The sequence below is a fragment of the Caulobacter sp. GW821-FHT09H08 genome (assembly GCF_059415885.1).
The window spans coordinates 55,486-110,389 of record NZ_JBWKOC010000006.1; the positions used below are offsets into that span (position 1 = coordinate 55,486).

The 54,904-nt window shown below is 67.5% G+C and carries 57 protein-coding genes, 1 other RNA gene and 3 pseudogenes (2 of these 61 running past the window's edge); 43 read left to right on the top strand and 18 right to left on the bottom strand.

The features are described 5' to 3' along the window. The 14 genes and pseudogenes from AC07NN_RS20240 to AC07NN_RS20305 form a co-directional block, all read left to right on the top strand. Positions 1 to 627: the 3' portion of an N-acetylmuramoyl-L-alanine amidase gene (locus AC07NN_RS20240; protein WP_494645140.1), read on the top strand. It extends 102 nt beyond the left edge of the window; the window shows 627 of its 729 coding nt (coding positions 103–729); its start codon lies beyond the left edge, outside the window; it ends in the stop codon at positions 625 to 627. Then, positions 627 to 1,229: an FMN-binding negative transcriptional regulator gene (locus AC07NN_RS20245; RefSeq protein WP_494645142.1), complete on the top strand. Its 603-nt coding sequence runs from the start codon at positions 627 to 629 to the stop codon at positions 1,227 to 1,229. The genes AC07NN_RS20240 and AC07NN_RS20245 overlap by 1 nt, the downstream gene beginning before the upstream one ends. Positions 1,230 to 1,449: 220 nt before the next feature. Next, an RNA gene (gene rnpB / locus AC07NN_RS20250) (RNase P RNA component class A) lies at positions 1,450 to 1,830 on the top strand. Between the two features lie 18 nt (positions 1,831 to 1,848). After that, a pseudogene (locus AC07NN_RS20255) lies at positions 1,849 to 1,970 on the top strand (hypothetical protein); the annotation flags it as partial. 250 nt (positions 1,971 to 2,220) lie between these two features. Then, on the top strand, positions 2,221 to 2,688 hold the full coding sequence (locus AC07NN_RS20260) for a division/cell wall cluster transcriptional repressor MraZ (RefSeq protein ID WP_494645144.1): 468 nt from the start codon (positions 2,221 to 2,223) through the stop codon (positions 2,686 to 2,688). Beyond that, positions 2,685 to 3,620: a 16S rRNA (cytosine(1402)-N(4))-methyltransferase RsmH gene (gene rsmH / locus AC07NN_RS20265; protein WP_494645146.1), complete on the top strand. Its 936-nt coding sequence runs from the start codon at positions 2,685 to 2,687 to the stop codon at positions 3,618 to 3,620. Before AC07NN_RS20260 ends, rsmH begins: the two co-directional genes overlap by 4 nt. Then, positions 3,617 to 4,081 carry a cell division protein FtsL gene (gene ftsL, locus AC07NN_RS20270; protein WP_494645148.1) on the top strand — a complete coding sequence of 155 codons (465 nt, stop codon included), beginning with the start codon at positions 3,617 to 3,619 and terminating at the stop codon, positions 4,079 to 4,081. The genes rsmH and ftsL overlap by 4 nt, the downstream gene beginning before the upstream one ends. Beyond that, positions 4,078 to 5,847, top strand: coding sequence for a peptidoglycan D,D-transpeptidase FtsI family protein (locus AC07NN_RS20275; protein WP_494645150.1), 1,770 nt, complete (start codon positions 4,078 to 4,080; stop codon positions 5,845 to 5,847). Before ftsL ends, AC07NN_RS20275 begins: the two co-directional genes overlap by 4 nt. Continuing rightward, positions 5,844 to 7,304: a UDP-N-acetylmuramoyl-L-alanyl-D-glutamate--2,6-diaminopimelate ligase gene (locus AC07NN_RS20280; protein ID WP_494645153.1), complete on the top strand. Its 1,461-nt coding sequence runs from the start codon at positions 5,844 to 5,846 to the stop codon at positions 7,302 to 7,304. Before AC07NN_RS20275 ends, AC07NN_RS20280 begins: the two co-directional genes overlap by 4 nt. Beyond that, the gene (locus AC07NN_RS20285; RefSeq protein ID WP_494645155.1) at positions 7,297 to 8,700 is read left to right on the top strand and encodes a UDP-N-acetylmuramoyl-tripeptide--D-alanyl-D-alanine ligase; all 1,404 of its coding nucleotides are present in this window, start codon (positions 7,297 to 7,299) and stop codon (positions 8,698 to 8,700) included. Before AC07NN_RS20280 ends, AC07NN_RS20285 begins: the two co-directional genes overlap by 8 nt. Beyond that, on the top strand, positions 8,700 to 9,812 hold the full coding sequence (mraY, locus tag AC07NN_RS20290) for a phospho-N-acetylmuramoyl-pentapeptide-transferase (RefSeq protein WP_494645157.1): 1,113 nt from the start codon (positions 8,700 to 8,702) through the stop codon (positions 9,810 to 9,812). Before AC07NN_RS20285 ends, mraY begins: the two co-directional genes overlap by 1 nt. Before the next feature lie 13 nt (positions 9,813 to 9,825). After that, on the top strand, positions 9,826 to 11,235 hold the full coding sequence (murD, locus tag AC07NN_RS20295) for a UDP-N-acetylmuramoyl-L-alanine--D-glutamate ligase (protein ID WP_494645159.1): 1,410 nt from the start codon (positions 9,826 to 9,828) through the stop codon (positions 11,233 to 11,235). A 160-nt stretch (positions 11,236 to 11,395) separates the two neighbouring features. Continuing rightward, positions 11,396 to 12,907: an ATPase domain-containing protein gene (locus AC07NN_RS20300; RefSeq protein ID WP_494645161.1), complete on the top strand. Its 1,512-nt coding sequence runs from the start codon at positions 11,396 to 11,398 to the stop codon at positions 12,905 to 12,907. Then, positions 12,900 to 14,939, top strand: a complete 2,040-nt coding sequence (locus AC07NN_RS20305) for a hybrid sensor histidine kinase/response regulator (protein WP_494645163.1) — start codon at positions 12,900 to 12,902, stop codon at positions 14,937 to 14,939. Before AC07NN_RS20300 ends, AC07NN_RS20305 begins: the two co-directional genes overlap by 8 nt. Positions 14,940 to 14,951: 12 nt before the next feature. On the opposite strand, the gene AC07NN_RS20310 is transcribed toward AC07NN_RS20305, so the two are convergent. Further along, a complete protein-coding gene (locus AC07NN_RS20310) occupies positions 14,952 to 15,968 on the bottom strand; it encodes a sensor histidine kinase (protein ID WP_494645913.1) in 1,017 nt (338 codons plus the stop codon). A 123-nt stretch (positions 15,969 to 16,091) separates the two neighbouring features. On the opposite strand from AC07NN_RS20310, the gene AC07NN_RS20315 reads away from it, so the two are divergent. Beyond that, complete coding sequence (locus AC07NN_RS20315; protein WP_494645166.1) at positions 16,092 to 16,538, top strand: thioredoxin domain-containing protein; 447 nt, start codon at positions 16,092 to 16,094, stop codon at positions 16,536 to 16,538. A gap of 12 nt (positions 16,539 to 16,550) precedes the next feature. Here the strand turns inward: AC07NN_RS20315 and AC07NN_RS20320 are convergent, their stop codons facing one another. The 3 genes from AC07NN_RS20320 to AC07NN_RS20330 all read right to left on the bottom strand — a co-directional run bounded on the left by AC07NN_RS20320 (position 16,551) and on the right by AC07NN_RS20330 (position 17,341). Continuing rightward, positions 16,551 to 16,676: a hypothetical protein gene (locus AC07NN_RS20320; RefSeq protein ID WP_494645169.1), complete on the bottom strand. Its 126-nt coding sequence runs from the start codon at positions 16,674 to 16,676 to the stop codon at positions 16,551 to 16,553. Between the two features lie 4 nt (positions 16,677 to 16,680). Beyond that, positions 16,681 to 17,040, bottom strand: coding sequence for a DUF6481 family protein (locus tag AC07NN_RS20325; RefSeq protein ID WP_494645173.1), 360 nt, complete (start codon positions 17,038 to 17,040; stop codon positions 16,681 to 16,683). Between the two features lie 91 nt (positions 17,041 to 17,131). Beyond that, positions 17,132 to 17,341, bottom strand: a complete 210-nt coding sequence (locus tag AC07NN_RS20330) for a cold-shock protein (RefSeq protein ID WP_494645176.1) — start codon at positions 17,339 to 17,341, stop codon at positions 17,132 to 17,134. 14 nt (positions 17,342 to 17,355) lie between these two features. On the opposite strand from AC07NN_RS20330, the gene AC07NN_RS20335 reads away from it, so the two are divergent. From AC07NN_RS20335 to AC07NN_RS20355, 5 genes are all read left to right on the top strand, one after another. After that, a complete protein-coding gene (locus tag AC07NN_RS20335) occupies positions 17,356 to 17,610 on the top strand; it encodes a hypothetical protein (RefSeq protein ID WP_494645178.1) in 255 nt (84 codons plus the stop codon). 65 nt (positions 17,611 to 17,675) lie between these two features. Further along, positions 17,676 to 17,876 (top strand): hypothetical protein, encoded by a 201-nt coding sequence (locus AC07NN_RS20340; protein WP_494645180.1) that lies wholly within the window; start codon positions 17,676 to 17,678, stop codon positions 17,874 to 17,876. A 99-nt stretch (positions 17,877 to 17,975) separates the two neighbouring features. Then, entirely contained in the window at positions 17,976 to 19,145 is a 1,170-nt protein-coding gene (gene ftsW / locus AC07NN_RS20345; RefSeq protein ID WP_494645182.1) for a putative lipid II flippase FtsW, read from the top strand. 1 nt (position 19,146) lies between these two features. Continuing rightward, positions 19,147 to 20,232 (top strand): undecaprenyldiphospho-muramoylpentapeptide beta-N-acetylglucosaminyltransferase, encoded by a 1,086-nt coding sequence (gene murG / locus AC07NN_RS20350; RefSeq protein ID WP_494645184.1) that lies wholly within the window; start codon positions 19,147 to 19,149, stop codon positions 20,230 to 20,232. A 33-nt stretch (positions 20,233 to 20,265) separates the two neighbouring features. Beyond that, positions 20,266 to 21,111 carry a putative phage abortive infection protein gene (locus tag AC07NN_RS20355; RefSeq protein ID WP_494645186.1) on the top strand — a complete coding sequence of 282 codons (846 nt, stop codon included), beginning with the start codon at positions 20,266 to 20,268 and terminating at the stop codon, positions 21,109 to 21,111. A 19-nt stretch (positions 21,112 to 21,130) separates the two neighbouring features. On the opposite strand, the gene AC07NN_RS20360 is transcribed toward AC07NN_RS20355, so the two are convergent. After that, positions 21,131 to 21,652 (bottom strand): hypothetical protein, encoded by a 522-nt coding sequence (locus AC07NN_RS20360; protein ID WP_494645188.1) that lies wholly within the window; start codon positions 21,650 to 21,652, stop codon positions 21,131 to 21,133. On the opposite strand from AC07NN_RS20360, the gene murC reads away from it, so the two are divergent. From murC to ftsZ, 9 genes are all read left to right on the top strand, one after another. Next, positions 21,651 to 23,072, top strand: a complete 1,422-nt coding sequence (gene murC / locus AC07NN_RS20365) for a UDP-N-acetylmuramate--L-alanine ligase (RefSeq protein WP_494645190.1) — start codon at positions 21,651 to 21,653, stop codon at positions 23,070 to 23,072. The genes AC07NN_RS20360 and murC overlap by 2 nt on opposite strands. Continuing rightward, positions 23,069 to 23,344, top strand: a complete 276-nt coding sequence (locus AC07NN_RS20370; protein WP_494645192.1) for a hypothetical protein — start codon at positions 23,069 to 23,071, stop codon at positions 23,342 to 23,344. The genes murC and AC07NN_RS20370 overlap by 4 nt, the downstream gene beginning before the upstream one ends. Before the next feature lie 10 nt (positions 23,345 to 23,354). Then, the gene (murB, locus tag AC07NN_RS20375; protein ID WP_494645194.1) at positions 23,355 to 24,275 is read left to right on the top strand and encodes a UDP-N-acetylmuramate dehydrogenase; all 921 of its coding nucleotides are present in this window, start codon (positions 23,355 to 23,357) and stop codon (positions 24,273 to 24,275) included. A gap of 213 nt (positions 24,276 to 24,488) precedes the next feature. Further along, the gene (locus AC07NN_RS20380; protein WP_494645196.1) at positions 24,489 to 25,958 is read left to right on the top strand and encodes a M28 family peptidase; all 1,470 of its coding nucleotides are present in this window, start codon (positions 24,489 to 24,491) and stop codon (positions 25,956 to 25,958) included. A 222-nt stretch (positions 25,959 to 26,180) separates the two neighbouring features. Continuing rightward, positions 26,181 to 27,140: a D-alanine--D-alanine ligase gene (locus tag AC07NN_RS20385; protein WP_494645198.1), complete on the top strand. Its 960-nt coding sequence runs from the start codon at positions 26,181 to 26,183 to the stop codon at positions 27,138 to 27,140. Beyond that, positions 27,109 to 28,017: a cell division protein FtsQ gene (ftsQ, locus tag AC07NN_RS20390; RefSeq protein ID WP_494645199.1), complete on the top strand. Its 909-nt coding sequence runs from the start codon at positions 27,109 to 27,111 to the stop codon at positions 28,015 to 28,017. The genes AC07NN_RS20385 and ftsQ overlap by 32 nt, the downstream gene beginning before the upstream one ends. Positions 28,018 to 28,047: 30 nt before the next feature. Further along, complete coding sequence (gene ftsA, locus AC07NN_RS20395; protein ID WP_494645201.1) at positions 28,048 to 29,373, top strand: cell division protein FtsA; 1,326 nt, start codon at positions 28,048 to 28,050, stop codon at positions 29,371 to 29,373. Positions 29,374 to 29,647: 274 nt separating this feature from the next. Next, the gene (locus tag AC07NN_RS20400; protein ID WP_492860526.1) at positions 29,648 to 29,719 is read left to right on the top strand and encodes a hypothetical protein; all 72 of its coding nucleotides are present in this window, start codon (positions 29,648 to 29,650) and stop codon (positions 29,717 to 29,719) included. 29 nt (positions 29,720 to 29,748) lie between these two features. Next, the gene (ftsZ, locus tag AC07NN_RS20405) at positions 29,749 to 31,293 is read left to right on the top strand and encodes a cell division protein FtsZ (protein ID WP_494645203.1); all 1,545 of its coding nucleotides are present in this window, start codon (positions 29,749 to 29,751) and stop codon (positions 31,291 to 31,293) included. A 74-nt stretch (positions 31,294 to 31,367) separates the two neighbouring features. Here ftsZ and AC07NN_RS20410 read toward each other — a convergent pair whose 3' ends face one another. Continuing rightward, entirely contained in the window at positions 31,368 to 32,264 is an 897-nt protein-coding gene (locus AC07NN_RS20410) for an AraC family transcriptional regulator (protein ID WP_494645205.1), read from the bottom strand. A 192-nt stretch (positions 32,265 to 32,456) separates the two neighbouring features. Beyond that, the gene (locus AC07NN_RS20415) at positions 32,457 to 33,167 is read right to left on the bottom strand and encodes a hypothetical protein (RefSeq protein ID WP_494645206.1); all 711 of its coding nucleotides are present in this window, start codon (positions 33,165 to 33,167) and stop codon (positions 32,457 to 32,459) included. Between the two features lie 228 nt (positions 33,168 to 33,395). On the opposite strand from AC07NN_RS20415, the gene AC07NN_RS20420 reads away from it, so the two are divergent. From AC07NN_RS20420 to AC07NN_RS20430, 3 genes are all read left to right on the top strand, one after another. Then, complete coding sequence (locus tag AC07NN_RS20420) at positions 33,396 to 33,836, top strand: hypothetical protein (RefSeq protein WP_494645208.1); 441 nt, start codon at positions 33,396 to 33,398, stop codon at positions 33,834 to 33,836. 53 nt (positions 33,837 to 33,889) lie between these two features. Next, complete coding sequence (locus AC07NN_RS20425) at positions 33,890 to 34,411, top strand: hypothetical protein (RefSeq protein ID WP_494645210.1); 522 nt, start codon at positions 33,890 to 33,892, stop codon at positions 34,409 to 34,411. Between the two features lie 130 nt (positions 34,412 to 34,541). Beyond that, complete coding sequence (locus tag AC07NN_RS20430) at positions 34,542 to 34,772, top strand: LuxR C-terminal-related transcriptional regulator (protein ID WP_494645915.1); 231 nt, start codon at positions 34,542 to 34,544, stop codon at positions 34,770 to 34,772. Here the strand turns inward: AC07NN_RS20430 and AC07NN_RS20435 are convergent. From AC07NN_RS20435 to AC07NN_RS20445, 3 genes are all read right to left on the bottom strand, one after another. Continuing rightward, entirely contained in the window at positions 34,769 to 37,423 is a 2,655-nt protein-coding gene (locus AC07NN_RS20435; protein ID WP_494645212.1) for a porin family protein, read from the bottom strand. The two genes, AC07NN_RS20430 and AC07NN_RS20435, sit on opposite strands and share 4 nt — an antisense overlap. 143 nt (positions 37,424 to 37,566) lie before the next feature. Continuing rightward, entirely contained in the window at positions 37,567 to 38,469 is a 903-nt protein-coding gene (locus AC07NN_RS20440) for an SPFH domain-containing protein (protein WP_494645214.1), read from the bottom strand. Then, positions 38,466 to 38,690: a hypothetical protein gene (locus AC07NN_RS20445; RefSeq protein WP_494645216.1), complete on the bottom strand. Its 225-nt coding sequence runs from the start codon at positions 38,688 to 38,690 to the stop codon at positions 38,466 to 38,468. The genes AC07NN_RS20440 and AC07NN_RS20445 overlap by 4 nt, the downstream gene beginning before the upstream one ends. Positions 38,691 to 38,823: 133 nt before the next feature. Here AC07NN_RS20445 and AC07NN_RS20450 point away from each other — a divergent pair, with 133 nt between their 5' ends. The 7 genes and pseudogenes from AC07NN_RS20450 to AC07NN_RS20480 all read left to right on the top strand — a co-directional run bounded on the left by AC07NN_RS20450 (position 38,824) and on the right by AC07NN_RS20480 (position 44,458). After that, a complete protein-coding gene (locus tag AC07NN_RS20450; RefSeq protein WP_494645218.1) occupies positions 38,824 to 39,291 on the top strand; it encodes an Lrp/AsnC family transcriptional regulator in 468 nt (155 codons plus the stop codon). 118 nt (positions 39,292 to 39,409) lie between these two features. After that, positions 39,410 to 40,546, top strand: coding sequence for a histidinol-phosphate transaminase (hisC, locus tag AC07NN_RS20455; protein WP_494645220.1), 1,137 nt, complete (start codon positions 39,410 to 39,412; stop codon positions 40,544 to 40,546). A 19-nt stretch (positions 40,547 to 40,565) separates the two neighbouring features. Further along, the gene (hppD, locus tag AC07NN_RS20460; RefSeq protein WP_494645222.1) at positions 40,566 to 41,639 is read left to right on the top strand and encodes a 4-hydroxyphenylpyruvate dioxygenase; all 1,074 of its coding nucleotides are present in this window, start codon (positions 40,566 to 40,568) and stop codon (positions 41,637 to 41,639) included. Between the two features lie 10 nt (positions 41,640 to 41,649). Then, positions 41,650 to 41,740 (top strand): annotated as a pseudogene (locus AC07NN_RS20465) (hypothetical protein); the annotation flags it as partial. Positions 41,741 to 41,768: 28 nt separating this feature from the next. Next, positions 41,769 to 43,049 carry a homogentisate 1,2-dioxygenase gene (gene hmgA / locus AC07NN_RS20470; protein WP_494645225.1) on the top strand — a complete coding sequence of 427 codons (1,281 nt, stop codon included), beginning with the start codon at positions 41,769 to 41,771 and terminating at the stop codon, positions 43,047 to 43,049. Between the two features lie 27 nt (positions 43,050 to 43,076). Beyond that, complete coding sequence (locus tag AC07NN_RS20475; RefSeq protein WP_494645227.1) at positions 43,077 to 44,084, top strand: fumarylacetoacetate hydrolase family protein; 1,008 nt, start codon at positions 43,077 to 43,079, stop codon at positions 44,082 to 44,084. Next, positions 44,081 to 44,458 (top strand): Rieske (2Fe-2S) protein, encoded by a 378-nt coding sequence (locus AC07NN_RS20480; RefSeq protein ID WP_494645229.1) that lies wholly within the window; start codon positions 44,081 to 44,083, stop codon positions 44,456 to 44,458. The genes AC07NN_RS20475 and AC07NN_RS20480 overlap by 4 nt, the downstream gene beginning before the upstream one ends. Before the next feature lie 36 nt (positions 44,459 to 44,494). On the opposite strand, the pseudogene AC07NN_RS20485 reads toward AC07NN_RS20480, so the two are convergent. The 5 genes and pseudogenes from AC07NN_RS20485 to AC07NN_RS20505 form a co-directional block, all read right to left on the bottom strand. Continuing rightward, positions 44,495 to 44,621, bottom strand: a pseudogene (locus AC07NN_RS20485) (hypothetical protein). After that, positions 44,618 to 45,013: an Ohr family peroxiredoxin gene (locus tag AC07NN_RS20490; RefSeq protein ID WP_494645231.1), complete on the bottom strand. Its 396-nt coding sequence runs from the start codon at positions 45,011 to 45,013 to the stop codon at positions 44,618 to 44,620. The pseudogene AC07NN_RS20485 and the gene AC07NN_RS20490 overlap by 4 nt, the downstream one beginning before the upstream one ends. 318 nt (positions 45,014 to 45,331) lie before the next feature. Then, a complete protein-coding gene (locus tag AC07NN_RS20495) occupies positions 45,332 to 45,814 on the bottom strand; it encodes a RidA family protein (protein WP_494645233.1) in 483 nt (160 codons plus the stop codon). 27 nt (positions 45,815 to 45,841) lie between these two features. Then, entirely contained in the window at positions 45,842 to 46,234 is a 393-nt protein-coding gene (locus tag AC07NN_RS20500) for a c-type cytochrome (RefSeq protein WP_494645235.1), read from the bottom strand. A 76-nt stretch (positions 46,235 to 46,310) separates the two neighbouring features. After that, the gene (locus AC07NN_RS20505; RefSeq protein WP_494645237.1) at positions 46,311 to 47,912 is read right to left on the bottom strand and encodes a flavin monoamine oxidase family protein; all 1,602 of its coding nucleotides are present in this window, start codon (positions 47,910 to 47,912) and stop codon (positions 46,311 to 46,313) included. A gap of 272 nt (positions 47,913 to 48,184) precedes the next feature. Between AC07NN_RS20505 and AC07NN_RS20510 the strand changes: the two genes are divergently transcribed. Next, a complete protein-coding gene (locus AC07NN_RS20510) occupies positions 48,185 to 48,730 on the top strand; it encodes a GNAT family N-acetyltransferase (protein WP_494645239.1) in 546 nt (181 codons plus the stop codon). Positions 48,731 to 48,767: 37 nt separating this feature from the next. On the opposite strand, the gene AC07NN_RS20515 is transcribed toward AC07NN_RS20510, so the two are convergent. The 3 genes from AC07NN_RS20515 to AC07NN_RS20525 form a co-directional block, all read right to left on the bottom strand. Continuing rightward, a complete protein-coding gene (locus AC07NN_RS20515; protein ID WP_494645241.1) occupies positions 48,768 to 49,571 on the bottom strand; it encodes a MerR family transcriptional regulator in 804 nt (267 codons plus the stop codon). A gap of 142 nt (positions 49,572 to 49,713) precedes the next feature. Next, complete coding sequence (locus tag AC07NN_RS20520) at positions 49,714 to 52,239, bottom strand: TonB-dependent receptor plug domain-containing protein (protein WP_494645243.1); 2,526 nt, start codon at positions 52,237 to 52,239, stop codon at positions 49,714 to 49,716. A gap of 285 nt (positions 52,240 to 52,524) precedes the next feature. Beyond that, positions 52,525 to 52,875 (bottom strand): hypothetical protein, encoded by a 351-nt coding sequence (locus tag AC07NN_RS20525; RefSeq protein WP_494645245.1) that lies wholly within the window; start codon positions 52,873 to 52,875, stop codon positions 52,525 to 52,527. An 84-nt stretch (positions 52,876 to 52,959) separates the two neighbouring features. Between AC07NN_RS20525 and AC07NN_RS20530 the strand changes: the two genes are divergently transcribed. The 3 genes in view from AC07NN_RS20530 to chrA are tightly spaced (at most 6 nt apart) and all read left to right on the top strand, a layout consistent with a single transcriptional unit that may run on beyond the window. Next, positions 52,960 to 53,958 (top strand): helix-turn-helix transcriptional regulator, encoded by a 999-nt coding sequence (locus tag AC07NN_RS20530; RefSeq protein ID WP_494645247.1) that lies wholly within the window; start codon positions 52,960 to 52,962, stop codon positions 53,956 to 53,958. A 6-nt stretch (positions 53,959 to 53,964) separates the two neighbouring features. Then, positions 53,965 to 54,786, top strand: coding sequence for a 23S rRNA (adenine(2030)-N(6))-methyltransferase RlmJ (gene rlmJ, locus AC07NN_RS20535; protein WP_494645249.1), 822 nt, complete (start codon positions 53,965 to 53,967; stop codon positions 54,784 to 54,786). After that, a protein-coding gene (gene chrA / locus AC07NN_RS20540) for a chromate efflux transporter (RefSeq protein WP_494645251.1) crosses the window boundary here: on the top strand, positions 54,783 to 54,904 show its start. It continues 1,162 nt past the right edge of the window; only the first 122 of its 1,284 coding nucleotides appear in the window; the start codon lies at positions 54,783 to 54,785; the stop codon falls past the right edge of the window. The genes rlmJ and chrA overlap by 4 nt, the downstream gene beginning before the upstream one ends.

Consider the following 54,904-nt stretch of genomic DNA (forward strand, 5'->3'; position numbering starts at 1 on the left):
GCGGCGGTCGAGCGCCTGCGCGATCCCGAGGCCAAGGTCTCGGCGCACTACTGCGTCGAGGAAGACGGCCGCATCTTCCGCCTGGTGGCCGAGGAGCGCCGCGCCTGGCACGCTGGCGCCGCCTTCTGGAAGGGCGTCAAGGACATCAACTCGGCCTCGATCGGCATCGAGATCGTCAATCCCGGCCACGAGTTCGGCTATCGCGCGTTCCCGGACGCCCAGATCGCCTCGGTGATCAACCTGCTGGCCGACGTGCGTTCGCGCTGGATGATCCCCGACAGCCGCATTCTCGGTCACTCCGATATCGCCCCGGCCCGCAAGATCGATCCGGGCGAGCTCTTTCCCTGGAAGCGCCTGGCCGAAAGTGGCCATGGCCTGTGGATCGAGCCCGCGCCGTCGCCCGGCGCGCCGCTCGGCCAGGGCGAGGAGGGAACCGGCGTCTTCGCTTTGCAGGCCGGCCTGACCCGCCTGGGCTTCGACTGCGCCCCGACCGGCAAGTACGACGAGTGGACCACCACCGTGGTCGGCGCTTTCCAGCGCCACTGGCTGCAGAGCCGCTTCGACGGCATCGCCGACGGCGAGACCCGGGCCCGATTGGTGGGCCTGCTGCGCGCGGCGGCCGAGTAATGCATCCGGCGCCAGCCTTCCGTGTCGAGGATCGCGCGGTCCTGCTCGACTTCCTGCGAGACCATCCGTTCGTGACCATCGCCGCGAGCGTCGGCGGCCGGCCGTTCGTGGCCCAGTCGCCGGTGGTGATCCGCGACCTGGACGGCGAGGTCGCCCTCGACTTCCACCTGTCGCGGGGCAACCTGCTGACGCCGCACCTGACGCAAGGCTTCCGGGCGGTGGTGCTGGCCACGGGCCTGGACGCCTACATCAGTCCCGACTGGTATGAGAGCGCCGACCAGGTGCCGACTTGGAATTACCAGTCGCTCGAGGCCGAAGGCTCGGTCGCGCCGCTGAACGAGGCGGAACTTGTTGCCCTGCTGGATGACTTGTCGGCCCAAGAGGAAGCGCGGCTGCTGCCGAAGAAGCCCTGGACCCGCGACAAGATGAAGGCCGGCAAGTTCGAGAGCATGCTGCGCGGCATCCAAGGCGGTCGGCTGTTCGTCGAGCGTCTGGAGGGCACGTTCAAGCTCTCGCAGAACAAGGCGGACGCGGATCGGCTGGGCGCGGCGAAGGGGCTGGGTGAGCATCCGATCGCTGGGCTGATGCTGGACCTCCCCTAAATCCGATCTCCCCGGCGAATGCCGGGGTCCAGATCGAACCCACGAGCGTCCCCGATCTTGGCGAGGCGGCTGGCGCGAGCATCCCAACCTCTCCGGATGAATCTGGGCCCCGGCATTCGCCGGGGAGGTCGGATGGTGTTGACGTTTCAACCCGAAAGTTGACGCTTTCAACAGCGGGTTGTTGACGTTTCAACTGCACCCCGTCAAACACCGTCCCGGACCAGATGGTCGGGCGGTCGCGTCGTCTTCGGACGCCGAGGAAAGTCCGGGCTCCACGGTGACAAGGCGGTGGGTAACACCCACCGGGAGCGATCCCAGGGATAGCGCCACAGAAAGCAAACCTCCTCCCTACGGGGCGGGAAGGGTGAAAGGGTGGGGTAAGAGCCCACCGCGGACCTGGCGACAGGGACGGCATGGCAAGCCCCGCCTGGAGCAAGACCGAATAGGGACCCCGCGCCGGCCTCGCGTCGGATAGGCCGTCACTGGCTGAGAGGGTCCGGGTAGGTCGCGAGAGCCGTCCAGCAATGGCCGGCCTAGAGGAATGATCGTCGCCGTTCCCTCGGGAGCGGAACAGAACCCGGCTTACAGACTGTCTGGTCCATTTTCAGCGGAGGGGTGCGCTCCCTCCGTCTCGCTGCGTATCCGCAGCGATCCACCTCCCCGCAAGCGGGGCAGGAAGAAGCCCCATCCCTCCTCACCCGTGAAGCGGGGGAGGTGGCGCGGCGCCGACAGGCGACGTGACGGAGGGGGCGCTCGATTTCCACACCGAATGGGACGAACTGACACGCCGCACGGCGTTCACTTAACGAGTTCTGCGTATGTTCTGTGGATTAACTATCCAGCCCAGTGAAGAAGGGGTGCGACACCTTTGAAAACTCGAAGAAACGGGTTCGGTGTCATTGTATCCCAATTCATCCCATGTTAACCCAATTTGTGTCGGGGCGACTGGGTGTTCGCCGTCCGACGTGGGTTTGGGCGGGGTTCGGCTTCAGTGTTTCTCTCGACCTTCGAGAAACAGCTCGACAGCAAGCGGCGCATCGTTGTGCCGCAGGAGTTCCGCGCGGCCGTCTCCGGCATGTTCGACGGCATCTTCTGCTTCCCCTCCATCGAGGCCGACTGCCTGGAAGCGGGCGGAAAGGCCTTGTTTGACCGCTATTTGGGCGTGATCGAGGAGATGCCGTTCGGCGATCCGACGCGCTCGGCGCTGGAAACCAGCGTCCTCGGCGGCATGGCCAAGCTGTCGTTTGATACAGCTGGTCGCATTACGCTCCCCGATCACCTGTGCGAAATGTGCGGTCTCACGGATTGGGTAGCCGTCGTCGGTATGGGTGAGCGTTTTCAGATCTGGTCTCGCGAGGCCTTCCAGGCCCATCGCGCGCAACAGCGCGATCTGGCTCGGGAAGGTCTGGCCGCCCTGCGCGCCCAGCAGCGCGTCGCCAAGTTCGGGGGCGCGTCGTGAGCGAAGCGCCGCACATCTCGGTCCTGCTGGATGAAGTGGTCGAGGCCCTGGGCGCGGCCCCGGGCGAGACGATCATCGACGGCACCTTCGGAGCGGGCGGCTATACCCGCGCCATCCTGGCCACCGGCGCGAGCGTCGTGGGCTTCGATCGCGATCCCACCGCTCTGCGCTTCACCGAAGGCCTGTCGACGGATCGTTTTCGGCTGATCCAGGACCGCTTCTCGCAGATGGCCGAGCATTTCGCGCCGCAGTCGGTCGACGGCGTGGTGCTGGATATCGGCGTGTCGTCCATGCAGCTGGACGAGGCCGAGCGCGGTTTCTCGTTCATGCGCGACGGTCCGCTGGACATGCGGATGAGCGACACCGGCCCGACCGCCGCTGACCTCGTCAACGAGCTGGACCACACCGAGCTGGCTCGCATCCTCTATGTCTACGGCGAGGAGCACGCCTCGCGCCGCATCGCCAGCTTCCTGGTGCGCCGCCGCGAAGAGCGCAAGTTCGAGCGCACCCTGGACCTGGCCCATGTCATCGAGCGCGCCCTGGGTGGCCGCAAGGGCGCCAAGGTCCACCCCGCCACGCGTTCGTTCCAGGGGCTGCGTATCGCGGTCAATGATGAGCTGGGCGAGCTGGAGGCCGGCCTCGCCGCCGCCGAGCGGATCCTGAAGCCGGGTGGTCGTCTGGCGGTGGTCACCTTCCACTCGCTGGAAGACCGCATCGTCAAGAACTACCTGGCCGAACGGGCGGGGCGCACGCCGGGCGGCTCGCGCCACCTGCCGCAGGCGCCGACCGGCGCGCCGGCCAGTTTCCAGCTGATCGCCAACAAGGCCATCGCCCCCAGCGAGGCCGAGCTGGCCGTCAATCCACGCGCGCGCTCGTCGAAGCTGCGCGCCGCCGTGCGCACCGAAGCTCCCATCTGGGAGGCGCAGGCATGACCGCCGTCGGCCTGTTCAATCGTCGCGTCCGGGGCTTCCGCATCGTCGAGGTCCTCGGGCTCTGCACCCTGCTGGCCCTGGTCACGGGCGTCTATCTGGCCAAGACCTTCGCCGGTCGCGAGCGCCAGGAGATCAGCCGCATCGAGCAGGAGATCGTGGACGAAGGCGTGCGCAAGCGTCTGCTCGAAGCCGAGGTCGCCCACCTGGAGCAGCCGCGCCGCATCGAGCAGCTGGCGCAGATGATGCAGCTGAAGCCGATCGCGCCCGACCACGAGATCACCGAGGACGCCCTGATCGACGTCGCGCGCCGCCGCGAACTGCCGCGCGCCCCGATCTCGGCCGCGCCGGTGTCGCCCGAAGATCTGGCCGCTGACGGTCCCGAGGCCCTGCCGGCCGACGCCTCCGTTCCGCCGCCCGCCGCGCAGCCGCCGCAGCCGCAAGCTCCGGGGGCGCCGCGATGAGCCTCTCGAACCTTGGTCCAAACGGTTTCCAGCCCGCCGTCTGGCGCTGGCTGATCGAGCGCGTCTGGCGCCTGGAGCACGCCTTCGAACGCTCGCGCGCCGCCGCCAAGCCCGAAGACGACACCCGCATCCGCATCTTCATGGTGATGGCGTTCTTCTCGCTCTGCTTCGTCGGCGTGGGGCTGGGCGCCGGCTGGGCCGCGCTGTTCTCGCGCGCCGGACAGGGCAACGGCTACGCCGCTGGCGTCGAGGGCGCGCGGGGTGACCTGGTCGACCGCAACGGCAAGCTGCTGGCCGTCGATCTGGCCCACTACGCCCTCTACGTCGATCCGCGCGAAATCTGGGACTCCAAGGAGACCCGCCGGTCGCTGGGCAAGGCCCTGCCGCAAGTACCGGCCAAGCGCCTGGACAAGGCGATCTTCGGCGATCACCGCGCCTTCGTGCTGGGCGGCCTGACGCCCGACGAGAAGGACGCGATCTTCAACCTGGGCCTGCCCGGCGTCTCGTTCGAGGAGCAGGAGCGCCGGATGTATCCGCTGGGCGCCACGGCCGCGCACCTGATCGGCTTCGTCGACAGCGGCGGCAAGGGCCTGGCCGGCGCCGAGCGCGCCCTGGACGATCCGATCCGCAAGGCGGCGGGCGGCGAGGGCGGTGGTCCGACCCAGCTCTCCATCGACGTGCGCGTGCAGGCGGCCCTGGAGGACGAACTGCGCAAGGCCGCCCTAGAATTCACGCCCAAGGGCGCCGTGGGCCTGGTGACCAATGTCCACACCGGCGAGATCCTGGGTCTGGCCAGCTATCCAGACTACGACGCCAACAAGGCGGGTGAAGCCACCGACGAGCAGCGCCTGAACCGCGCCGCCGCCTCGGTCTACGAGATGGGCTCGACCTTCAAGGCCTTCACTGTGGCGATCGGCCTGGATACGGGCGTCGCCACTCCGGCCTCGACCTTCGACGCCCGCACGCCGTTCAAGCTGGGCTACCGCACGATCCACGACTACCACGCGGCCAAGGCGATCCTGACCCTGGTCGAGGTTTTCAAGCACTCGTCGAACATCGGCACGGCCATGCTGGCCGAGCGGGTCGGCGGCGAGCGCCTCAGCCAGTATTTCACCAATCTGGGCCTTACCAAGCCGGCCAAGGTCGAGCTGCCGGAATCGGCGCGCCCCCTGACTCCGCGCAAGTGGGACCAGGACGCCGTGGCTTCGACCTCGTTCGGCCATGGCATGAACGTCAGCCCGCTGGCCCTGGCCCAGGCCATGAACGCCATCGTCAATGGCGGCGAGATGCGGCCTTTGACGATCCGCAAGCTGCCGGCCGGCGTCCGCCCCGACGGCAAGCGCGTTCTGTCCGAGGAGACCTCGCGGCAGATGCTGAAGATCATGCGGGCCAACGTCATTCCGGGCGAAGGCGGCAGCGGCGGCAAGGCCGACGTCGCCGGCCTGTCGGTCGGCGGCAAGACCGGCACCGGCGAGAAGTACGACCCGGCGATCCGGGGCTACAACCACCAGCGCCAGGTCTCGTCGTTCGCCGCGACCTTCCCGACGGACGGGCCGCTGGAAGCCGATCGCTACTTCGTCCTGATCCTGATGGACGAGCCGCATGGCAACGCCAAGTCGTTCGGCTTCTCGACCGGCGGCTGGGTCGCCGCGCCGGCGGCCGGCAAGGTGATCGAGCGCATCGCGCCCTTCCTGGGCGTGCAACGGAAGACCGAGCTGGTGACCATCGCCCAGCCGAAAGCGGCCGCTCCGGAGGCGGGACTATGACCAGGCATCTGTCGGAACTGTTCAACCGTCCCTTCGCCAACGACCCGGTGATCGCCGGCGTCACCGCCGACAGCCGCAAGGTCACGGCCGGCTGGCTGTTCGCCGCCCTGCCGGGGACCAAGGTCGACGGTCGCGACTTCGCGCCGGGCGCGGTCCGCCAGGGCGCCGCCGCTATCCTGGCCCCTGAGGGCGGGCTGGAAGGCCTGGGCGTTCCGGTCGTCCGTTCGGAAGACGCTCGCCGCGCGTACGCCCTGGCGTCGGCCGCCTTCTGGGGCAAGCAGCCGGCCATGTGCGTGGCCGTCACCGGCACCAACGGCAAGACCTCGGTCGCCGGCTTCTGCCGCCAGATCTTCGCCGCGCTGGGTCACAAGGCCGCCAGCATGGGCACCCTGGGTGTCGTCGTCTCGGAAGCGGGCAAGCCCGACCAGCAGCTGACCCCGCCTGGCCTGACCACGCCGGACGCAGGCGACGTCGCCGAGATGGTCGCGCGCCTGGCCGACATGGGCGTTACCCACCTGGCCCTGGAGGCCAGTTCGCACGGCGTCGACCAGCGTCGCGTCGATGGCGTCAAGTTGCACGCCGCCGGCTTCACCAACTTCACCCAGGATCACCTCGACTATCACGGCTCGATGGAAGAATACCGGGCCGCCAAGCTGCGCCTGTTCGACACGCTGACCCCCGGCGGGGCGATGGCCGTGTTGAACGCCGACAGCGAGGCCTTCCCCAACTTCGCCGCCGCCGCCGTGACCTCAGGCCAGAGCGTGTTCTCGGTCGGTGAGGACGGTCAGGGCCTGCGCCTGATCTCGCGCCTGCCGACCCCCGAAGGCCAGACCCTGGTGGTCGAGGCCAATGAGGCGACCTTCACCATCAAGCTGCCGCTGGCGGGCGCCTTCCAGGCCTCGAACGTGCTGGTGGCCGCCGGCCTCTGCGTCGCGGCGGGCGAAGACGTCGCCCGCGTGCTGAAGGCCCTGGAGGGCCTGGAAGGCGCGGCCGGTCGCCTGCAGCGCGTCGGTCGCGGCGCCAACGGCGGCGAGGCCTATGTCGACTATGCCCATACGCCGGACGGCCTGGAGACGGTGCTGGAAGCCCTGCGCCCGCACACGCGCGGCAAGCTGATCGCCGTGTTTGGCGCCGGCGGTGACCGCGACCGCACCAAGCGTCCGCTGATGGGCGCGATCGGCGCGCGCCTGGCCGACATCGCCATCGTCACCGACGACAATCCGCGCTCGGAAGACCCGGCCTCGATCCGCGCCGCCATCCTGGAAGCCGCCCCCGGCGCGCGCGAGATCGGCGACCGCCGCGCGGCTATCCGGGCCGCCGTGGACCTGATGGTCGAGGGCGACGTCCTGGTCATTGCCGGCAAAGGCCACGAGCAGGGCCAGATTGTCGCCGGCGTCGTCCATCCGTTCGACGACGTGGCCGAGACCCTGGAAGCGCTGGAGGGCGTCGATGCCTGAAGCACTCCAAGAGGGCGCGCTCTGGACCGCTGAAGAGATCGCGCAAGCTGTCGGCGGCAAGGTCGCCGGCGACTTCGCCGTGTTCGGCGTCTCGATCGACACCAGGTCGGTGGAAGGCGGCGACCTCTTCGTGCCGCTGGTCGGCGCGCGCGACGGTCACGACTTCGTCGCCCAGGCCGTGGCCAACGGCGCGGCCGGCGTCCTGGCCGCCAAGGCCGTCGATGCTCCGGCCGTGATGGTCGAGGACACCTTCAAGGCGCTGGAAGCCCTGGGCGTCGCCGCCCGCGAGCGCGCGCCTCAGTGCAAGCGCGGCGCGGTGACCGGTTCGGTCGGCAAGACCAGCGTCACCCGCGCCGTCGAGGCGGGCTTGCGCCTGGCGGGTAAGGCCCACGCCTCGGTGAAGAGCTACAACAACCACATCGGCGTGCCCCTGACCCTGGCCCGGATGCCGCGCGACACCGAGCGCGCCGTGTTCGAGATCGGCATGAACCACGCCGACGAGATCACCCCGCTCAGCCGGTTCGTCCGCCCGCACGCCGTGGCCATCACCACGGTCGGTCCGGTCCACCTGGAGAACTTCGCCGACGGCGAAGTGGGCGTCGCCCGCGCCAAGGCCGAGATCTTCGACGGCCTGGAGCCCGGCGGCGTCGCTGTACTAAACGCCGACAATCCCTGGTTCGAGCGGCTGCGCGCCGAGGCCGCCAAGGCCGGCGCCCTGGTCTGGAGCTTCGGCGAGGCCGCCGGCGCGACCGCGCGCCTGACCGGTTTCAAGGTGGACGGCGAGGGCGCGACCGTCTCGGTCGAACTGCGCGGCGAGGCGATCAGCTTCCCGATCCGCCAGACCGGCGTCCACTGGGGCCCCAACAGCCTGTGCGTCCTGCTGATGCTGGAAGCGCTGGACGTGCCGCGCGAAACCGCGCTGGCGGCCCTGGCGTCCTTCGCCCCGATCGAGGGGCGCGGGGCCGAGAAGACCGTGCGGATCGAGGGCGGCGCCTTCACCCTGGTCGACGAGAGCTACAACGCCAATCCGGTCTCGATGCAGGCCGCTCTGAAGACCCTGGGCGCGCGCAAGGTCGCCGGTCGCCGGGTCGCCGTGCTGACCGACATGCTCGAATTGGGCGAGGGCAGCAGCCGCTTTCACGCCGAGCTTGCAGGCCCGATCGAGGCTGCAAACGTTGACGTGGTTTTTCTCGCAGGCGTCCACATGAAATCGCTGTGGGAGGCGCTTCCGCCGACTCGGCGCGGCGGCTACGCGGAAGTTACTGAAAAGTTAACAGCGGCGCTGACGGGGGCTATCCGGCCTGGCGACGTGGTGATGGTGAAAGGGTCGAACGGCTCCAGAGCCGGCGTGCTCGCCGGCGCTCTGGCCGCGCTCGATCTTGGGGAACAGGGCTGATGCTGTACTTCCTGTACGAATGGCTGGCGCGCTCGCAAGAGCATGTCCCGGCGCTGAACCTCCTGAAATACCTGACCTTCCGGTCGGGCATGGCGATGCTGACCGCCTATATCGTCGCCGTGGCGATGGGCTCGCGCTTCATCCGCTGGATGAAGGCCAAGCAGGGCAAGGGCCAGCCGATCCGCACCGACGGCATCGCCCGCCACGTCACCGAGAAAGCCGGCACGCCCACCATGGGCGGCTTCATGATCCTGGCCGGCCTGTTCGCCGGCGCCCTGCTGTGGGCCGACCTGCGCAACATCCACGTCTGGGTCGTGCTGCTGGTCACCGGCAGCTACGGCATCCTCGGCTTCATGGACGACTACGCCAAGGTCACCAAGCAGACCACGGCGGGCCTCTCCAGCGGTCAGAAGCTGATCGCACAGTTCATCGTCGCCATCGCCGCCACCGTGATCCTGGTGCTGTTCGCGCCCAAGTCGCCGATGACGCCCGGCATGGAGACCAGCCTGGTCTTCCCGATCTTCAAGGCGCTGGTGATCAATCTGGGCTGGTTCTACGTGGCCTTCGCGGCGGTCACGATCGCCGGCTTCTCGAACGCCGTGAACCTGACCGACGGCCTGGACGGCCTGGCCATCGTGCCGGTGATGTTCGCCGCCTCGACCTTCGGCCTGATCGCCTACCTGGTGGGCAACTACAAGTTCGCCGACTATCTGAACCTGCACTTCGCGCCGGGTGTCGGCGAGCTGGCGGTGCTGTGCGGCGCGATCATCGGCGGGGGCCTGGGCTTCCTCTGGTACAACGCCCCGCCGGCCAAGATCTTCATGGGCGACACCGGTTCGCTGGCCCTGGGCGGCGCGCTGGGCGCGATCGCCGTCTGCGCCAAGCATGAGCTGGTCCTGGGTATCGTCGGCGGCCTGTTCGTGGCCGAGGCGCTGAGCGTCATGATCCAGGTCGCCTACTTCAAGAAGACCGGCAAGCGGGTCTTCCTGATGGCGCCGATCCACCACCATTTCGAGAAGCTGGGCTGGGCTGAATCCACCGTCGTGATCCGCTTCTGGATCGTGTCGATGATCCTGTCCTTCGTCGGCCTCGCCACCCTGAAGTTGCGCTAGGAGCCCTGAGAGCATGATCCCCGTCCGCGGATTCGAGGACAAGACCGTCGCGGTGTTCGGCCTGGGCCGCACCGGGCTGACGGCCGCGCGCGCCTTGATCGCGGGGGGCGCGAAGGTCGCCCTGTGGGACGAGAAGCCGGAGAGCCGCGAGGCCGCCGCGGCCGAAGGTTTCCCCGTCGTCGACCTTCAGGCCGCCGACTGGAGCCAGTTCGCCGCCCTGATGCTGTCGCCTGGCGTACCCCTGACCCATCCCAAGCCCCACTGGACCGTCGAGAAGGCCAAGGCCGCGGGCGTCGAGATCCTGGGCGACGTCGAGCTTTTCGCCCGCACGGTCAACGCTGCTCCGGTCCACAAGCGCCCGAAGATCATCGCCGTCACCGGCACCAACGGGAAGTCGACCACGACGGCCCTGATCGGCCACCTCTGCGCCTCGGCCGGCCGCGACACGCGGGTCGGCGGCAATATCGGCCTGGGCGTACTGGGCCTAGAAGACATGCACGGCGGCGCGGTCTACGTGCTGGAGCTGTCGTCCTACCAGCTGGACCTGACCTCCAGCCTGAAGCCTGACGCGGTCGTGTTGCTGAACATCTCGCCCGACCACCTGGATCGCCACGGCGGCATGGACGGCTACATCGCCGCCAAGCGCCGGATCTTCCTGAACCAGGGCAAGGGCGACACGGCGATCATCGGCGTCGACGACGCCTGGTGCCAGCAGATCTGCACCGAGATCACCGCCGCCAACCGCCGGACCATCTGGCCGATCAGCGCCGGCAAGGCCATGGGCCGGGGCGTCTACGCTCTGCAGGGCGTGCTCTATGACGCGACCGGCGAGCGGGTCGTGGAAGTCGCCGACATCATGCGCGCCCGCAGCCTGCCGGGCCGCCACAACTGGCAGAACGCCGCGGCCGCCTACGCCGCCGCGCGGGCCATCGGCATCTCGACCAGCGACGCCGTCGACGGCCTGATGACCTTCCCGGGGCTGGCGCACCGGATGGAAACGGTCGGCAAGCTCGGCAAGGTCCGCTTCGTCAACGACAGCAAGGCCACCAACGCCGACGCCGCCCGCCAGGCGATGTCATCCTATCCGAAGTTCTATTGGATCGCCGGTGGCGTCGCCAAGGCCGGCGGCATCGAGGACCTGAAGGACCTCTTCCCGCGCATCGCCAAGGCTTATCTGATTGGCGAGGCGGCCCAGCCCTTCTCCTGGACCCTGGCCGGCAAGGCCGAGTGCGTGCTCAGCGGGTCGCTGGAGAAGGCCGTGCAGCAGGCCTATGCCGACGCGGCCGCCAGCGGCGAGGAGGCGATTGTCCTGCTTTCGCCGGCGTGCGCGTCGTTCGACCAGTTCAGCGATTTCGAGGCCCGGGGCGAGGCGTTCCGCGCGGCGGTGAATGGACTGACGGTGGGCAAGGCCGCGGTGGCCTAGCCTCCGGCAGATCCCGCCTGACGCTTCTGTCAGGGGTGTTCGCAATATCCGCCGCCATCATTCTCGTATTGGGCACGCGTCCGCTGAACCTAGCTTGAGCTTCGGCGTTCAAACCGCTGTGCGCCACCAAGGGGGCCGGCGCGTCGTCGGCGGAGCGAGCATGTCTGAAGTGAAAGTCGAGAGCCAAGGCGCCCGCGTCAGCACGGGCGTGCCCGGCCTCGATGACATCCTGGGCGGCGGCCTGACGCGCGATCGCATCTATCTGGTCGAGGGCACGCCCGGTTCGGGCAAGACCACGCTGGCGCTGCAGTTCCTGCTCAAGGGGCGCGAACTGGGTGAAACCGGACTCTACATCACCCTGTCGGAAACCGAACCAGAGCTGAAGGCCGCCGCCGCTAGCCACGGTTGGTCGCTGGACGGCATCGACCTGTTCGAACTGGTCAGCGAGGAAGGCCTGGATCCGGATAGCGAGCAGTCGGTGCTGCATCCATCGGACGTCGAACTGGGCGAGACCACGCGCGGGGTGATGCGGCAGGTCGAGGAAACAAAGCCGCTTCGCGTCGTGTTCGACAGCCTGTCGGAGATGCGGCTGCTGGCCCAGAACCCGCTGCGTCACCGTCGCCAGATCCTGGCGCTGAAGCATTTCTTCGCGACCCGCAAATGCACGGTCCTGCTGCTCGATGACCAGACGGCCGAAGACGGCGACTTGCAGCTGCATAGCATCGCCCACGGCGTGATCAGCCTTCGGCGGATGACCCAGGAGTATGGCGCGCAGCGCCGTCAACTGGAGGTGGTCAAGATGCGGGGCATCAAGTTCCGTGGCGGCTTCCACGACTTCTCGCTCGACACCGGCGGCATACAGGTCTTCGAGCGTTTGGTGGCGGCCCATCATCCGGCGACCTTTGCCCAGGAGATGGTGTCCACCGGCGCGCCGGGCATCGACGCATTGATGGGCGGCGGGTTGACCCGCGGCACCAACACCCTGATCAGCGGCCCCTCGGGCGTGGGCAAGACCACCACCTCGGTGCGTTGCGCCTTGACCGCCCTCGAGCGTGGCGAGACGGTCGCCTACTATCTGTTCGACGAAGGCCTCACGACCTTGCTGACGCGCTCGAAAGCGCTCGGCATGGACCTGACGCCCCATATCGACAGCGACCGGCTGTTCGTCCGAGCCATCGACCCTGCCGAGCTGTCGCCAGGCGAGTTCGCGTTTCACGTCCGCGACGCGGTAGAGCGCTTGGGCGCGCGGACGGTCGTGATCGACAGCCTCAACGCTTACCTCCAGGCCATGCCCGGCCAGAAATTCCTCCTGCTGCAGATGCACGAACTGCTGACCTATCTGAACCAGCAGGGTGTCGTGACCCTGCTGATCCTGGGGCAGCACGGCTTTATCGGCGAGGTCCGCAGCGACATCGACCTCAGCTATCTCAGCGACGGCATCCTGCTGTTCCGCTTCTTCGAGGCCGCCGGCTCGGTGCTGACGGCGATCTCGGCGGTCAAGAGCCGCACGGCGGCGCACGAGAAGACCATTCGCGAGATCCGCCTGACCGAGCACGGTATCGAGGTGGGCCAGGCGTTGACCGACTTCCAGGGCGTGATGTCCGGCTTGCCGTCCTACCAGGGCAAGATCGACATGCTGGGCGAGGAGAACAATCGGCCGGCGGATGCCTAAGCCGATCCTCATCCTGGCGCCGCGAGGGCGCGACGCGGCGGTCATCGCCGAAACCCTGGGCCATGTCGGCCACGCCTCGCAGATCTGCGGGGACCTCGGCGCATTGACCCAGGCGCTGGGTGACGAGGCCGGCGCGGCGATTCTGACGGAAGAGGCTCTGGCCCAAGGCGCGACCGACGCTCTGACCGATTGGCTGGCCCATCAGCCGACCTGGTCGGACTTCCCCTTCATCGTGTTGGTCACCAAGCAGCCCGGCAAGCGGACCCAGGCCGACGCCGAACGCCTGCAGGCGATCGGCAACATCGTGCTGCTGGAGCGGCCGATCAACGCCGAGACGCTGATCAGCGCGGCGCACTCGGCGATCCGCGCACGTCATCGCCAGTACCTGGCCCGCGACCACCTGCTCGCCCAGACCAAGGCGGAAGAGCAGCTGCGCTTCGCCCTGGAGGCCGGCAAGCTCGGCGCCTGGGACCTGGATCTCGACAGTGGGGCCCTGACCACCTCGACGGCGACACGTACACACTTCGGTCGCCACCCCGATCAGCCTCTGACGCTGGCCGGCATCGAGGCCGCCGTCCATCCTGAGGATGTGACCTTGCGCACGACCGCGCTGGACGCCTCGATCGCCCGCGCCGAGGACTACGACGTCGAGTACCGGATCTTCTGGCCGGACGGCTCGCTGCACTGGGTGCAGGTGCGTGGCCGGCTCAACCGGATTCAGCCCGGCCAGCCGCGGCGGATGTCGGGGATCAGCCTCGACATCACCGGACGCAAGACCGCCGAGGCGGAGTTGCGCCTGCTCAATGAGACACTGGAGCAGCGCATCGCGGACAGTGTCCGGGAGCTTCAGCGCGCCAACGAACGCCTGCTGGCCGAGATCAGCGAGCGCGAGCAGGCCCAGGCTGCCCTGGTCCAGGCCCAGAAGATGGACGCCATCGGCCAGCTGACCGGTGGCATCGCCCACGACTTCAACAACCTGCTGACCGCCATCGTCGGCAATATCGACATGATCGAGCGCCGCAGCGACGACGAGCGGGTCAAGCGCATGGCCGCCAACGCCCGCGAAGGAGTCGAGCGCGCGACCAAGCTGACTGCGCAGTTGCTGGCCTTCTCGCGCAGCCAGCAATTGGACCTGCAACCCGTTGAGGTTGACGCGCTGATCGCCGGTATGGACGATCTGCTGACCCGCACCTTGGGTCACACGGTCGAGGTCCGAACCGCGCTCGACGCCGGCGTGGCGCGCGCCAAGGCTGACGCGAACCAGCTCGAACTGGCGGTGCTCAACCTGGCGATCAACGCCCGCGACGCCATGGGCGATGGCGGCACGGTGACCATCTCCAGCCGGATCTCCGACGAATGGCATGAGGGGCTTCAGCCTAGCGACCATGTCGTGATCGCGGTTAGTGACACCGGCCACGGCATTCCAGAGGCGCTGTTGCAGAAGGTGTTTGATCCCTTCTTCACGACCAAGAGCGTGGGGAAGGGGACGGGGCTGGGCCTCAGTCAGGTCTATGGCATCGCCACCCAGTCGGGCGGCACGGTGCGGATCGACAGCACCGTCGGCGTCGGTACGACGATCGAGATCTGGCTGCCGATTACCGACGCCGGCGATCGCATCCGACCCAGCGACATACCGCCGAACGAGACTCCGCTCAGCGAGGGCGAGCGCGTCCTGGTGATCGACGACGACGCCAGCGTTCGCAGGTTCCTGGTCCAGTGTCTGCGTTCGCTGGGCTACCGCGTCACCGAGGCGTCGGGCGGGCAAGAAGGGCTTGCGCGTCTGGTCGAGGACAGGCCCGACCTCATGGTCGTCGACTTCGCCATGCCGGGCATGGACGGCGCCCAGGTCGCTAAGCGGGCGCGGCAGGTCATTCCGGCTCTCGGGATGCTGCTGATCACGGGCTATGCCGACGCTGGCGCGATCCGAGAATTGGTCAATTCCGAAGCGGTGCTTCGTAAGCCCTTCAAAGTCAGCGACCTCGCGGTCGCCGTTCGGAAGGCTTTGGGCGAGCGGGCAGCGGTCGTCGGCTAGGCGCGCGGCGCCTCACCCCAGCGCCATGAACGCATCCACCTTGTCCAGCGCCGCCAGCGGCGAGCGGATCGAGCACCTCAGCCCGTCTGACCGGTAGTCCATCGCCACCGCGCCGCCCAGCTCGCTGGGCAGGGCCGTTTCGACGATGCGGGAGCCGAAGCCGCGGCGCTCGGGTGGGCGCACGGAGGGGCCGCCGCGTTCGGCCCATTCGATGAGCAACTGGTCGTCGGGATCGATGCTCCAGCGGACGTCGATATGGCCCTCCGGCGCCGACAGCGCGCCGTACTTCAGCGCGTTGATCGCCAGCTCGTGGAAGGCCAGCGCCATGACGACGGCGGGCTTGGGCGAGACCTTCAGGTCGGGGCCCATGATGCTCAGCTGCCGGGGGCTGGAACTGTAGGGCGCGACCGAGCCGTCGACGATCTGGCGCAGGCTGGCCGCCGACCAGTTCTGGTCGGTCAGCACGTTGTGGGTGGCGGCGATGGCCATCAGTCGGCCTTCGAGAGCGTCGCGGACCGAAGGCTCGACGCCGGCGTTGCGCAGCGACTGCTTGGCGATCGACTGGACAGTGGCCAGGGTGTTCTTGACCCGGTGGTTCAGCTCGTTGACCAGCAGCTGGCGATGGCTTTCGGCCAGGCGTTCTCCGGTCACGTCGCGCGAGGTGGCCAGCACGCGGATGACGCGACCGTTCTCCTGGATCGGCGAGACGGTGGTGTCCCACCAGCGCAGCGATCCCTTGGCCGTCGGGCACGAGGCGCGGAAGGCCACGGCGTTGCCGGCCAGGGCGGCGCGCAGGGCCTGCTCGACCATGTCGCGGCTTTCGGGCGGCCACATGTCGGGCCAATAGCGCTGCCGGTTGCGGCCGTCGAAATCGTCGATCTCGAGCAGGGTCTTGCCCTGGGTGTTCATGTACTCGAGGAAGCCCTCGGCGCTGATGACGCGGATACAGTCCTGGCTGGCCTCGACCACGCTGAGGAAATAGGCGCCCGCGCCTTCCAGAACAGCCTTGTCAGAGCCTTCGTCCGCCACCATACGCCCCTGCCCACGCCGCATGTTCACCGGGCCGCGAGCCGAATACAAGCGCGACCGTGCGGCAATGCGAGGAACGGCAGTCGGGCTGCGTGTGTTCGAACCGCGAAGGAGATCGAAACCATGTCCCTGCTCGTCCCGTCTCAGCTGGTCTGTGTCGCCTGCGGGGCGGGCAATCGCCTGCCGCGGGACCGCGATCCGCTCTCGGCCAAGTGCGGGCAGTGCAAGGCGACGCTGTTCACCGGCGCGCCGACGGCGGTGACGGGCGCGGATCTCGCGCGGCATCGTCGCCTGACCAAGGGCGTGGCCCTGCTGCTGGACGTCTGGGCGCCGTGGTGCGGTCCATGCCGGACCATGGCTCCGAACTTCGAGGCGGCCGCGCGGCAACTGGAGCCCGCCGTCCGCCTGCTGAAGCTCGATTCCGAAGCCGAGCAGGCCGCCGCCGGCGCCTTGAGCGTCAGCAGCATCCCGACCCTGATCCTGTTCAAGGACGGCGCGCCGATCGCTAGTCAGGCCGGGGCGATGAGCACGGCGCAGATCGTCGGGTGGACGCGCCAGTCGCTCGACTAGGGAGCCGCTGGGCTAGGCCTCGTTCGGCGTGGAGTCGTCGGGCGTGGGGCGCTTGGCGGCGGCTTTCTCGGCGGCCTTGGCCGCCTTCTGGCGCTCGCGCTCCTTGCGCTCGAAATCGTAGTTGGGTTTGCGGGCCAAGGGTCTAGGCCCGCGCCTTGCGCGCCGCGTAGCGGGCGTCGCGCTTGGCCTTGGCGTCGGCCGCGGAGAGCGCCTTGCGCTCCTTGCGTTCGCCGCGCTTGGCGGTCAGGGCCTCGGCGTCCAGAGCGGACTGGGCCTCGATCTTCGCGGTCTCAGCGTCGGCGGCGGCCTGCTTGATGGCGGCCTTGGCGGCGGTGCGCGCGGTGCGGACCTCGGTCAGCGCCTGGGCGCGCATCGTGGCGCGCTGGGCGAACAGCGGGTCAATGCTCGCGGCCTTCGGCTTGAACTTGGCCAGCAGGGCGGCCTTGGCGTCGGCGGCCGTCTTCTGGCGCTGCGAATGGCCGATGTCTTGAGATGGGTTCATGATCGCTTTCGTATCCGGTCGCGGGAGCGCGAGCCGGCGGGAAGAGCGGCGAACGCCCGGTCGATCCGGACGTCCGCCATCGTCTCAAGCCTTAGGCGGCGGTCAGCTGGCCAGCGGACATTTTGCCGCTGCGCTGGTCGCGCTCGAGTTCGAAGTTGACCTTCTGGCCTTCGTCGAGCGAGCCGAGGCCCGAGCGTTCGACGGCCGAGATGTGCACGAACACGTCGGCGCTGCCGTCGCTGGGCTGGATGAAGCCGAAGCCCTTGGTGGAGTTGAACCACTTCACGGTGCCGGTAGCCATGGGGTATTCCTTACATGATGGAAGACGCGCGGCCCGAAGCGAGCCGCGTGATCAAAATTTCGGAGAGGATTTGGGGTGGCTCGGGAGCTCGATCCGAAGAGCAAGCGTGGAGAGCGGCCGAACCGGTTCGATATTCGATGAAATATACCATGCGCGCGTTGATGGAAAATGGCAAGGATTTTCCGAATTATTATTCAGCAGCGCGTCGTTTTGTCCTGTATTCATTGGGTATGATTTCTATTTTCAAGCTGTTTATTCGATGCCTGTAGCCAAGCTTCAGAAGGCCCCGCGGACGGGCAGCGGGACCTTGAGGATCGCGCGTTCGGAGGAGGCCGTGGACTTCTCGCTCCTGGTCGCCAACGGGGTTGGCGGGCGCAAGACCGGCAAGGGCAGCCTTACGGGCGCGCCGGCCCTGCTCCGGGACGCCTTCCGGGCGGGGGCGTGTCGCCTGACCCTGGATGACGGCGTGACGCTGGACATCGCCGTCATCGCCCACACCGAAGGCGGCGACGTGGCCTATTTCGAGTTGCGCTAGACCGTAGCCAGGGCTCGCTTCCGCGCTTTTCGACGCATGTCCACCGGCGTAGAACGGCGCAGCAAGCTTTGATTAACCCTGCGGTCCGACTCTCCGGCCATGGCCACCAACGCGACACACGCCTTTGCCCGTACCGACCGCACCGCGCTCGGCATCTGGTGGTGGACGACGGATCGCTGGCTGCTGGGCGCGACCGCCCTGCTGGTGACCCTGGGCATGCTGCTGTCGTTCGCCTCGAGCCCGGCCGCGGCCCAGCGGATCGGCATCGACGACCAGTTCCACTTCGCCCTGCGCATGTGCTTCTTCGCCAGCGCGTCGACGGTGCTGATGCTCGGCGTGTCGATGCTGTCGCCCAAGGGGATCCGGCGCGCGGCCTTCTTCATCTATATCGGCGCGATCGCGATCATGATCGCCTTGCCGTTCATCGGCCACAACGCCAAGGGCGCCACGCGCTGGCTGCAGTTCGGCGGCTTCACCCTGCAGCCCTCCGAATTCATGAAACCCGCCCTGATCATCCTGGTTTCCTGGATGTTCTCCGAGGGGCAGAAGGGCGAGGGCGTGCCGGGCGTCTCGATCGCCTTCCTGCTCTATTTCATCGCCGTGGCCCTGCTGCTGATCCAGCCCGACGTCGGCCAGACCGTGCTGATCACCGTCGCCTTCGGGGCCGCCTTCTGGATGGCCGGGGTGCCGATCTCGTGGATCATGGGCCTGGGCGCGGTGGCCCTGGCGGGACTGGGCTCGACCTACTTCCTGTTCGACCACGTGCACGCCCGCGTGCAGAAGTTCCTCAGCCCCGACCAGGCCGACACCCACCAGGTGACCCGCGCCGCCGAGGCCATCCGCGCCGGCGGCTTCTTCGGGCGCGGCCCGGGCGAGGGCGTCATGAAGCGCCACGTGCCTGACCTGCATACCGACTTCATCTATTCGGTCGCGGCCGAGGAATACGGCCTGGTCTTCTCGTGGGCCCTGATCGCCATCTTCGCCTTCGTGGTGGTGCGCGGCCTCTACAAGGCGATGAAGCTGAACGACTCGTTCGAGCAGGTGGCGGCGGCCGGTCTGTTCGTGCTGGTGGGGCAACAGGCCATCATCAATATCGCCGTGAACTTGAACATGATCCCGACCAAGGGCATGACGCTTCCGTTCATCAGTTACGGGGGCTCCTCGATGCTCGCGATGGGTTTGACGCTGGGCATGGCCCTGGCCTTGGTGCGCAAGCGCCCCGGCGCCTACGGGGCGACGGGCGAGTTCGGCGCGGGTTCCTACGCGTAAGATGAGCAAGCTGGCAGTCGTCGCCGCCGGGGGAACCGGCGGCCATATGTTTCCCGCCCAAGCCCTGGCCGAAGCGCTATCGGCGCGCGGCTGGCGCGTGGTTCTCGCCACCGACGATCGCGGCGCGATGTACGCCGACAAGTTCCCGGCCGAGGAGCGCCTGGCGCTGTCTGCCGCCACGGCCAAGTCCAACGACCCGCTGGGCATGATCAAGGCCGGCTTCGTGGTGCTGCAGGGCGTGATCGAGGCCCGCGCGGCCTTCAAGCGCCTGGACCCGGCCGTCGTGGTCGGCTTCGGCGGCTATCCCGCCCTCCCGGCCCTGCTGGGCGCGCTGAGCCAGAAGCGCCCGACGGTGATCCATGAGCAGAACGCGGTCCTGGGCCGCGTGAACCGCTTCCTGGCCCCGCGCGTCGACGAGGTCGCCTGCGCCTTCCCGACGCTGCAGATGGCCAATCCGCGGGTGAAGGCCCGCGCCCATGTCGTGGGCAATCCGGTGCGCCCGCCGGTGCGCGAGCTCTACGAGGTGCCCTATCTGGCGCCGGAAGTGCAGCTGCGGGTGCTGGTCACCGGCGGCAGCCAGGGCGCGCGGCTGCTGTCCGAACTGATCCCCGAGGCCATCGCCAAGCTGCCGGAAGACATGCGCGGCCGCCTGAAGGTGTTCCAGCAGGCCCGCGCCGAGAGCATGGAAGCCGCCCGCAAGATCTACCGCAACGCCATGGTCGACTGCGAGGTCGCGCCGTTCTTCCGCGACATGGCCGGCTATCTGCGCCAGTCGCACCTGGTGGTCGGCCGCTCGGGCGCCTCGACCTGCACCGAGCTGGCGGTGGCCGGCCGTCCGTCGATCCTGGTCCCGCTGAAGATCGCCGCCGACGACCACCAGCGCTTCAACGCTAGGCTCCTGGAAGAGGCGGGCGGCGCGGCAGTGTGCCTCGAGGATGAGCTGACGGTGGATGTCATGACCGCCGCCTTGAAGGCCCTGCTGTCCAAGCCCGAGCGGCTGGAAAAGATGGCCGTCGGCGCACGCAGCGTGGCCAAGCCGAACGCGGCGGAAGAGCTGGCCGACCTAGTGGAGCGGGCGGCGCGGTAGGATTTCTTCTGGTATAGGCTGAGGGGGCTAGGCGTGAATATCGATGCTATCCACTTATGTCCTACCAATGATCAGCTCGCGCGCTTTGGTCAAATAGGAGACTATATCGGCGGTGTATGGGGGACTATAATATCCTTCATTACGTTAGTTGTCGTCTTTGCAACTTGGAATCAAACTAGAAATGCCGCTCGCTTGCAAGAGACGGTAACTATCCTAGCCGAGATGCTGAAAACCCACGATGCCATTGCTGGATTCGGCGAAGCGGGGTTTTGGAGCCGCTCCGGTACCCCCTCGATAATGTTGAGGGAGTTCAGCGCGATATATAAAATTACGAAGAAAATTGTGCCGGATGATCACGCTTGGTCAATCCTGGATAGGATAGATGTATCTTATACATTTGCCTTTTTTGGGCCAAATACTAGTGCGGAGCACTCACTAAGTGCATATGGTGACAATGAAATTAGAAATTTAAGCGCTTCTATATCGAGATTGAAGCATAGGGCTGGAAAATACAACAATCTTTTCATTGGTCATCAAACTATTCTTTCTCAATATCTGAGAAATATGTTCTCGATGTATGTATTTGTCGATTCTGCAAAATTGAACCGCGCTCAGAAATTGAGTTTGTCAAAAATTATAAGAACAAAATTGTCAAACTATGATCAAGCAATTCTCGCTCTCAACATAATGTCTCATCTTGGGGGAGAATGGGAGAGGTTGAATTTGGTCAACAAATACAAGCCGATTTCAAATGTTCCTGAGCGATTCTTTGGCTTTGATGCGAATTTCAACATCAAATCGCGTTTTCCTGAGATTAGCTTCGAGTGGGAGCGGGGTGCAGAACGAGGGGGCTCTTTCGTTCGTCATCTGTCGGGATAGTTGGCAGAAGCTCTGAAGGCTAAGGCTCCGCCCCCGTCTCGATCAGCGGCCGGCCGATCTTCACCGCCGCTTCGACGCTAAACGCCAACGGAGCTTTGGCGAACGGTCGCCAGCCGTCGCAGACCACCTTGGCCACCGCCTCGTCGGCGCTGCCCATCGGCAAAGGCGCAGCAGGCCGTAAGTCCCCCGTGACCGGCCCCTCGCGCCCACCCGCCCGGATGCTGCCGAACCCCGCGTGAGCGATCGTCCGCGCCTCGCAGTCGATGACCTCATGACGCCAGCCGCCCCAGAACTCTTCCGTGCCAGCCTTGAAGCCGCCCTCGGTGACCTGCAGCACGCGGAGCTTCGCTGTACGGCCGGTCCACTGGACGCTTCCCATGTCGACGAACACCGCGAACCGGCCGACATCGGCCAGCCGCAGTTCAAGCGTGGCCGGAAGCGGAGCCGGGGAGGGGGTCTGGGCAAGCGCGGGCGTCGTCCACATCATGACCGCCAAGAGGGCGTTTCGCGGCGCGCGGAATTGGTCTAATCGGCTTTTCATGATCCAGCGTCGACGCCCCGTACCCTTCGAACTCGGCCCCGTGCACTTCATCGGCATCGGCGGCATTGGCATGTCCGGCATCGCCGAGATCATGATCCGTATCGGCTACACCGTTCAAGGCAGCGACGCCAAGGCCAGCGCCAATACCGAGCGGCTGGAAAAGCTGGGCGCGCGGATCTTCATCGGCCACGAGGCCGCCCACGTCGAGGGCGCGTCGGCCATCGTCTATTCCACGGCCGTGAAGGCCGACAATCCCGAGATGGTCGCCGGCCGCGACCGCCGCCTGCCGCTGGTCCGCCGCGCCGAGATGCTGGCCGAGCTGATGCGCCTGCAGTTCTCGGTCGCCGTCGGCGGCACGCACGGCAAGACCACCACGACCTCGATGGTCGCGGCCCTGCTGGACGCGGGCGATCTGGATCCGACCGTGGTCAACGGCGGCATCATCAACGCCTACGGCACCAACGCCAAGGTCGGCGAGGGCGACTGGATCGTCGTCGAGGCCGACGAGAGCGACGGCTCGTTCCTGAAGCTGAAGTCCACGGTGGCCATCGTCACCAACATCGACGCCGAGCACCTGGACCACTGGGGCGACTTCGACGCGGTGAAGAAGGGCTTCCAGGACTTCATCCAGAACATCCCGTTCTACGGCTTCGCGGCGGTCTGCACCGACCACCCGGAAGTCCAGGCCCTGACCTCGCGCGTCGAGAACCGTCGCCTGGTCACCTATGGGACGAACCCGCAGGCCGAGGTCCGGGTGTCGAACATCGAGATGGGCCCGGAAGGCGCGACCTTCGACATCGTCGTTTCGCCGCGCGACGGCGAGCAGGTCCGCTACGACGGCCTGAAGATGCCGATGGCCGGCCATCACAACGTGCTGAACGCCACCGCCGCCGTGGCCGTGGCCCGCGAGCTCAGCGTCGATGCCGAGTCGATCCGCAAGGGCCTGGCCGACTTCGGCGGGGTCAAGCGCCGCTTCACTACCACGGGTGTCGCCAACGGCATCCGCGTCGTCGACGACTACGGCCACCACCCGGTCGAGATCGCCGCCGTGCTGAAGGCCGCCCGCGCCGTGACGCCGAACGGCAAGGTCATCGCCGTGGTCCAGCCGCACCGCTACACCCGCCTGCGCGACCTGATGACCGAGTTCAGCAGCTGCTTCAACGACGCCGACACCGTGGTCGTCGCCGACGTCTATACGGCCGGCGAGCAGCCGATCGAGGGCGTCGATCGCGACCACCTGGTCGAGGGCCTCAAGAAGTTCGGGCACCGCCGCGCCCTGCCGCTGGAGAATCCGGCGGCCCTGCCGGCCCTGATCGCCCAGGAAGCCAAGAGCGGCGACCTGGTCGTCCTGCTGGGCGCCGGCGACATCACCAGCTGGTCCTACGCCCTGCCAGGCCAGCTGGAAGCGCTGGCTAAATGAAGCCGGACCGCTGGCTCGCGGCCAAGGCCGCGATCGTCGTCACGGTGATCGCGTATCTGGCCGGAAGCTGGTGGTTCACCGAGCGGCTGGCGAACCAGCGGCCCAAGGCGCCGGCCGGCGTGTTCGTCGTCCCGTTCAAGCAGCATGGCGCGGTGACCTACGTCACCTCGGGCGAGCACTGGGCCCATATCGCCCTGATCGTGGGCGGCGTCCTGCTGGTCCTGGCCTGGTGGACGGTCGAGCACTTTGAGAAACGCTCCAGGACGCGCTAGAGCGTCTCGTATGACCTGGAAGACTCAACTCCCGACCGTCCGCGGCAAGCTGCTGATCGACGAGGCCCTGGCGCCCTTCACCTGGTTCCGCGTCGGCGGTCCGGCCGACGTGGTGTTCCTGCCGGCCGACGAGCAGGACCTGTCGGACTTCCTGAAGGCCCTGGACCCGGCCGTGCCGGTCCTGGCCATCGGCGTGGGCTCGAACTTGCTGGTTCGCGACGCGGGCGTCGACGGCGTGATCATCCGGCTGGGTCGGGGCTTCAACACGGTCGAGGCCCTGGGCGACAACCGCATCAAGGCCGGCTCGGCCGTGCCGGACGCCATCCTGGCCCGCAAGGCGGCCGAGGCCGGCATCGCGGGGCTCGAGTTCTATGCCGGCATCCCCGGCACGATCGGTGGCGCGGTGATCATGAACGCGGGTTGCTACGGCTCCGAGACGGTCAACGTCATCAAGTCGGCGCGCGTGATGAACCGCCAGGGCGAGGTGTCCGAGATCTCGGGCGAGGGGTTCGGCTACACCTACCGCCACAGTGACCTGATGGGCGCGGACCTGATCGTGCTGGACGCGATCTACGAAGGAACCGCCGACGAGCCCGAAGCGATCAAGGCCCGCATGGCCGAGATCACCAGCCGCCGCGAGACCACCCAGCCGATCCGCGAGAAGACCGGCGGCTCGACCTTCAAGAACCCGCCGGGCCATTCCTCCTGGAAGCTGGTCGACGAGGCCGGCTGGCGTGGGAAGGCTTTCAGCGCGAGCGGGAAAGAGGGCGGCGGGGCTATGTTCTCGCCGCTGCACAGCAACTTCCTGATCAACACCGGCGAGGCGACCGCCGCCGACCTGGAAGGCCTGGGCGAGGCGGTCCGCGCCGACGTGCTGGCCAAGACCGGCGTGCAGCTGGACTGGGAAATCAAGCGGATCGGGCGATCTTGATTCTCTGCTCCCCCGCTGGGGGAGCTGTCGCGCAGCGACTGAGGGGGCTAGTGCGGCCGAAGCCCAGCTGCCCCCTCCGGCCCTCTGGGCCACCTCCCCCTGTGGGGGAGGAGAAAACACAGGCGCCGGGCTTTCTTACCGACAGTTAACGCGGCTGCTGACTCCCCCTGGCGCGAACCGGTGCTATGACTCCCGCGCCATTGGGGAGAATCCTTGCTCATGTATCGTCGTTTTCTGATCGCTACCGCCGCGCTCGCCCTGATTTCGGGCGCCGCCCACGCTCAGACCGCCAAGCCGGCGAAGGGCAGCAAGGCTGCTCCGGCCGCCGCCCAAGCCCCCGTGGCCCCCGTCGATCCGGCCGTCACCGCCGCGGCCCTGCGCGACAAGGCCCTGCTGGACCGCACGGCCTGGGAGATCACCGAGGATCTCACCACCAATATCGGCCCGCGCCTGGTCGGCTCGCCGGCCATGGAGCGCGCCAAGGACTGGGGCGCGGCCAAGCTGAAGGCCCTGGGCTTCACCGACGTGAAGGTCGAGCAGTTCGCCAAGCCGTCGTGGACGCGCGGCGAGGAGAGCGCCTGGCTGGTCGGCCCGTATCCGATGAAGCTGGACATCATCGGTCTGGGTCGCACGATCCCGACCCCGGCTGAAGGCATCGAGGCCGACGTCGCGCTGTTCCGCACCTATGCCGACATGATCGCCGCGCCGGAAGGCGCGCTGAAGGGCAAGATCGCCGTCATCACCCAGCCGATGGTCCGCACCCAGGACGCTTCGGGCTACGGCATCGCCGGCATCTCGCGCCGTTCGGGTCCGGTCGAGGCCGCCAAGCGCGGCGCCGTGGCCCTGCTGATCCGCTCGATCTCGACCTCAGACTCGACCGTGCCGCACACCGGCGTGACGGGCTTCGGCCCTGACGTCGTCACCATCCCCGCCGCCGCCATGGGCGTGCCGGAAGCCGAGCAGCTGGAGCGCCTGGCCAAGAAGGGCCCGCTGCGCATCAAGCTGAAGCTGGCCTCGACCATCGATCCCAACGACGTCGCCTGGAACATCTCGGGCGAGATCAAGGGCTCGGAGAAGCCGGACGAGATCATCGTCATCGGCGGCCACCTGGACAGCTGGGACGTCGGCACCGGCGCCCTGGACGACGCCACGGGCATCGGCATCACCACGGCTGCCGCCAAGCTGATCGGCGAGCTGCCCAAGCGTCCCAAGCGCACCATCCGCGTCGTGATGTGGGGCTCGGAAGAGAGCGGCGGTTCGTCGGAAGCCTATCTGGAGGCCCACAAGGCCGAGGTGCCGAAGATCGTCCTGGCCGGCGAAAGCGACGAGGGTGCGGACAACATCTTCTCGCTGAAGCTGCCGGCCGGCGCCCAGGGCACGCCGTTCGCGACCACGGTCGCCAACGTGCTGCTGCCGCTGAAGATCAACGTCGCGCGTGAAGCCGCCCGCAACGGCGGCGCCGACATCACGGGTCTGGAAACCGCCGGCGTGCCGTCGGTCGAGATGCGTCAGGACGCCGGTCGCTACTTCGACTACCACCACACCATGGACGACACCCTGAACAAGGTCCGTCCGAACGAGCTGGCGCAGAACGTCGCCGCCTGGACCAGCTTCATCTACCTGGTGGCCGACACCGACGTCGATTTCCGCGCGCTCAAGGCCGCGGCGCCGGCGGCGAAGTAGGGGGTTACGAGCGCCCCTTCCGTCACGAGGCTTCGCCTCGCGCCACCTCCCCCGTGTCACGGGTGAGGAGGATCTTCTCTTCCCCTGCGAGGGGGGGGGAGGTGGATCGGCGCGAATATGCGACGAGACGGAGGGGCGCTCACCGCGTCTTCCTGTTGGCAGGCGCGCTCAGGCTGACTAGGACTGGCTGACCATCCAGCCCCTCCCAAGAGTCGCCTTCCCATGACCCAGCAGCCCTTGTCTGGCCGCCACATCGCCGTCCTGCTCGGCGGCCCTTCGTCGGAACGCGAGGTCAGCCTGGTGTCGGGCCGCGAGTGCGCCGATGCGCTGGAGCGGCTGGGGGCCAAGGTCACCCGGATCGACGCGGGGCGCGATCTCGCCCAGGTGCTGACCGCCGCCAAGCCGGAGGTCGTGTTCAACGCCTTGCACGGCGAATGGGGCGAGGACGGGTGCGTCCAAGGCATCCTGGAGACCCTGAAGCTTCCCTACACCCACTCGGGCGTTCTGGCCTCGGCGCTGGCCATGGACAAGGCCAAGGCCAAGGCCGTGCTGGCGGCCGCCGGCGTGGTCGTCCCGGGCGGCGGCCTCTACAACCGACACGATGTCGCGCGCGACCATGTGTTGCAGCCGCCTTATGTCGTTAAGCCCAATGCCGAGGGCTCGTCGGTCGGGGTGTTCCTGGTGTTCGAGGGGGCGAACCGTCCGCCGGAAGAACTTGCCTCGCCGGCCTGGACTTTCGGCGAGGAAGTGATGGTCGAACCCTATATCCGGGGGTTGGAATTGGCTGTGGCCGTCATGGGTGAGTCAAATGGTCCCAGGGCCCTGGCGGTGACCGATATCCGTGCATCCACAGGTTTTTACGACTACGAAGCCAAGTACTCCGAGGGTGGTTCGATCCACGTCCTACCGGCCCCAATCCCTGATGGCGTAAGGGATCGCGCGATGCGGATGGCCGAGTTGGCGCACTCGGCTCTTGGTTGCCGAGGTGTGACCCGCTCGGACCTCCGTTATGACGACATTAACGACCTTCTGGTCCTTCTAGAGGTCAACACGCAGCCCGGCATGACACCGACTTCGCTCGCTCCCGAGCAAGCCGATCACGTCGGGATCCCGTTTGACCAGTTAGTTTTGTGGATCGTGGAGGACGCTTATGCCCGCTGTAGTGCGGGGGGGACCGCCTAAGCCTAGGCGACCCCGGGCCGAAGCGCCCGCAAGTCCGAGCAAAGGCAAGCCGGCGCCCCGGGGGGCGCAGCCGGCCGCGAAGTTGCACGCCGCCAAGGGCGTGGGTTTGTCGCCCACGGTGGCCTTGAGCGTAGCGGGCGCGGCCTTGGGTCTTGGTCTTGTGGTGATGCTTGCGACCGGACACCGCGCCGAGCGGATCGGCGCGACGATGGTCCATGGCGTCGACAACAGCTTCGCGTCCGCCGGTTTCAAGTTGAAGACCGTCCACATTCGGGGCGCGTCCGCGACGGCCCAGGCCGACATCCTGCAGGCCTCGGGCCTGTACCTGAACCAGCCGACCTTGGGGATGGACCTGAACGACGTCCGCACCCGCGTGCAGGGCGTGGGCTGGGTGAAGGACGCGAAAGTCGTGCGCATGCTACCCGACACCGTGCTGATCGCGGTGGAGGAGCGACCGGCGCTGGCCGTCTGGCAGAACCAGGGCCGCATGAAGGTAATCGACGGCGAAGGCCAGGTGATCAGCGAGGCCGACCCGGCCCGCTTCCCCGCGCTTCCGCTGGTGGTGGGGCAGGGCGCCGACCAGGCCGCGGGATTGATCCTGCCGGCCGTGGCTTCGCGTCCTCGCCTGCGTGATCGTCTCGAGGCGCTGGTGCGCGTCGACGATCGTCGTTGGGATCTTCGTCTGAAGGACGGCTCGCTAATTCAGCTGCCGGCCATTGACGAAGAATCCGCGCTGATTCAATTGGATCAGCTCGACCAACGGCAGCGAATCTTGGACATGGGATTTGCGCGGATCGATCTGCGCGACCCCGAAATGGTTGCTGTTCGACCCCGCGACGCCGTGCTCCCCGGAGCACCGGCGGCCGATGGGGCGTAAACGACGTGATGGGCTGAGGTGGCAATAGCGATGTCGCGAATGGAAGAACGGAAGCAGGCGCGCGAGGGCCTGAAGGCCACGCTCGTGCGCCAGCCCGCCATCGCGGCCGTCGACCTGGGCGCGTCGAAGGTGACGTGCTTCATCATGAAGGCCGACGGCGTGCACCGCGACAACCGCACCCTGACGACGTCGGGCGTGGGCTACGTCCAGTCGCGCGGCGTGCGTGGCGGCGCCATCGTCAACCTCGACGAGGCCGCTCAAGCCATCGCCCAGGCCGTCGAGCGCGCCGAGACCGTGGCCGGCGTCAACGTCCAGGGCGTCAGCGTCTGCACCGCCGGTGGTCAACTGGCCTCCAACCGCGTCCACACCCAGGTCTCGCTGGGCGCCCGCCCGATCGGCGACGGCGATCTGTCGCGCGCCATCGCTTCGGCCCTGGCCCAGGTTCGTATTCCCGGCCGCAAGCCGATCCACCTGCTGCCCATCGCCTGGTCGGTCGACGGCCAGCGCGGCATTCGCGACCCGCGCGCCATGTTCGGCCGCTCGCTGGGTCTTGAACTCCTCGTGGTCTCGGTCAACGAGAACATCTTCCACACGCTCGCCCATTGCGTCGAACGCGCCCACCTGTCCTTCGAAGGCGTGGTCGCAGCGCCCTTCGCCTCGGCCCTGGCGGCCCTGGAAGAGGACGAGATGGACCTGGGCGCGGTCTGCATCGACATGGGCGGCGGCTCGACCTCGGTGGCCGTGTTCAACAACGGAGCCCTGTGCCACGTCGACAGCCTGGCCGTCGGCGGCGGGCACGTGACCCAAGACATCGCGCGCGGCCTGCAGACCTCGGTGGTCGGCGCCGAGCGCATCAAGACCCTGCATGGTTCGGCGATCGCTTCGGCGAACGAAGACCGCGAGATGATCGAGGCGCCGCCGCGTGGCGACGATCCGGGCGCCGGTCCGGTGATCGCGCCGCGCTCGCTGCTCAAGGGCATCATCCAGCCGCGCGTCGAAGAGACCCTGGAACTGCTGCGCGAGCGCCTGAAGGCCTCGGGCGCGCCGGTCGAGCCGGGCGCGGGCATCGTCCTGACCGGCGGCGCCAGCCAACTGGCCGGCGTCCGCGAAGTCGCCGTTCGTGTGTTCGACCGTCCGGTGCGCCTGGGCCGTCCGCGCCGGGTGCCGCACCTGGCCGACGCCGCCTCGGGGCCGGCCTTCTGCGCCGCCGCCGGCACCCTGCACCGCACCGCCTTCGGGCCCCGCGAAGCCGTTTCCTCGAAGGCTCTGGCTGGCGGCGTCGCCCGTAAACGCCCGCTGGATCCGAACGCCAGCCCGATGGCCAAGGCGGCCGCTTGGCTGCGTGACAACCTCTAGAGTGGGTCTGTAGCCACGCTCCAATCTTCAAGCGTGATTAACTCTACTGCTTAACTTTAAAGGCCCGGTCGAGCTTCTCGGCCGGGCCTTTTGCTGCTCTAAGCGGCCTATATTCGCCAGAATTCCCGCTCAGCGTCGTTCCGTCGCACGCGCCTGTGGATCCCCTGCGGAACCCTTGGTTCGCTTGGAGATTCTGTTGATAGATCACAATTTATCCCATGGCCGCGCTCGACCAGACCACGACTCAGATTATGCAGTTAACTGCCGATTAACGATGGTGGTTGTTCTGTTAACACGATCGTCGAGGCATCCCCGGCGATTGGGTGTCGCCGAGGTCTTTATTTGACGATTTCGGCGTTAGGACGCGAGGGTCCCATGGCTATTTCTCTTTCCGCGCCGCGTACGACCGAGCTGAAGCCGCGTATCGTGGTCTTCGGTGTTGGCGGCGCTGGCGGCAATGCCGTGAACAACATGATCGAGGCTGGCCTCGAAGGTGTTGAGTTCGTGGTGGCCAACACCGACGCACAACAGCTCCAGTTCGCGAAAACGGACCGACGCATCCAGCTCGGCGTGCAGATCACGCAGGGCCTCGGCGCCGGCGCGCACCCCGAAGTGGGCATGAGCGCCGCCGAAGAGTCGTTCCCGGAGATCGGTGAGCACCTCGACGGCGCCCACATGGTCTTCATCACCGCCGGCATGGGCGGCGGCACCGGCACCGGCGCTGCCCCGATCATCGCCAAGTGCGCCCGTGAGCGCGGCATCCTGACCGTCGGCGTCGTGACCAAGCCCTTCCACTTCGAAGGTCGTCACCGCATGCGCCTGGCCGATAGCGGCATCCAGGAACTGCAGCGCTACGTCGACACCCTGATCGTCATTCCGAACCAGAACCTGTTCCGTGTCGCCAACGAACGCACGACCTTCGCCGAAGCGTTCGGCATGGCCGACCAGGTCCTGCACTCGGGCGTTCGTTCGATCACCGACCTGATGGTTCTGCCGGGCCTGATCAACCTCGACTTCGCCGACGTCCGCACGGTCATGACCGAGATGGGCAAGGCGATGATGGGCACCGGCGAGGGCACCGGCGAAGACCGCGCCCTGATGGCCGCTCAGAACGCCATCGCCAACCCGCTGCTGGACGAAGTCTCGCTGAAGGGCGCCAAGGCCGTGCTGGTCAACGTGACCGGCGGCATGGACATGACCCTGCTGGAAGTCGACGAGGCCGCCAACGCGATCTCCGACCAGGTCGATCCGGAAGCCAACATCATCTTCGGTGCGGCCTTCGATCCGTCGCTGGAAGGCGTGATCCGTGTGTCGGTGGTCGCCACCGGCATGGACGGCGCCTCGATCGCCCAGATCGAGCCCAAGCCCGTCACCCGCAACACCACGACCCAGCCGCTGATCGCGGAGACCTCGCGTCCCGCGCCGCAGCCGGAACCGGCCCGTCCGACCGCCCGCTACGAAGCGGCCCGTCCGGCCGAGCGTCCTTCGTCGGCCTTCGCGCCGGAGCCGACCCTGGCTCCCGAGCCGGAGATCGTCATGGCCGCCGCGCCGCAGCCGCAGCCGGAACCGGAAGCCGAGTTGTATTACGACGAGCCGACCGTCGCCGAAGAACCGCGCATCACCGCGGCTCCGGCTCGGACGGTGACCCGCATCGTCGACCCGATGGTCGAGGAAGCCTCGGACGAGCCGCTGTTCCCCGAGAACAATTATTACGAAGAGCGTCGTCCCCAGAAGCAGGGTGGCTGGCTCTCGATGTTCGGTGGCAACCGCCAGCGTTACGAGCAACAGCCGTCGGCGCCGCAGCCGCAGGCCCGCTCGAGCCAAAGCGCCCGTCCGGCCCTGCAGCCGCTCGAGACGCCGCAGACCGACGACGGCGAAGACCTCGAAATCCCGTCCTTCCTGCGCCGACTGGCCAACTGAAAGACGGACCCGAAAGGGAAGCTGAAATGACGAAGCGCCCCGGAGGAGACTCCGGGGCGTTTTGCTTTTCGCGGTCAGTCCGCTTCAGGCGGCTGCCGGTCGGGCGGGTGCAGCCCCTGCAGGCCTCGCCCGTTCAGGTCGCGCCGGACCTCGGCCGAGCGGCGCATGATCTCGCGCGGCGAGTTGAAATACTCGGTCGGCGACATGCCCATGTACTGGCGGAAGTCGCGGTTGAAGTGGGCCTGGTCGAAATAGTCGTCGTCGATCAGGCCGGTCAGCGGGCGGTCAAGCACGCCGCGCACCCGCTCCAGCGTGCGCTGGAAGCGCTTCTGGCGCAGCAGCGCCTTGGGCGGGAAACCGAAGGCGCGCAGGCAGATGCGGTGCAGGGTGCGTTCCGACACCCCGGCGGCTTCGGCGAAGGCGGCGACGTCCTCCGGGCTGGCCAGCAGCGCCTTGTGGGCCGCGGCGATGCGCGGGTCGGGCGCCGGCCGTGACCGCATGCGCGCGGTCAGCCAGGAATCGAGGGCCGCGCCGATGGCCGTGTCGTCCGGCGCTTCGTCGATCGCCAGGGCGATGGTCTCGGCTTCGGCATGGCCGATGACGTCGCCCAGTTCCCAGACCTTGTTGGCGATGTCGGCGGCGTCGATGTCGAACAGCCACGCCCAGCCCACGGGCGTCAGGCCCGCGCCCAGCAGGACGCCGGGGCCGGTGGATTCAAAGACGCCTGAGCGATCCGTGGGGCCGAACAACGCCGCGCGTTGGGCGGCGGGACCGGTCTTGCCGTCCAGGGTCAGCAGCCAGGTCCCGCGCGGCGTGAAGCGGATGTTGCCCGGCCCGGCCAGGTAGTTGTCGGCGAGGGCCTGGCGCGTCTCGACGATGTAGTAGGCGTCGATCAGCCTATCGAGCGCGCGGTCGGGCCGCAGCATCCGCACGGACACCGGGGGAGCAGCGTGATCGGCGGCTGTCGTCATGAGCTGGTCGTCCTCCTCGCGTCATCTTGCGAAGCGCGACGAGAGTAGCCAACCCCTGCGACGGGGGATTTTGAGTTTTCGCTGAAGAATGGGCTGCGATGTGCTCCAGAAGAACTTCCGGTGGCCGCCCGGTGGCGCCGTGATCACTGCGTCGCCTAGCCGACCTAGCGTCGAATTGTTCGAATGCACGCATCAGGGCAGGCGTGTGATCTGCGGGGGCGGACCGCCACCGCCTCCGCAAGTCCACTCGCTGTTCCTGTCCACGAAGCAGTAGTGGCTGTTGACGATCCGCCGGCGCTCGGCCTGGCCCGGCGACTGCTCGCAGACGACGTAGCGGCTCTTGACCAGGTACATGATCGCGTTGGGCGGCGCGGCCGTGTTGACGCGCATGGCGCCGACGCCCGGGACCTGGCTGACCACGTTGCGCACGGGCGGCCCTACCGAAAAGGCCTCGAAGGTGACGCCGTACCAATAGGGCGCGCGGGTCGCCATGGTGTAGCTGTCGGCGATCTTGCGCTGGAAGAGGGCGGCCGAGGCCGGCGTGGCGCCGCTTGCTACGCCTGAATAGGGCGTGTGCGGACATTCGCCGACCAGGGCCGCGCCCGGACCGGTTCTCGGCGGTGGGGCGGCGGCGCCCATGGCCGCATAGCCGGCGCGCGCCTGGGTGGGCGTCAGCATCGGCTGGCCGCGACTGGCCCGCACCCGGTTGACGCCCTTCAGGAGGTCGCCGGCGTCCAGGGTGATCGCTCGGCCAGACGCCACGCCGTTCTCGACCAGTTGGACGTCGCATTCCATCCAGTCGTAGGTCGCGTGCTTGTGGCACGAGACGATCTTGAACACTTCGCGCCCGCCGGTCTCGATGATCGAACCCGCCGGAAAAGAGACGGGGTCGGCCTGCGGCAAGGCCGGCCCCGTCGCAGACGACCAAGCGAGGCTGGCGAGGACGATTGTTCGCAAGGTCGATTTCAAGGCTGCGGACTCCATCGAACGGTTCCATTCGACTTTCGCGGCCGATCGCGCCGAGGCTTGGAAATTCCCGCCAGGCGGTGCGGCGACGGGGCGTCCGATCGGACAATTGTCGCGACGCGGCTCCGGCGCGACCGTTCGCCCACTGTTTACGGGAGACGTCCGATGAAGCTGCTTTCCTTGACGCTGATCGCCACCGCCGCGACCGCTTTCGCCGTTCCCGCCATGGCCGGCCAATGCCGCGATCCGTGGGTGACCCAGGCCGTCCGCCAGGTCCAGGGGCGCGAGCCCAGTGGCCAGGGCGAACTGGGTGAGTGCAACATCATGCTCTACGGCAATGGTCGCTGGAGCAGCTATGCCGACCTGTTGGCCAAGGTGCAGGCCCGCTATCCCCGTATGCAGGGGAGTGGCTATTCCGGCAGCGTGCTGGCGGCTCCGAAGACCAATCCCTCCACCGGCGGCGCGGGCATCGTCGGCGCGGGCGCCGGTAACCTAGTGGGCGCCGGAGCCGGCAACATTGTCGGAGCTGGCGCGGGCAACCTCGTCGGCGCCGGGGCCGGAAATCTGGTCGGCGCGGGCGCCGGCAATCTGCAGCGCCGTAACTGATCCGGGTTCGGGCGCGGCCACGCCGCCGCGCCCGTCTCGAGGGAGACGCCGACGTGCTGAAGACGATCCTGACCCTGGGCGCGACCACCGCCGGCATGGCGCTGATCGCCGTCTCGCCCGCCGCCGCCCAGGAGAAGATGCGCGCCTGCCATGTCGGGCAGAAGGTGCTGATGCCGGGCGGCTATCCCGGCACGGTCTCGGCCGTCTACGGCCAGGGCGGTTGCACGGTGCGCGACGAGAAGGGGCTGGAGAGCGGCTGGGCGGCCTTCATGCTGACCCCGGTCGCCGGTTCGCCGGTGCGCAATCCGCCGCCGGTCGGCAATGCGCCGGCGCCCGGCGACTACCAATGCCATGGCGGCTCGGCGGGGAACATGAAGCTGCGGTTCTTCCCTGGCAACGCCTACGCCAACGAGCAGGGCTCGCGGGGGAGCTACAAGTTCCGGCCCAGCGGGCAGATGGAGTTTTTGTCCGGCCCCTGGGCGGGCTTCTACGCCAAGACGCTCGAGCCCGGAAAAGTCGGCCTCACCTCGCGGGCCGACGGGACCTTCTACCAGATGACCTGCGACAAGCGCTGAGCTGCGTCGTCGTTGGCGGAAATTTCCAAGCCCTCCACCTCGGGGCGTGGAACTCACTCGGAGCGTTCCGGCGGCGCCGGGCCGCGATCGAACGGGGTGACACAATGGCGACGATCATGGGGGCAGTTTGATGGGCGCGCTGGCCTATGCGCGCCCCGCGCTGGCGGCGCTGACCTCTCGCGAAGGCGAATGCCTGACCTGGGCCGCGCGCGGCAAGACCGCGTGGGAGACGAGCCGGATCCTCTCGATCTCGGAATCCGCGGTGAAGAAGCACCTGTGCTCGGCCGCGGCCAAGCTGAACGCCAGCACCGGCGGGCACGCCATCGCCATCGGCCTCAGTCGCGGCCTGATCGCCCTCTAGAACTGTTTGCGCAGGGTCAGTCGGACGGCGCGGCCCACCGGGTCCATGTAGTCGGGCTGATAGGCCTGGGGCGTGCGGCCCAGGGCGTCGCGGACGCGCTGCTTGGTGTTGAAGACGTTGTCGACCGCCAGGTTCAGCCAGACCCCTTTTAGCCCAGGATAGCGCTTGATCAGCACCGGGCGGGCGGACAGGTCGGCGAAGGCTTGCACGCCGACGATCGGCAGGTCGGAGAAGCTGAGATCGTCACCCTTCGGTCCGCCGTCGACCCAGGTCGACGAGCGCCAGGTGGAATAGGTGAAGGCGCCGATCCCGTTCTGGAAAACGTTGGCCTGCAGCGTGACCTCGTGGCGCGGCGTGCCGCCTCGACGACCCAGCGACGCGCCGGCCAGGAGATCCAGCGGCGCCATGCCCTCGCGGATCATGACCCGGTCCTGCAGCTTCCACACGTGGGTGAGCGAGATCGACATCGAGCCTTGTTTGACGGGTCCCTTGCGTGGGGGCGGCGGCGCAGCGGGCTTGCCTGGCGTCGGCGGCTCCGGAAAGCCCCAGCGCCTGGAGAAGTTGACGCCCAGGCGCACGGATTTCTGGTCGGCGTGGGCGAAGTTGGTCGTGCGCAGGTCGACGGTCGTCAGGCGCCCCGAAGCGTCGCGGATGAATCGCTCGGGGAAGGCCGCCTCCAGTTCCGGCGAGATGGCGGGCAGGGGCGCGATCTGGTCGGCGATGCGGGTGGCCGTATAGCTGGCGGACAGCGATAGCTCGCGCTTCTCGAACGGCTTGTAGTTCAGGCTCAGGGTGGATACCCGGCGATTGTCGGCCTTCAGGCCCGGATTGCCGCCGTTGATCTGGGTCACCGCCACCGTCTGGCCGGTGGCGAAGTCGTACATCGCCACGTTCAGCGTCTGGAGGATGGGCGAGTTGATCTGCTGCGGCGACGGCTCGCCGTCCTCGCGGCGATAGTTGGCCGACAGGCTGATCCCTTTCACCGGCGTCCAGGACATGCCGGCTCCGATTGTCATCATGGCGTCGACGTCGGAGAACCGCTCGTACTGGACGTTACCGTTGACCGACACGTCGCCCAGGAAGCCCAGATGCGCGTTGCCGCGCTTGAGCAGCGGCATGTCCAGGCTGGAATAGAGGGTTGCGCGGTCGCGGATGAAGTCGCGTTCGGTCAGCACCCCCGAGCGGACGCTCTCGGAGGCCAGCCGGCGGGTGTCGACCGCGCCCTTGAACGTCGCGCGAAGGCGTCCAGTCGGCAGCTCCGCCAGCGTCCCGGCCAGGACCAGTTCGCCCTTGGCGTTGGTCGTCACCGCGTTGGCGGTGTCCTCCGGCGCGTAGCGTAGCAGCGCCGCCGGGATCGGGCCGAACGGATTGACGGTGGGGTCGCGCGCCGCCACGGCGTTGCGGAAGCCGGCGATGTCGAGACCGCGGCCGGAGCGGGTGTCGCTTTCGCTGCGGTCGAAGGCGCCGGTGAAGGTCCAGCGCCAGCCCGCGACCATGCCCAGCATAACCAGCCCCGCCTCGACCTTGTCCGTCTCGGTGCGCTGGCGCATGGCGTCGCGCGCGTCGAAGGCCCGATAGAGGGTGACGTCCTTGCCGAACGGCGAGAACGGGCTGCCGGCGGGCAGGGTCACGATGCCGGTGGGCAGGCCCTGGAAGCTGATCCGGCTGGCATGGTCGATGCCGCCGCTGAGGGTGGTGGTCACATAGCCGAGGTTGCGGTTGTAGACCGCGTCGAGCTCCAGGCTCTCGGTTCGCGCCATCAGGGTGCGCGAGGCGGTGAGGTCGTCGGTGGCGACCTGACCCGCGCCGGCCGCGAAGTCGGAGAGGCTGGGCGCGCCGGCGACGGCGGAGGCCGGGACTGGCGCCGTGGTGATCGACGCGTTGGCCAGGGCCGAGAGCGCTGCATCGATCTCCGCGCCGGACGGCGATCCGGTGATGTTGCCGGTCAGGTCGTAGGGCAGGCCATTGGCCTCCCGGACGATGTCGCGCTCGGTCTCGTACAGCGGCGAGGCCCGGGCGTAGCGCACGCTCAGGGTCCTGCGGGCTTTTTCGTCGACCTTGAAGAGGCTCACCTGCTGGTCCGTGTTCGCGAAGCCGCCGTCGGTGGAGCGTCGCCCGATGCCGGTGACGGTCTTGGCCTGGAAGTTCTTCTTCAGGACGATGTTGAGGACCTTCTGGTCGGCGCGATAGCCGTAGGCCAGGGCGGCTTCCTCGGGCAGGATCTCGGCCTTCAGCACAGCGCCCATCGGCAGGCCGCGCGAGTCCTGCGGGCCGGCGGTGCGTTGGCCGTTGATCAGGGTGACGGGCGGCTCGTCGCCGCGTCCCTTGTCGCTGCGCAGCTGCGGCTGCAGCTTGACGATCAGTTCGGCGACGGTGTTGGCGCCATAGGCCTTCAGCGTCTCTTCATCCAGCACCAGTTCCGGCTGGATCGGGCCTTCGGTCTTGCCGCGCTTCTGGCCCTCGACCGTGAGTTCGTCGACCGTGTTGGGGCTTTCGGCGCATTTGGCGGCGCGTTTCCTGGACGGCTTCAGCGACGCCTCGCAGCCGGACTTGGCCTCGTCGGCCTTGTCGTCCGGACCATCGGCCGCCTGCACCGCGCCCGCCGCCATCAAGGCTGCGGCGCCATGCAGCAGCGTCGCACCAATCCCCATGAACAGTTCCCCCGAACCTGGCGCTCAACTAGAGATGCGCCACATCCGGAGATTGATTACAAATTCTGTCTGAATGGTGACGCTTTCACGGATGAAAAGCGTCGCCATTGGTGATGATTGCGGCGCGCGTGCTCGTAGGACGCCTAGTCGATTTTCACGAACGGCGTCGAGCCGCCGGTGACCTTGGGCAGCTCGCCGTTCCATTTCTCGATGGCCAGTTGCTGCAGGACCTGCGGGTTGGCCCGCAGGGCCTCGCCCTTGATGCGGATGGACTCGGCCTCGCCGCGCGCACGGGCGATGGCGGCGTTGGCCAGGGCGGTCTCCTTGGCCTCCAGGGCCTTGGCGGCCAGGGCTTCCTGCTCCAGCTGGGTCTTGGCCTGCATCTGCTGGATGATCGCCGCCGGGTAGCGGATCGAGCCGATCCAGTCGAGCTGCGAGACCGTAACCCCGTGGCGCGCCCACTTGTTCGAGACGCGGGCATAGGCGCGCTGGATTACCTGCTGGCGACCACCGCTGTAGAGCGTCTCGACACCGACCTTCTCGGCCTCGGCGGCGACGGCCGAGCGGACGTCGTTGCGGATCGGTCCGTCCAGCAGCTGGTCGAATGACAGGCGGTAGGTCTGGTAGAGGTTCGGCGCCGAGGCTGGATTGACCTGCAGGGTCACCGAGATGTCGGCCGTCATCGGCAGGCCGGTGTTGTCGGAGAAGGTGATCTCCTCGTTCTCGTTGCCGCGCTCGTCCTTCTCGCGGGTGTAGCTGTAGGTGCGCTGGATCACCGGATACTGGATGATCCGCTCGCCGACGCCCCGGAAGTACCAGCGGGCGGGCAGGGGCTCGGGCGCGACGCCGGCCGAGGAGCCCAGGGTGCGGATCTTGACCCCGACATTGCCCGGCTCGACCGTGGTGCTGTGGCCGAGCACGCTGCACGAGCCCAGCAGCAGGATCAGCACGGCGACCACGCCGACCATCACCTGCTGGCCGCGCTTTTGGAACGGGGCTTTGATCGAACCCTTGCGAGGGGGCGTGACGAAGGGGCTGTCGGTCATTCGGGATCCTTGGCTTCGGCCTGGGAAGTCTTGGAGAGGTCGCGCAGGAGAATCTGGGCCAGCTTGGCCAGGGCCACGACGCCCACCGCGAAGGCGGCCGGGGCGGCGACCAGGCCGATGTCCGTGCCCGAGCCCCACAGCGGGCCCACGACCACGCGCATCAGGACCACGGCCAGGAACACCCAGCCCACCAGATAGGCGGCGGCCTTGGCGTAGATCACGGCGGTTCCTCCGGCTGCGTCTCGCTCAATGGTAGAGCCTCAAGCGCAGGCGGGCGCAAGGCTCGTCTCCTCGCGGACCGAGAAATGCGCTATCTCGTCACTTTGTACCAATCATGAGCCTGAACAGGTCACGATGAAGCTCAGCCGTGCCGATCGGAAGATTCTCCAGATCCTGCAGCAGGACGGCAAGATCTCGAACGTCGATCTCGCCGAGCGGGTTGGGCTGTCGCCCAGCCCCTGCCTGCGGCGGGTCAAGCAGCTGGAGGCCTCGGGCCTGATCAGCGGCTATGTCGCGCTGCTCGACCGCCGCAAGGCCAGGCTGGACGTGCTGGCCTATGTCGAAGTCCAGGTCGATCACGTCGAAGGGGCTGCCGAGGCCTTTCAGCAGGCCATCCTGCGTGAACCGGAAGTGGTCAGCTGCCACGTGATGACCGGCAATTTCGACTACCTGCTGAAGGTGGCGGTGCCGAACCTCGACGCCTATGCGGATTTCACCATGAAGCGCCTGCTGAAGATGCCGGCCGTGAAGGACATCCGCTCGTCGTTCGTGCTGGACACGATCAAGGACTCTACGGCCCTGCCGCTGGACTATCTGGAGTGATCACATTCGATCGGTTCTTTGATAAAAGTTGATCGAAAATGACCGTTATGGCTCGATCTATGGTCATCATCGCCACGTTCTGACTTCCAGTCCGCGATATGCTGCCGCTCTCACTTCATTGGAGCGCGGACGGATGCTGGTTCTCGATCGCAAGCCCCTGTCGCCCACCTGGGCCTCGCCGATGCGCCCCGCGCTGGAAGGCGTGCAAGGCTACAAGGCCGGCATGACCCTGGCCGAGGCCGGCCGCCGGACGGGCCTCTCCTCGTTCTCCAAGCTGGCCAGCAACGAGAACTTGCTCGGCCCCAGCCCCAAGGTCGCCGAGGCGGTGATGACCGCCATGACCGAGCCGCACATCTATCCCGATCCGCACAGCGACGTGCTGCGCGCCGCGATCGGCCAGCGCCTGGGCGTCTCGCCAGCGCGCCTGGTGATCTCGCCGGGTTCGGAAGCCCTGATCGACTACGTCTTCCGCGCGGTGCTGCACCCGGGCGACTCGATCCTGCTGTCGAGCCCGACCTTCCCGACCTACGAGATTTTCGGCCGCTGCGCCGAGGCGCGGATCATCGACGTGCCGCGCCTGCCGAACTTCGACATCGACGTTCCGGCCGTATGCGCCGCCGCCGCGCAGGGGCCGAAGCTGCTGGTCCTCTGCACGCCGAACAACCCGACCGGCAACGCCCTGAAGGCCGAGGCCTTCAAGCAGATCCTGGCCGCCACCCCGCGCTCGACCGTGGTCTTCGTCGACGAGGCCTATCGCGAGTATCACGAGGCCTTCGACACCTTCGCCATGCTGGACGCCTGGGGCGGTCCGTGGGTCTCGGCCCGCACCTTCTCCAAGGCCTATGGCCTGGCCGGGCTGCGCATGGGCTACGGCATCGCCTCGTCGGCCGAGCTGGTCGAGTACCTGGATCGCATCCGCCCGCCGTTCAACGTCACCGCCGTCAGCCAGGCCGCCGCCCTTGCCGCCTGGGAGGACCGCGAGCACCTGGACCGCACCGTCGCCCTGACCATCGCTGAACGCGGTCGCGTCGAGGCGGTGCTGGACGACATGGGCGTCGAGCACACCGAGAGCCACGCCAATTTCGTGTTCCTGCGCTCGCCCGCTGGCGCCGAAGCCACCGCCGCGCATTTGTTGCACGAGGGGCTCATCATCCGCCCGACGCCGGTCGCCGGCGGCTGGGTCCGCATCACCATCGGCCGTCCGGCCGACAACGACGCCCTGATCGCCGCGCTGCCGACCGCGCTGGCCCTCTAAGATTTACGGAGACGCCTTCATGACCCTCGTCACCGAGCAGAACCCGCTGGGCCTCGACGGCTTCGAGTTCGTCGAGTTCACCAGCCCCGATCCGGTCGCCATGGTCGCTCTGATCGAACAGCTGGGCTTCGTAGCCGCCAGCAAGCACCCGACCAAGGCGGCGACCCGTTACAAGCAGGGTCGCATCAACCTGATCGTCAACCAGGAAGAGGCCGGCCAGGTCGCCGACTTCCGCGCCGATCACGGCCCGTCGGCCAACGGCATGGCCTTCCGCGTCGAGAACGTCGAGCAGGCCTATGCCGAAGCCCTCAAGCGCGGCGCCAAGGCCGCCGACGCCTCGCGTTCGCTGCTGGGCGCGGACGCCCGGGTGCTGGAAGGCATCGGCGGCAGCCTGCTGTACCTCATCGACCGCTACGGCGACGCCGGCACCATCTATGACGGCTGGGAACAGGTCCCGGGCGCGGCCCTGGCCGAAGCCAAGAACAATGTCGGCCTCGACCTGCTCGACCACCTGACCCACAACGTCAAGCGTGGCCAGATGCGCACCTGGTCGACCTTCTACAACCAGATCTTCGGCTTCGAGGAGCAGAAGTACTTCGACATCAAGGGCCAGGCCACGGGCCTGTTCAGCCAGGCAATGATCGCGCCCGATAAGGCCATCCGCATCCCGCTGAACGAAAGCCAGGACGACAAGAGCCAGATCGAGGAGTTCATCCGCCAGTACAACGGCGAGGGCATCCAGCACTTGGCGATGACGACGGACAATATCTACGACACCGTCGAGAAGCTGCGCGCGCGCGGCGTGAAGCTGCAGGACACGATCGAGACCTACTACGAGCTGATCGACAAGCGCGTCCCGGGCCACGGCGAGGACCTGGAGCGCCTGAAGAAGAACCGCATCCTGCTGGACGGCAATGTCGGCGACGAAGGCCTGCTGCTGCAGATCTTCACCGAGAACCTGTTCGGCCCGATCTTCTTCGAGATCATCCAGCGCAAGGGCAACGAAGGCTTCGGCAACGGCAACTTCCAGGCCCTGTTCGAAAGCATCGAGCTGGACCAGATCCGCCGGGGCGTGATCACGGTCGAGGCCTGAGGGCCCACACCTCGTCCTTCGACAAGCTCAGGATGAGGTGTTTACTGCGAGCGTTGAGTAGCCCTCACCCTGAGCTTGTCGAAGGGCGAGGGCGGCTCCTCTGTCGTTGAACGATCCAAGGACCCAACCATGGACCTCCGCTACCAAACCGGCTTCGGCGCTCACTTCGCCACCGAGGCCGTGGCGGGCGCTCTGCCCGTCGGCCAGAACTCGCCGCAGCGGGTTCCGTTTGGGCTCTATGCCGAGCAGCTGTCGGGCACGGCCTTCACCGCCCCGCGTCACGAGAACAAGCGCAGCTGGCTCTACCGCCTGCGGCCCAGCGCCGGGCATGGCGCCTACCAGCCCTATGCCCAAGCCAGGCTAGCCAGCGGCCCGTTCGAAGGCCCGGTGACGCCCAACCGCCTGCGTTGGGACCCGCTGGCGATCCCGGCCGAGCCGACCGACTTCGTCGACGGCCTGGTCACCCTGGCCGGCAACGGCGACGTGGCGACTCAGGCCGGCATCGGTATCCATCTCTATCTGGCCAACGCGTCGATGAAGAACCGGGTATTCTACAATGCCGACGGCGAGCTGCTGCTGGTCCCGCAGCAGGGCGTGCTGACCCTGGTCACTGAGTTCGGTGTTCTAAAGGCCGGCCCCGGCCACATCGCGGTGATCCCGCGCGGCGTGCGCTTCCGCGTCGAGGTCGACGGTCCCTCGCGCGGCTATGTCTGCGAGAACTACGGCGCGGCGTTCAAGCTGCCGGACCTGGGCCCCATCGGCTCGAACGGCCTGGCCAATCCGCGCGACTTCGAGACGCCCGTGGCGGCGTTCGAGGACGTCGATGCGCCGACCCTGGTCATCCAGAAGTTCCAGGGCGCCCTGTGGGCCGCCGAGTGGGACCACAGTCCGCTGGACGTCGTGGCCTGGCACGGCAATCTCGCGCCGTACCGCTATGACCTGTCGCGCTTCAACACGATCAACACGGTCAGCTTCGACCACCCCGATCCGTCGATCTTCACGGTCCTGACCTCGCCCAGCGAGATCCCGGGCACGGCCAACTGTGACTTCGTGATCTTCCCGCCGCGCTGGATGGTGGCCGAGCACACGTTCCGCCCGCCGTGGTTCCACCGCAACGTGATGAGCGAGTTCATGGGCCTGATCCACGGCGCCTACGACGCCAAGGAGGGGGGCTTCGTCCCCGGCGGCTCCAGCCTGCACAACTGCATGAGCGATCACGGCCCCGACGTGGCCAGTCACCACAAGGCCACCGAGGCCGAACTGGGCCCGCACAAGATCGACGGGACCATGGCCTTCATGTTCGAAAGTCGCTGGGTGATCCGCCCGACGAAGTTCGCACTGGAGACTTCCGCGCTTCAGGGTGACTATGACTCGTGTTGGACGGGCTTCTCCAAAGCGCGTCTGCCTTAACCAGAACAAATACAAGAGGAAGCGCTGATGAAGCTCGCGTCTCTCAAGGGCGGTCGTGACGGCCGGCTGGTGGTGGTCTCCAACGACCTGGCCTGGTTTACAGACGCCGGGACCATCGCGCCGACCTTGCAGGCCGCGCTGGACAATTGGGAGCGCTGCGGGCCGATGCTGGCGGGCCTGGCCGAGAGCCTCGAGCACGGCGCGGTCCCCAAGGAACGCTTCCACGAGCACGACGCGCTCAGCCCGCTGCCGCGCGCCTACCAATGGCTCGACGGTTCGGCCTATGTGAATCACGTGCAACTGGTCCGCAAGGCGCGCGGCGTCGAGATGCCCGAGACCTTCTGGACCGATCCGCTGATGTACCAGGGCGCCTCGGACGGCTTTCTGGCCCCGCGCGATCCGATCCCGTTGGCCGACGCCAGCTGGGGCTGCGACCTGGAAGGCGAGATCGCCGTGATCGTCGACGACGTGCCGCTGGGCGCGACCCGCGAGGAGGCCCTGGCGGCCATCCGCCTGGTCATGCTCTGCAACGACGTGTCCCTGCGCAACCTGATCCCGGCCGAGCTGACCAAGGGCTTCGGCTTCGTGCAGTCCAAGCCCGCCAGCGCCTTCTCGCCGGTGGCGGTGTCGCCCGACGCGCTCGGTGACGCCTGGAGGGACGGCAAGCTGCACGGCGCCCTGCTGGTCGAGCTGGACGGCAAGGACTTCGGCAAGGCCGACGCCGGCGTCGACATGACCTTCGATTTCGGGACCCTAGTCGCTCACGCGGCCAAGACCCGCAACCTCTGCGCCGGCACCATCGTCGGCTCGGGTACGGTCAGCAACCGCGGCGCCGACGAAGGCCCGGGCAAGACGATCGCCGAAGGCGGCGTCGGCTATTCGTGCCTGGCCGAACTGCGCACGGTCGAGACGATCCTGACCGGTGCGGCCAAGACGCCGTTCCTGCTGGGCGACGACACCATCCGCATCGAGATGAAGGACGCCAAGGGCCACTCGATCTTCGGCGCCATCGAGCAGACGGTCGAGCGGGTTTGACGGAAGAAGCCGCCGCGCCGGTCGGCCGGATTTGGGAAACGCGGGCGGGGATCAATCTCGGCCCGCTGGACCTGATCGCCGACGGCGCGGCGCGGAACTACGTCCTGCAGATCGGCGACAAGCGCTTCCACGGCTTTGTGGTCCGCAAGGGTGAGGCGGTGTTCGGCTATGTCGACCGCTGCCCGCACCAGGGTCTGCCTCTGGCCCAGCAGTTGGATCAGTACCTGACGCCCGACGGCGGCCTGATCCAGTGCTCCTGGCACGGGGCGATGTTCACGGTGGACGAGGGGACCTGCGTCGGCGGTCCCTGTATGGGCGCGAAGCTTTCGCCCTGGCCGGTGACGACGCACGAGGGGCGCGTCGTCACCGCCTAGGCATCTAGGGCTGTTGCGCCCCCTCCGTCACGTCGCCTATCGGCGCCGCGCCACCTCCCCCGCAAGCGGGGCAGGAAAGAGGCGGCATCCTCCTCACCCGTGAAACGGGGGAGGTGGCGCGCTGCGGATACGCAGCGTGACGGAGGGCGCGCTCCACGCTCACACCAAATTGGTCACGACCTCGATATTGCCGTGCGTCGCCTTCGAGTACGGGCAGATCGTGTGGGCGGCGTCGATCAGGTCCTGGGCCAGGTCGCGATCCAGGCCGGGCAGGGCGACGTCGAACTTGGCGCGCAGGAAGAAGGAACCGGCGTCGGCGAGCAGGTCGATGGTGGCGTCGACCGACAGGTCGGCCGGCAGCTTCACCTTGCGCTGGGCGGCGACGAGGCCGAGAGCGCCCATGTAGCAGGCCGACCAGGCCGCGCCGAACAGGTTCTCGGCGGCGGGGTGGGGCTCGGCGAACTTCAGATCCAGGAAGCCGTCGGCGCTGCGCGCGCCGCCGTTCGGGCCGGTGGTGTTGTGGGTTGTGCCGGAGAAATAGAGCTTGGCGGTCATGGGAGCACCTGTCGTTTCGTGTTGTTGATCATATCCGATCTAATCGGATGCGATGTAATTTGGTGCGACGTTCGACGGGTTCAAGGGCGTTCAATAGATCGGATGCGATTTATTTTCCGGGGCAGCCGAGACGGCGGTGCGCCTGACAAAAGAACGGCCGCCTTCCAGGAGAAGAAGGCGGCCGAGTCATTGGGAGGAAACGCCCGAAAGGGCTGATTTCCATATAGCTGTTTGAATTTGATCTGACAACGTTGTCACGAAACTAATTTTGCGTAACGATGAAATTGAAGCGTCGGCGCGGGTTCGGCGTTGCCGCCCCTAAGGCTTCTTGGCCGCCTGGACCTCGATCTCGACCAGCATGCCGTCGGCCACCAGGGCGGTGATCTGGCTGGTGATGCGCGAGGGCTTGTTGGGCTGGGTCGCGGTGCCGAAGTAGGTCTTGTAGCCCTCCATCATGCCGGCGAAGTCCATCTTGCCGTCCTTGGCCGGGTCGCCGACCAGCAGCACGCGCATCATGACGACGTCGGCCATGGTCGCGCCCTGGCTCTTCAGCGCCGCCTCGATGCGGCCCAGCACGCCCAGGGTCTGGGTCTTGGTGTCACCGAACTTGGCGACGCCGGTGGCTTTTTCGTCGATCACCGGCGGGGTCATGCCGCTGACATAGATGGTGCTGTAGCCGGCCGGCACGGTGACCACGCTGGCGATGGCCGACTTGGGATCGCCGCCACGGACGATCTCCTGAGCTTGAGCGACGGAGGCAAGAGCGCAGAGCCCGACGGCGAGGGCGGCGAGGCGTTTCATGGAGTTCTCCCTGGGTGAGCGGATCGATCAGTGGGCCTGCAGGCCGCGCGCCTTGGCCCCGGCCTTGGCGGCGACGCGGGCGGCGGCGACATCCTTGGGCGCGACGGCCGAGGCCTTGTTGCCCCACGACGAGCGGACATAGGTCAGGATGGCCGAGAGGTCGGCGTCGGTGAGGTCGTCCTTGAAGGCCGGCATGCCGGCGCGGCCGTTCAGCACCGTGGTCGTCACCAGCTTGGCGTCGCCCTGCGCGAACGGCGAGCCGGCCAGGGCCGGGAAGGCGCCCTTGACGCCCTTGCCGGTGGCCTGGTGGCAGGCCGAGCAGTTGTCCATGTAGCTCGACTTGCCGTCGGCGGAGGCGATGGCGGGAACAGCCATGGCCACGACAAGGCTCAGGGCGGCGAGACGATAGGCGAAGGTCATGCGTTTCCTCGGACTTTCCTTAACGCGTGGCGACCACCGGAACCGGCTTCCACTTCCGGCTGCCACGCTCGTGTTCTCAGGCCTGCTGAACGCGGGCGTGGATCCTGGCGATCTGCTGCCAGGCCGACTCGATGGCGCCGGCCTGCCAGCCGCCTAGGTAGCTCAAGTGTTCGCCGGCCAGATAGAGGCGGCCATCGGGCTGGCAGAGGACCGGATAGCTGTCCTTGCGCCCGGTCTCGCCCCACTCGGCCCAGCCCCCGAGATTGTACTCGGCCAGGTGCCAGCTGAAGGAGAAGGCGTTGTCGAAGTTGGCGGCGTATTCCGGGAAGATTTTCTGGCCCGCCGCCACGGCGAAGGCCGCGCGCTCGGCCGGGGTCTTGGCGCTGATCTTGGCCGCCTCGCCGCCGAACGCGTAGTAGCCCAGCAGCACGCCCTTCTGCCCCTGCCAGCCATAGGAGGGCAGGGTGATCGTGTTGATCCCCGGCAGGTCGTTGTAGATGTGGCCGCCGTAGATGTGGTGGTTGTCCTCCCAGAAGCGGGATTTCATCTGCAGGCCGATCTTGTTGACCGGGGCGTAGGCCACGCCGCTCATCGCCGCCTTGAACGGGGCGGAGGCGTCCAGATCGATCTGCTTCAGCACGCTGAGCGGGATGGTGCAGATGCAGTAATCGGCCGTGACCTCGGCGGCCTTGCCGTCGGCGCCCTTGTACGAGACCGTGACGCCGGTGGGGGACTGCTTGATCTTCTCGACGACCGCGCCGTAGCGGATCATCGGCCCGACCTGTTTCTCGAAGGCCTTGGCGATCTGGTCCATGCCGCCGATCGGCTGCAGCATGGTGCGCTGCTGCTCGTAGCCGGTGACCGAGCTCAGGACGCGCCAGGCGTTGCTGTCCAGCACGTCCTTGAAGGCGAAGGGCGGCAGCTCCTTGCCGGGGCCGGGACTGACGCCCGCGCCGGGATGGACGGAGAAGCCGCGACCCTCGGTGCCCTTGTAGGCGAGGTCCTTGGACAGCCGCCCCTCGTTGACCAGGTAGGCGACGAAGCGCTCCTTGTCGACGCCCGACAGCGGGGCGTCGAGCTGGCCCTGGCTGGCGGCCTTGGCGACTAGTTCGGCGGTGTAGCCCCGGATGTCGGCGGCGACCTCGCCCTTGCGCACCGGCTTGCCGGTCAGCGGACCCTTGCCCTTCTCGAAATAGATGTAAGCCGCGTCGTTGTCGTTGACGAAGCTCTCCAGCGGCACGCCGAATGTCTTGGTGTAGTGCAGCGTCGAGCGGTGGTGGTACGGGATCCGCCAGGGGCCGTGGTTGATGTACTGGCCCTCGTCGAACTCGCAGGTCTGTTCGTGGCCGATCAGGTCGGTGTGCTTGAAGCCCTTACGCGCCGTCTGGCAGCGACCGCCGGCATAGGAACGCGCCTCCAGCACCTGGACCTGATAGCCGGCCTTGCCGAGTTCATAGGCGGCGGTCATGCCCGCCAGGCCCGCGCCCAGGATGACGATCTTGGTGTTCTTGGCCCCGCCGCTCAGTTCGGGCGGCAGCTCCGTGGCCGAGGCCATGCCGTAGCCAAGGGCCTCCATGCCCGACAGCACCAGTGACATGCCGCCGACCGCGGCCAGGCTTTCGAAGAACCGACGGCGCGTGAGAACACCACCCGCCGAAGACGCGTCCAGTCCACTCATAAGATCCCCGCCCTTGTTTGCGGACCGGCGCGTGAAGATCGCGCCTGGCCACGAAGCCGACGGGCCTTGCCGCGCCGGACAGGGGCATCTCGAAACCCCGGCCTTCGCGGCGCAACGCAATTCGGGTTCGTCCTCGTTCTGACATGTTAGAAGCCTCGCCATTGGGCGCCGCGCGCGGCCTTTGAGCGATCCATGAGCGGGGGCGAGCGATCCGTCTTCGCAATGCGGAATCGCTCTTTCGCCGCGCCGTCCCGCGTCCCGAAGGAGTAGCCATGAGTTCGACCGCCCCGACCCTTCGCCTGCGCCTGGCGCGCCCCGAGGACATGCCCGTCCTGTCGGCCCTGATGGACCGCGCGATCGGCGAGCTGCTCCAGGCGTTCCTGCCGCCGGAAGGAGTGAAGGCCTCGTACGAGATCATGGGCCTGGACACCCAGCTGATCGCCGACGGCACCTATTTCGTGGTGGAAGACGGAGAAGCGATCGCCGGCTGCGGCGGCTGGAGCCGGCGCGCCACCCTGTTCGGCGGCGATCACTCGGCCGGGCGCGACGCGGCGCTGCTCGACCCCAAGGTTGACGCGGCGCGGGTGCGGGCGATGTACACCCACCCCGACCACACCCGCAAAGGCGTCGGCCGGATCGTCCTGGACGCCTGCGAGGCGGCCGCGCGGGCCGAAGGGTTCTCCAGCGTCGAGATGGCCGCGACCATGGGCGGCGTGCCGCTGTATCGCGCCTGCGGCTACCACGACATCGAGCCGTTCGAGGCTGTGACGTCGAACGGCTACCGGGTGCCGCTGATCCGGATGGGCAAGGCGCTCTAAAACAGAAGGGGCGGACCGTTCGGCCCGCCCCTTCGTCCTAGGCGTCGGCGGGCTTTGGCATCACACCGGCCGCGATGGCTGCGCCATAGGCTTGGGTGACGAAGTCCATCATGGCGTTGGACGAGGTCGACGCGGCGGCGAAGGCGGGTTGTTCCAAGGTCTCGCGCGCGACGGCCTTCATCTTGCGGGTGAGGGCGGGGTCGCCGCCCGTCGCCTCGAACACCTTGCCCATCCATCGGCGGGCAAGATCCATCGCGGCAGGCGATGTGGGATCGCCGATCCGCATCAGGCGGTCGGCTTCGGCGTGCAGAGCGCCCCAGTCCTGGTCGGGCTTGGCCATGCCTTCATAACCGTTGGCTTTCAGCGTTGCCTGGTCGGCCGGGGAGAAGCGCCTGGCGGCGATCGTTTCGTAGGCGGCGGCCAGGTCGTCGACGTTTTTCTCGGTCATCACGGTTTCCTTGGTGAGATCCATCAAATCGTCCGAGGAAAGCGTGCCGCGTTCGGCGAGCTTGGTGCGCGCCACCGCCAGCAGGCGGAGCGCGCGGTCGACCCGTTCGGCTTCCTGGCGCAGCACATGCTCGTGCAGGTCCAGGAAGGCCGTGAGGTCGGGAGGGCCACCGGACAAGAGTTGGGCGATCCGCGTGAGCGGAAAGCCGAAGCTCTTGAGGGCGAGCACCTGATGCAGGCGGGCGATCTGGTCGGGCCCGTAGACCCGCCAACCCGCCGCCGTCCGTTCGGTCCGGATCAGGCCCTGCGCTTCGTACACGCGCAAAGCCTTCCCGCTGACGCCCAGGCGACGGGCGGCCTCGGCGGGCAGCAGGTGGGGACCGGAACTTGCCAACGCATCATCCTCCTCGAACGAGTCGTCTTATCCGGCCGGCCCTTGGGTCCGGCGCAAGCGCCAATTCGACATGCGTCGCCGGAAAAGCAAAAGAGGCGGACCTCGCGGCCCGCCCCTTCGCAGTTCAGCCTGTCTTCCCGCCTCAGAAGGCGAAGGTCAGTCGGCCGTAGTAGTAGCCGCCGTTGATGCCGTACGGCGAGAAGCTCGGGTACTGAGTTACACAGCCGCCGCCTGAGGCGATACAGGCGGTCTGGAACGCGGCCGTGAACTTGTCCGGATACTTGTTGAACAGGTTGTTGGCCCCGATCGCGGCCGTAACGCCGACCGGGAACTTGTAGGAGAGCTCGGCGTCGGTGATCGCCGTGGCGCTGGCCACGGTGTTGAGTAGCGGGCCGGTGCCGGGATCCGACAGGGCCTCGGCCTTGCCGTAGAAGGTCTCGGTCAGCGAAAGCGAGATCTTGCCGAAGGTGTAGAGGCCGTTCAGCCCGATCTTGTACTTCGGCGCGGCCTTTTCCAGCAACGAGGCGGCGTTGCCCGCGAACAGGACCTGACCCGTCGGGAAGGCGGCGCTGGTCGTGGCCAGGGCCGTCGGCGCGGCCTTCACCTTGGTGATCTTGGTCTTGTTGAAGTTGCCGCTCAGCGTCCAGTCGATGCGGCCCATCTCGCCCAGATCGGTCGGATACGCGACGACGAAGTCCAGGCCGCGTGTGCGGGTGTCTAGGCCGTTCGAGAAGATGTTGATGCCGGTGCTGGCCACCGTGCTGTCCAGCACGTTGCCGTTGGCGGCGATCGCGGCGTTGACGTTGCTGTTGACCACGACGCCGTTGCGCAGGCCATAGACCGAGCTGGAACCGAAGATGCGGTCCTTCAGGGTGATCTGATAGGCGTCGATCGTCGCCGTCATCTTCGGGATCGGGTGAGCCACGATGCCGAGGCTGTAGTTCTTCGACTTCTCCGGCTTCAGCGGGGAGATGCCCAGCAGGCGCGCGGCGTTCGAGTTCGGGGCCAGCTGCACGAAGGCGCTGGTCGGCGAGACGTTGGTGGCCGAGTAGAACGATTCCGCCAGGGTCGGGGCGCGGAACCCGGTCGAGGCCGTGCCGCGGATGGCGAACATCTCGCTGAAGTCGTAGCGGCTGGTCAGCTTGACGACGGTCGTGTCGCCGAAGTCGCTGAACTTCTCGTAGCGGACCGCCGCGTCGATCTTCCAGGCCGCGACGGGGGTGGCGGCGACGTCGCCATAGAGCGCCCAGCTGGTGCGCGCGTGGCCGCCGGCGTCCGTCTTCTGGAAGCCCGGATACGACTGCGAGCCTTCCTTGTAGGTCGAGGCCGCGTCGCCCTGGCCGATGCGATAGTAGTCGCGGCGCTGCTCGTAACCGACGGCGACGTCCAGCGCCTCCGCGAAGCCGACGTCGAAGCCGCGACGCAGGTCGACGTTGTTGGTCCACTGGGTCGTGCGCCAGCTGCCGGCGTGGAACGAGGTGGGGGAAAAGCCCTTAGTCGTGGTGGTCGAGGTGTCGACATAGAGGCTGGCGTTGGCCGAGTCCTCGACGCGGACCTCGATGTCGTCCTTGCCGTAGGTCGACGAGACGTCGAGATCCCAGCCGGCCACCTTGCCCGACACGCCCAGGGTCATGGCGTAGTCGTCCTCGATGATGCGTTCACGCGGGCTGAAGCCCAGCGGGAACGGCCGGTCGGTCGCGCCCATCTTGCCCTGGATGCGGTTGTAGCGGCGGTAGTTCTCGTAGGCCGAGGCGTCCTTGTGACCCAGGGTGCCGAACGAATAGACCTCGAAGTCACCGGGCAGCTCGATCCCGGCGTTGTAGACGAGGTTGTTCAGGCGGTACTCGGCGTCGCCCGAGATCAGGTTCAGGTTCGGATAGCCCTTGATCAGGCTCTCGACGGCGTTGTTGGCGGCCGAATAGCCGGGGCTGGTCGGGTTGAAGACCCGCTGGTCGGGCAGGCCACGGTTGGAGAAGCCGTGGTATTTGCTCTCGACCGTGATGTTCAGATAGCTGTTCTCGGTCGGCGACATGCCGATGTTGATCGCGCCGCCGGCCGTCTTGCCGCCGCCGTCGAAGTATTCGCCGCCGGTGGCCGAGATCGAGCCGCCCGAAACGTTCTTCTTCAGGATGATGTTGACGACGCCGGCGATGGCGTCCGTGCCGTACTGGGCGGCGGCGCCGTCGGTCAGCACCTCGATACGGCCGATGCCGGCCATCGGGATGAAGCCAAGGTCCGCGGCGGCGGCGCCCTGATAGACGCCCGACAGGACGGCGAGGTTGCCGGTGGTGTGGCGGCGCTTGCCGTTGACCAGCACCAGGGCCTGGTTGGGCGAAAGACCGCGCAGGCGGGCCGAAAGGGTCAGGTTGGCGGTGTCGCCGCCAAAGGCCTGGGCGTTGAACGACGGCACCAGGTTGGCGAGGCCGAGGCGCAGGTCCACCGCGCCGGTGCGCTCGAGCGTGCTGGTGTCGACCACCTGGACGGGGGCGGGGCTGTCGATGACACGCAGGCCCGTCTGGCGCGTGCCGGTGACGATGATGGTGTCGACCTCGGTCTGGTCGGGCGGTGTCGCTGCGGTGTCGGCGGCGAAAGCGGGGGCAGAATATCCAATAGTAATGGATAGCGCCGAAATGCCCGCCAGGAGTGCGGGTTTAAAACGTCGAGTCATCAGTAACCCCCTCATTGTGTTTATTGACGCATGTCGAATTCTCCATCCATGGCGTTTTTCTCTCCCCGATTATGATTTTTGACGCGGGCACTAAAAATCTATCGGGATCATCCCGATGTATTCATGGGGATCCACGTTTCGGCGTTCGGCAATGAGAGGCTGTCAGGAAAACGCCACAACCGCGCAAGCGCCCGGCGGGCGCCGTTTTGCGCGGCGGCTGTTCTCGGATTTTAGGCAGAACGGCGCGGGCGATCCACGCGCGGAGGTCGCGAAGGGCGCCTCAACTCACGCGCAGAGGCGCATCGGCTCGGCCGCTTCGTCGGTCTCTTCGGTCTCGAACAGGTCGAAGGCTTCTTCCCAGGCGCTCATCCGGGAATCACGCAGTTCGGCGTCGTCGGTGACGCGGACGATCTGGTCCTCACGGTCGTTCCAGACGAGGCCGATGTCGGTGACGCGCTCGACGTCGCGGCCGAGCAGCAGGAACATGTCGGCCTTGGCCGCCCGCTCATGGCTGATCCGACGCAGGGTGCGTCCGCCGCCCATGTCGCGGTGGATGTCGGCGAAATCCAGCACGGCCGAGATCAGGGCCTGATTCACAGGCGCGACGGTCCAGGGGGAGCAGGCGAAGCGCGACATTAGTTTCTCCAATCTCGACATCCGCAGAATGTGCGGGCATTGCGACAGAAACGGTCGTAAGCTACTCGTCTGCCTGGGGAACGCATGAGACACGAAAAAGCTACGCGCCTTCTGCATCTGGCCCGGATGCTGGCCGGCTCGGCCGAGGGGCTGACCCTGGACGAGATGGCCCAGAACCTGGATGTCGGTCGTCGTACCGCCGAGCGGATGCGCGACGCCGTCTGGGCGGCCTTTCCGCAGATGGAGGCGATCGACGATCCGCCGACCAAGCGCTTCCGCATCCCGTCCGGCCTGGATGGCGTCTTCCAGACCCCGACCGCCGAGGAGCTGGCGGCCCTGCGGACGGCGGCCGATTCCTACAAGGCGTCCGGCGCCGACACGCGGGCGGCCTCGCTCTACGCGCTGGAGGCCAAGCTGCTGTCGGCCCTGCGCGGCTCGGCCCGTCGCCGGGTGGCGCCCGACGTCGAGGCCCTGGTTCAGGCCGAGACCATCGCAGTCCACGCTGGCCCTCGTCCGTTCGAGGATCAGGCGCTGCTCGCCGCCATCCGCACGGCGATCAAGGGGCTGTCGGGCCTGTCGTTCCGCTACGAGGGCGGCAGCACGCCGGGCCGCACGCGGGAAGTGACGCCGCTGGGCGTTTTGTTCGGGCGCAGCAACTATCTGGTGGCGTCGGAGGGCAAGAGCGGCAAGCCGCGCTCCTGGCGCCTGGACCGCATGAGCGACCTGAAGGTGCTCGACACCCCAGCGCCGCCACCTGAGGACTTCTCGCTGCAGGCCTTCGCCGACGAGAGCTTCGGCATCTATCACGACGAGATCCAGGACGTGGTGCTGCGCATCGACAAGCGCCGCGCCGAGGACGCCCTGCGCTGGCGCTTTCACGCGACCCAGCAGGTGACCCAGGAAGACGACGGCTCGGTGACGGTCACGTTCCGCGCCGGCGGCATGCGCGAGCTGTCCTGGCACCTGTTCACCTGGGGCGGCGATATCCAGATCGTCCAGCCCCAGGCGCTGAAGGACATGATGGTCGCCGAACTGCGCGAGGCTGCTCGCGCGCACGGGGCGTGGCCAAAAGACGTGGTATGAGCGGGGATGAACTACCGCCACGCCTTCCACGCCGGCAACTTCGCCGACCTGCACAAGCACGCGATCCTGCTGGCCATGCTGTCGGCCCTGCAGCGCGAGAGCGACGCCGTGTCGGTGATCGACACCCATGCGGGGGCGGGGGGGTACGATCTTTCTGGCGAGATGGCGCGGCGTTCGGGCGAGGCCCAGGCGGGCATCTTCCGGCTGAAGGCGGCGACCGATGCGCCGGCGGTGTTCGGGTCGCTGCTGAAGGCCGTTGACGCCATGAACGGCGGCAAGTCGGGCGATCTCTATCCAGGCTCGCCGCTGCTGATGGCGCGGGCGCTGCGCAAGGCCGACCGCTATGCCGGCTGCGAACTCCGTCCCGACGACGCCCAGCTGCTGCGCAAGACCCTGGCGCCCTATGCCAGCGCCCAGGCCTTGGAAGCCGACGGTTACGCGACCGCCGCCAGCCAGGCCGGCAAGGGCGGCCGCGCCTTCGTGGTCATCGACCCGCCGTTCGAGCGGCCGGACGACTACCGGCAGATCGCGGCCACGACCCGCGCCGTCCTGGTCCGCGCCAAGGACGCCGCCCTGGCCATCTGGCTGCCGATCAAGGACCTGGAGACCTTCGACGCCTTCCTGCGCGCGATGGAAACCGTCACGGATGACCTGCTAGTCGCCGAGCTTCGTCTCCGCCCCCTGACGGATCCCATGAAGATGAACGGCTGCGCGATGGTGATGATCGGGGCTCCGGCCTCGGTCGACGGGGCCGCCGTGGAGGCTGGCGACTGGATCGCCGCGCGCCTGGGCGAGACCGGCGGCCGCTCGCGCGTCTGGCGGACGTGACCAAGGTCCCGCCGACCTTCTCGGAAGCGCTGCCTGTCTGGCTGAAGATCGGCGTGCTGGGCTTTGGCGGCCCGGCCGGACAGATCGCGCTGCTGCATCGCGAGGTGGTCGAGACCCG

Coding starts and splice junctions, on each gene's coding strand:
- mraY (WP_494645157.1), top strand. CDS start 8,700: ATGCTGTACTTCCTGTACGAATGGCTGGCGCGCTCGCAAGAGCATGTC.
- ftsW (WP_494645182.1), top strand. CDS start 17,976: ATGGCCACCAACGCGACACACGCCTTTGCCCGTACCGACCGCACCGCG.
- AC07NN_RS20280 (WP_494645153.1), top strand. CDS start 5,844: ATGACCAGGCATCTGTCGGAACTGTTCAACCGTCCCTTCGCCAACGAC.
- AC07NN_RS20385 (WP_494645198.1), top strand. CDS start 26,181: ATGACCCAGCAGCCCTTGTCTGGCCGCCACATCGCCGTCCTGCTCGGC.
- ftsZ (WP_494645203.1), top strand. CDS start 29,749: ATGGCTATTTCTCTTTCCGCGCCGCGTACGACCGAGCTGAAGCCGCGT.
- ftsQ (WP_494645199.1), top strand. CDS start 27,109: ATGCCCGCTGTAGTGCGGGGGGGACCGCCTAAGCCTAGGCGACCCCGG.
- AC07NN_RS20360 (WP_494645188.1), bottom strand. CDS start 21,652: ATGAAAAGCCGATTAGACCAATTCCGCGCGCCGCGAAACGCCCTCTTG.
- AC07NN_RS20300 (WP_494645161.1), top strand. CDS start 11,396: ATGTCTGAAGTGAAAGTCGAGAGCCAAGGCGCCCGCGTCAGCACGGGC.
- AC07NN_RS20275 (WP_494645150.1), top strand. CDS start 4,078: ATGAGCCTCTCGAACCTTGGTCCAAACGGTTTCCAGCCCGCCGTCTGG.
- AC07NN_RS20440 (WP_494645214.1), bottom strand. CDS start 38,469: ATGACCGACAGCCCCTTCGTCACGCCCCCTCGCAAGGGTTCGATCAAA.
- AC07NN_RS20475 (WP_494645227.1), top strand. CDS start 43,077: ATGAAGCTCGCGTCTCTCAAGGGCGGTCGTGACGGCCGGCTGGTGGTG.
- AC07NN_RS20490 (WP_494645231.1), bottom strand. CDS start 45,013: ATGACCGCCAAGCTCTATTTCTCCGGCACAACCCACAACACCACCGGC.
- murD (WP_494645159.1), top strand. CDS start 9,826: ATGATCCCCGTCCGCGGATTCGAGGACAAGACCGTCGCGGTGTTCGGC.
- AC07NN_RS20330 (WP_494645176.1), bottom strand. CDS start 17,341: ATGGCTACCGGCACCGTGAAGTGGTTCAACTCCACCAAGGGCTTCGGC.
- AC07NN_RS20495 (WP_494645233.1), bottom strand. CDS start 45,814: ATGAAACGCCTCGCCGCCCTCGCCGTCGGGCTCTGCGCTCTTGCCTCC.
- murB (WP_494645194.1), top strand. CDS start 23,355: ATGACCTGGAAGACTCAACTCCCGACCGTCCGCGGCAAGCTGCTGATC.
- AC07NN_RS20335 (WP_494645178.1), top strand. CDS start 17,356: ATGATGGAAGACGCGCGGCCCGAAGCGAGCCGCGTGATCAAAATTTCG.
- AC07NN_RS20530 (WP_494645247.1), top strand. CDS start 52,960: ATGAGACACGAAAAAGCTACGCGCCTTCTGCATCTGGCCCGGATGCTG.
- rlmJ (WP_494645249.1), top strand. CDS start 53,965: ATGAACTACCGCCACGCCTTCCACGCCGGCAACTTCGCCGACCTGCAC.
- AC07NN_RS20430 (WP_494645915.1), top strand. CDS start 34,542: ATGGGCGCGCTGGCCTATGCGCGCCCCGCGCTGGCGGCGCTGACCTCT.
- AC07NN_RS20450 (WP_494645218.1), top strand. CDS start 38,824: ATGAAGCTCAGCCGTGCCGATCGGAAGATTCTCCAGATCCTGCAGCAG.
- AC07NN_RS20420 (WP_494645208.1), top strand. CDS start 33,396: ATGAAGCTGCTTTCCTTGACGCTGATCGCCACCGCCGCGACCGCTTTC.
- AC07NN_RS20525 (WP_494645245.1), bottom strand. CDS start 52,875: ATGTCGCGCTTCGCCTGCTCCCCCTGGACCGTCGCGCCTGTGAATCAG.
- murC (WP_494645190.1), top strand. CDS start 21,651: ATGATCCAGCGTCGACGCCCCGTACCCTTCGAACTCGGCCCCGTGCAC.
- AC07NN_RS20520 (WP_494645243.1), bottom strand. CDS start 52,239: ATGACTCGACGTTTTAAACCCGCACTCCTGGCGGGCATTTCGGCGCTA.
- AC07NN_RS20370 (WP_494645192.1), top strand. CDS start 23,069: ATGAAGCCGGACCGCTGGCTCGCGGCCAAGGCCGCGATCGTCGTCACG.
- AC07NN_RS20410 (WP_494645205.1), bottom strand. CDS start 32,264: ATGACGACAGCCGCCGATCACGCTGCTCCCCCGGTGTCCGTGCGGATG.
- AC07NN_RS20435 (WP_494645212.1), bottom strand. CDS start 37,423: ATGGGGATTGGTGCGACGCTGCTGCATGGCGCCGCAGCCTTGATGGCG.
- AC07NN_RS20315 (WP_494645166.1), top strand. CDS start 16,092: ATGTCCCTGCTCGTCCCGTCTCAGCTGGTCTGTGTCGCCTGCGGGGCG.
- hppD (WP_494645222.1), top strand. CDS start 40,566: ATGACCCTCGTCACCGAGCAGAACCCGCTGGGCCTCGACGGCTTCGAG.
- ftsL (WP_494645148.1), top strand. CDS start 3,617: ATGACCGCCGTCGGCCTGTTCAATCGTCGCGTCCGGGGCTTCCGCATC.
- AC07NN_RS20500 (WP_494645235.1), bottom strand. CDS start 46,234: ATGACCTTCGCCTATCGTCTCGCCGCCCTGAGCCTTGTCGTGGCCATG.
- AC07NN_RS20325 (WP_494645173.1), bottom strand. CDS start 17,040: ATGAACCCATCTCAAGACATCGGCCATTCGCAGCGCCAGAAGACGGCC.
- AC07NN_RS20505 (WP_494645237.1), bottom strand. CDS start 47,912: ATGAGTGGACTGGACGCGTCTTCGGCGGGTGGTGTTCTCACGCGCCGT.
- AC07NN_RS20305 (WP_494645163.1), top strand. CDS start 12,900: ATGCCTAAGCCGATCCTCATCCTGGCGCCGCGAGGGCGCGACGCGGCG.
- hmgA (WP_494645225.1), top strand. CDS start 41,769: ATGGACCTCCGCTACCAAACCGGCTTCGGCGCTCACTTCGCCACCGAG.
- murG (WP_494645184.1), top strand. CDS start 19,147: ATGAGCAAGCTGGCAGTCGTCGCCGCCGGGGGAACCGGCGGCCATATG.
- ftsA (WP_494645201.1), top strand. CDS start 28,048: ATGTCGCGAATGGAAGAACGGAAGCAGGCGCGCGAGGGCCTGAAGGCC.
- AC07NN_RS20285 (WP_494645155.1), top strand. CDS start 7,297: ATGCCTGAAGCACTCCAAGAGGGCGCGCTCTGGACCGCTGAAGAGATC.
- AC07NN_RS20245 (WP_494645142.1), top strand. CDS start 627: ATGCATCCGGCGCCAGCCTTCCGTGTCGAGGATCGCGCGGTCCTGCTC.
- AC07NN_RS20510 (WP_494645239.1), top strand. CDS start 48,185: ATGAGTTCGACCGCCCCGACCCTTCGCCTGCGCCTGGCGCGCCCCGAG.